Origin of the sequence: Citroniella saccharovorans, assembly GCF_035481615.1 — a bacterium.
Taxonomy (GTDB): domain Bacteria; phylum Bacillota; class Clostridia; order Tissierellales; family Peptoniphilaceae; genus Citroniella; species Citroniella saccharovorans.
Map to the genome: position 1 here is coordinate 57,672 of NZ_JAYKOT010000003.1, position 57,671 is coordinate 115,342.

The 57,671-nt window shown below is 31.2% G+C and carries 59 protein-coding genes, 3 tRNA genes, 1 pseudogene and 1 riboswitch (2 of these 64 cut by a window edge); of the genes and pseudogenes, 55 read left to right on the forward strand and 8 right to left on the reverse strand.

The window, feature by feature from the left end:
• The 5 genes from VLK81_RS02795 to VLK81_RS02815 all read left to right on the forward strand — a co-directional run.
• Window positions 1-528 carry the 3' portion of an NAD(P)-dependent oxidoreductase gene (locus tag VLK81_RS02795; protein WP_324619045.1) on the forward strand. The gene continues 405 nt to the left of window position 1, outside the view, so the window shows 528 of its 933 coding nt (coding positions 406-933); the start codon falls outside the window, past its left edge; the stop codon is at window positions 526-528.
• A 42-nt stretch (window positions 529-570) separates the two neighbouring features.
• Window positions 571-1,239 (forward strand): DUF1847 domain-containing protein, encoded by a 669-nt coding sequence (locus tag VLK81_RS02800; RefSeq protein ID WP_324619046.1) that lies wholly within the window; start codon window positions 571-573, stop codon window positions 1,237-1,239.
• 60 nt (window positions 1,240-1,299) lie between these two features.
• Window positions 1,300-1,752 carry a hypothetical protein gene (locus VLK81_RS02805; RefSeq protein ID WP_324619048.1) on the forward strand — a complete coding sequence of 151 codons (453 nt, stop codon included), beginning with the start codon at window positions 1,300-1,302 and terminating at the stop codon, window positions 1,750-1,752.
• Window positions 1,753-1,865: 113 nt separating this feature from the next.
• Complete coding sequence (locus tag VLK81_RS02810; RefSeq protein WP_324619050.1) at window positions 1,866-3,146, forward strand: DUF1576 domain-containing protein; 1,281 nt, start codon at window positions 1,866-1,868, stop codon at window positions 3,144-3,146.
• Window positions 3,133-3,480, forward strand: a complete 348-nt coding sequence (locus VLK81_RS02815; RefSeq protein WP_324619052.1) for a hypothetical protein — start codon at window positions 3,133-3,135, stop codon at window positions 3,478-3,480. Before VLK81_RS02810 ends, VLK81_RS02815 begins: the two co-directional genes overlap by 14 nt.
• 61 nt (window positions 3,481-3,541) lie before the next feature.
• Here the strand turns inward: VLK81_RS02815 and VLK81_RS02820 are convergent, their stop codons facing one another.
• Window positions 3,542-4,069 (reverse strand): hypothetical protein, encoded by a 528-nt coding sequence (locus tag VLK81_RS02820; RefSeq protein ID WP_324619054.1) that lies wholly within the window; start codon window positions 4,067-4,069, stop codon window positions 3,542-3,544.
• A 221-nt stretch (window positions 4,070-4,290) separates the two neighbouring features.
• On the opposite strand from VLK81_RS02820, the gene VLK81_RS02825 reads away from it, so the two are divergent.
• From VLK81_RS02825 to VLK81_RS02890, 14 genes and pseudogenes are all read left to right on the forward strand, one after another.
• Window positions 4,291-4,716: a DUF1893 domain-containing protein gene (locus VLK81_RS02825; protein ID WP_324619056.1), complete on the forward strand. Its 426-nt coding sequence runs from the start codon at window positions 4,291-4,293 to the stop codon at window positions 4,714-4,716.
• Window positions 4,717-5,226, forward strand: coding sequence for an ECF transporter S component (locus VLK81_RS02830; protein WP_324619058.1), 510 nt, complete (start codon window positions 4,717-4,719; stop codon window positions 5,224-5,226).
• A 357-nt stretch (window positions 5,227-5,583) separates the two neighbouring features.
• A complete protein-coding gene (locus VLK81_RS02835) occupies window positions 5,584-10,281 on the forward strand; it encodes a cell wall-binding repeat-containing protein (RefSeq protein ID WP_324619060.1) in 4,698 nt (1,565 codons plus the stop codon).
• Window positions 10,282-10,454: 173 nt separating this feature from the next.
• Window positions 10,455-10,883, forward strand: coding sequence for a TIGR01440 family protein (locus VLK81_RS02840; RefSeq protein WP_324619062.1), 429 nt, complete (start codon window positions 10,455-10,457; stop codon window positions 10,881-10,883).
• Complete coding sequence (locus VLK81_RS02845; RefSeq protein WP_324619064.1) at window positions 10,873-11,019, forward strand: DUF436 family protein; 147 nt, start codon at window positions 10,873-10,875, stop codon at window positions 11,017-11,019. Before VLK81_RS02840 ends, VLK81_RS02845 begins: the two co-directional genes overlap by 11 nt.
• 422 nt (window positions 11,020-11,441) lie before the next feature.
• Entirely contained in the window at window positions 11,442-12,716 is a 1,275-nt protein-coding gene (locus VLK81_RS02850; RefSeq protein ID WP_324619066.1) for an ATP-dependent helicase, read from the forward strand.
• Window positions 12,667-13,647, forward strand: coding sequence for a 3'-5' exonuclease (locus tag VLK81_RS02855; protein WP_324619068.1), 981 nt, complete (start codon window positions 12,667-12,669; stop codon window positions 13,645-13,647). The genes VLK81_RS02850 and VLK81_RS02855 overlap by 50 nt, the downstream gene beginning before the upstream one ends.
• 1 nt (window position 13,648) lies before the next feature.
• A complete protein-coding gene (gene ligA / locus VLK81_RS02860; RefSeq protein WP_324619070.1) occupies window positions 13,649-15,658 on the forward strand; it encodes an NAD-dependent DNA ligase LigA in 2,010 nt (669 codons plus the stop codon).
• Between the two features lie 6 nt (window positions 15,659-15,664).
• Entirely contained in the window at window positions 15,665-15,940 is a 276-nt protein-coding gene (locus tag VLK81_RS02865) for an Asp-tRNA(Asn)/Glu-tRNA(Gln) amidotransferase subunit GatC (protein WP_324619071.1), read from the forward strand.
• Window positions 15,940-16,737, forward strand: a complete 798-nt coding sequence (locus VLK81_RS02870) for an amidase (protein WP_324619072.1) — start codon at window positions 15,940-15,942, stop codon at window positions 16,735-16,737. Before VLK81_RS02865 ends, VLK81_RS02870 begins: the two co-directional genes overlap by 1 nt.
• Before the next feature lie 37 nt (window positions 16,738-16,774).
• Complete coding sequence (locus tag VLK81_RS02875) at window positions 16,775-17,335, forward strand: amidase family protein (protein ID WP_324619073.1); 561 nt, start codon at window positions 16,775-16,777, stop codon at window positions 17,333-17,335.
• Window positions 17,335-18,753, forward strand: coding sequence for an Asp-tRNA(Asn)/Glu-tRNA(Gln) amidotransferase subunit GatB (gatB, locus tag VLK81_RS02880; RefSeq protein WP_324619074.1), 1,419 nt, complete (start codon window positions 17,335-17,337; stop codon window positions 18,751-18,753). The genes VLK81_RS02875 and gatB overlap by 1 nt, the downstream gene beginning before the upstream one ends.
• Window positions 18,753-19,346 carry an RdgB/HAM1 family non-canonical purine NTP pyrophosphatase gene (gene rdgB, locus VLK81_RS02885; protein WP_324619076.1) on the forward strand — a complete coding sequence of 198 codons (594 nt, stop codon included), beginning with the start codon at window positions 18,753-18,755 and terminating at the stop codon, window positions 19,344-19,346. The genes gatB and rdgB overlap by 1 nt, the downstream gene beginning before the upstream one ends.
• Window positions 19,343-19,729: pseudogene (locus VLK81_RS02890) on the forward strand (YfcE family phosphodiesterase); the annotation flags it as partial. The gene rdgB and the pseudogene VLK81_RS02890, both read left to right, overlap by 4 nt.
• Here VLK81_RS02890 and VLK81_RS09750 read toward each other — a convergent pair.
• A complete protein-coding gene (locus tag VLK81_RS09750; protein ID WP_378142908.1) occupies window positions 19,706-19,843 on the reverse strand; it encodes a DUF3119 family protein in 138 nt (45 codons plus the stop codon). The pseudogene VLK81_RS02890 and the gene VLK81_RS09750 sit on opposite strands and share 24 nt — an antisense overlap.
• Before the next feature lie 273 nt (window positions 19,844-20,116).
• Between VLK81_RS09750 and VLK81_RS02895 the strand changes: the two genes are divergently transcribed.
• The 19 genes from VLK81_RS02895 (at window position 20,117) to cobK (ending at window position 35,681) form a co-directional block, all read left to right on the forward strand.
• Window positions 20,117-20,680 carry a precorrin-2 dehydrogenase/sirohydrochlorin ferrochelatase family protein gene (locus VLK81_RS02895; RefSeq protein ID WP_324619080.1) on the forward strand — a complete coding sequence of 188 codons (564 nt, stop codon included), beginning with the start codon at window positions 20,117-20,119 and terminating at the stop codon, window positions 20,678-20,680.
• On the forward strand, window positions 20,670-21,560 hold the full coding sequence (gene hemC, locus VLK81_RS02900) for a hydroxymethylbilane synthase (RefSeq protein ID WP_324619081.1): 891 nt from the start codon (window positions 20,670-20,672) through the stop codon (window positions 21,558-21,560). The genes VLK81_RS02895 and hemC overlap by 11 nt, the downstream gene beginning before the upstream one ends.
• Window positions 21,553-23,037 carry a uroporphyrinogen-III C-methyltransferase gene (gene cobA / locus VLK81_RS02905; RefSeq protein WP_324619083.1) on the forward strand — a complete coding sequence of 495 codons (1,485 nt, stop codon included), beginning with the start codon at window positions 21,553-21,555 and terminating at the stop codon, window positions 23,035-23,037. The genes hemC and cobA overlap by 8 nt, the downstream gene beginning before the upstream one ends.
• A gap of 6 nt (window positions 23,038-23,043) precedes the next feature.
• The gene (gene hemB / locus VLK81_RS02910; RefSeq protein WP_324619085.1) at window positions 23,044-24,006 is read left to right on the forward strand and encodes a porphobilinogen synthase; all 963 of its coding nucleotides are present in this window, start codon (window positions 23,044-23,046) and stop codon (window positions 24,004-24,006) included.
• 41 nt (window positions 24,007-24,047) lie between these two features.
• Window positions 24,048-24,227, forward strand: a riboswitch (cobalamin riboswitch).
• Between the two features lie 79 nt (window positions 24,228-24,306).
• On the forward strand, window positions 24,307-25,041 hold the full coding sequence (locus tag VLK81_RS02915) for an energy-coupling factor ABC transporter permease (protein WP_324619087.1): 735 nt from the start codon (window positions 24,307-24,309) through the stop codon (window positions 25,039-25,041).
• Entirely contained in the window at window positions 25,042-25,323 is a 282-nt protein-coding gene (locus VLK81_RS02920; RefSeq protein WP_324619089.1) for an energy-coupling factor ABC transporter substrate-binding protein, read from the forward strand.
• The gene (locus tag VLK81_RS02925; protein ID WP_324619091.1) at window positions 25,324-26,199 is read left to right on the forward strand and encodes an energy-coupling factor transporter transmembrane component T; all 876 of its coding nucleotides are present in this window, start codon (window positions 25,324-25,326) and stop codon (window positions 26,197-26,199) included.
• On the forward strand, window positions 26,186-27,001 hold the full coding sequence (locus VLK81_RS02930; RefSeq protein ID WP_324619093.1) for an energy-coupling factor ABC transporter ATP-binding protein: 816 nt from the start codon (window positions 26,186-26,188) through the stop codon (window positions 26,999-27,001). The genes VLK81_RS02925 and VLK81_RS02930 overlap by 14 nt, the downstream gene beginning before the upstream one ends.
• Entirely contained in the window at window positions 27,002-27,646 is a 645-nt protein-coding gene (locus VLK81_RS02935; protein ID WP_324619095.1) for a precorrin-2 C(20)-methyltransferase, read from the forward strand.
• Entirely contained in the window at window positions 27,639-28,391 is a 753-nt protein-coding gene (locus tag VLK81_RS02940; RefSeq protein WP_324619096.1) for a sirohydrochlorin cobaltochelatase, read from the forward strand. The genes VLK81_RS02935 and VLK81_RS02940 overlap by 8 nt, the downstream gene beginning before the upstream one ends.
• Entirely contained in the window at window positions 28,388-29,692 is a 1,305-nt protein-coding gene (locus VLK81_RS02945; RefSeq protein WP_324619098.1) for a nucleotide-binding protein, read from the forward strand. The genes VLK81_RS02940 and VLK81_RS02945 overlap by 4 nt, the downstream gene beginning before the upstream one ends.
• A complete protein-coding gene (locus VLK81_RS02950; protein WP_324619099.1) occupies window positions 29,683-30,306 on the forward strand; it encodes a precorrin-8X methylmutase in 624 nt (207 codons plus the stop codon). The genes VLK81_RS02945 and VLK81_RS02950 overlap by 10 nt, the downstream gene beginning before the upstream one ends.
• Window positions 30,303-31,364, forward strand: a complete 1,062-nt coding sequence (gene cbiD, locus VLK81_RS02955; RefSeq protein WP_324619101.1) for a cobalt-precorrin-5B (C(1))-methyltransferase CbiD — start codon at window positions 30,303-30,305, stop codon at window positions 31,362-31,364. Before VLK81_RS02950 ends, cbiD begins: the two co-directional genes overlap by 4 nt.
• Entirely contained in the window at window positions 31,361-31,963 is a 603-nt protein-coding gene (cbiE, locus tag VLK81_RS02960; protein ID WP_324619103.1) for a precorrin-6y C5,15-methyltransferase (decarboxylating) subunit CbiE, read from the forward strand. The genes cbiD and cbiE overlap by 4 nt, the downstream gene beginning before the upstream one ends.
• A gap of 22 nt (window positions 31,964-31,985) precedes the next feature.
• Window positions 31,986-32,492 (forward strand): precorrin-6Y C5,15-methyltransferase (decarboxylating) subunit CbiT, encoded by a 507-nt coding sequence (gene cbiT, locus VLK81_RS02965; protein WP_324619104.1) that lies wholly within the window; start codon window positions 31,986-31,988, stop codon window positions 32,490-32,492.
• Window positions 32,485-33,240 carry a precorrin-4 C(11)-methyltransferase gene (gene cobM / locus VLK81_RS02970; RefSeq protein ID WP_324619106.1) on the forward strand — a complete coding sequence of 252 codons (756 nt, stop codon included), beginning with the start codon at window positions 32,485-32,487 and terminating at the stop codon, window positions 33,238-33,240. The genes cbiT and cobM overlap by 8 nt, the downstream gene beginning before the upstream one ends.
• A gap of 92 nt (window positions 33,241-33,332) precedes the next feature.
• On the forward strand, window positions 33,333-34,232 hold the full coding sequence (locus VLK81_RS02975; protein WP_324619108.1) for a cobalt-precorrin 5A hydrolase: 900 nt from the start codon (window positions 33,333-33,335) through the stop codon (window positions 34,230-34,232).
• Window positions 34,225-34,950, forward strand: coding sequence for a precorrin-3B C(17)-methyltransferase (cobJ, locus tag VLK81_RS02980; protein WP_324619110.1), 726 nt, complete (start codon window positions 34,225-34,227; stop codon window positions 34,948-34,950). Before VLK81_RS02975 ends, cobJ begins: the two co-directional genes overlap by 8 nt.
• Window positions 34,947-35,681 carry a precorrin-6A reductase gene (gene cobK / locus VLK81_RS02985; protein WP_324619111.1) on the forward strand — a complete coding sequence of 245 codons (735 nt, stop codon included), beginning with the start codon at window positions 34,947-34,949 and terminating at the stop codon, window positions 35,679-35,681. Before cobJ ends, cobK begins: the two co-directional genes overlap by 4 nt.
• A 126-nt stretch (window positions 35,682-35,807) precedes the next feature.
• Here cobK and VLK81_RS02990 read toward each other — a convergent pair whose 3' ends face one another.
• Window positions 35,808-37,229 carry an IS3 family transposase gene (locus VLK81_RS02990; RefSeq protein WP_324619112.1) on the reverse strand — a complete coding sequence of 474 codons (1,422 nt, stop codon included), beginning with the start codon at window positions 37,227-37,229 and terminating at the stop codon, window positions 35,808-35,810.
• Between the two features lie 704 nt (window positions 37,230-37,933).
• On the reverse strand, window positions 37,934-38,698 hold the full coding sequence (locus VLK81_RS02995) for a ZIP family metal transporter (RefSeq protein ID WP_324619114.1): 765 nt from the start codon (window positions 38,696-38,698) through the stop codon (window positions 37,934-37,936).
• A gap of 105 nt (window positions 38,699-38,803) precedes the next feature.
• Here VLK81_RS02995 and VLK81_RS03000 point away from each other — a divergent pair, with 105 nt between their 5' ends.
• From VLK81_RS03000 to VLK81_RS03015, 4 genes are all read left to right on the forward strand, one after another.
• Entirely contained in the window at window positions 38,804-39,688 is an 885-nt protein-coding gene (locus VLK81_RS03000) for a DegV family protein (protein ID WP_324619116.1), read from the forward strand.
• Between the two features lie 74 nt (window positions 39,689-39,762).
• Window positions 39,763-41,154, forward strand: a complete 1,392-nt coding sequence (locus VLK81_RS03005) for a hypothetical protein (protein WP_324619117.1) — start codon at window positions 39,763-39,765, stop codon at window positions 41,152-41,154.
• A gap of 50 nt (window positions 41,155-41,204) precedes the next feature.
• Window positions 41,205-41,960 carry a metallophosphoesterase gene (locus tag VLK81_RS03010; protein ID WP_324619118.1) on the forward strand — a complete coding sequence of 252 codons (756 nt, stop codon included), beginning with the start codon at window positions 41,205-41,207 and terminating at the stop codon, window positions 41,958-41,960.
• 8 nt (window positions 41,961-41,968) lie between these two features.
• Window positions 41,969-42,043, forward strand: a tRNA-Arg gene (locus VLK81_RS03015).
• Between the two features lie 347 nt (window positions 42,044-42,390).
• Here the strand turns inward: VLK81_RS03015 and VLK81_RS03020 are convergent.
• A tRNA-Leu gene (locus VLK81_RS03020) sits at window positions 42,391-42,474 on the reverse strand.
• 13 nt (window positions 42,475-42,487) lie between these two features.
• Window positions 42,488-42,564: transfer RNA gene (locus VLK81_RS03025), tRNA-His, on the reverse strand.
• Between the two features lie 355 nt (window positions 42,565-42,919).
• Between VLK81_RS03025 and VLK81_RS03030 the strand changes: the two genes are divergently transcribed.
• The 6 genes from VLK81_RS03030 to VLK81_RS03055 all read left to right on the forward strand — a co-directional run bounded on the left by VLK81_RS03030 (window position 42,920) and on the right by VLK81_RS03055 (window position 49,075).
• Window positions 42,920-44,047 carry an acyl-CoA dehydrogenase family protein gene (locus tag VLK81_RS03030; protein WP_324619119.1) on the forward strand — a complete coding sequence of 376 codons (1,128 nt, stop codon included), beginning with the start codon at window positions 42,920-42,922 and terminating at the stop codon, window positions 44,045-44,047.
• Window positions 44,048-44,057: 10 nt separating this feature from the next.
• Window positions 44,058-44,891, forward strand: coding sequence for a PhnD/SsuA/transferrin family substrate-binding protein (locus VLK81_RS03035; RefSeq protein ID WP_324619120.1), 834 nt, complete (start codon window positions 44,058-44,060; stop codon window positions 44,889-44,891).
• Window positions 44,875-46,056, forward strand: coding sequence for a cobalamin-independent methionine synthase II family protein (locus VLK81_RS03040; RefSeq protein ID WP_324619122.1), 1,182 nt, complete (start codon window positions 44,875-44,877; stop codon window positions 46,054-46,056). The genes VLK81_RS03035 and VLK81_RS03040 overlap by 17 nt, the downstream gene beginning before the upstream one ends.
• Complete coding sequence (locus VLK81_RS03045; protein WP_324619123.1) at window positions 46,040-46,492, forward strand: OsmC family peroxiredoxin; 453 nt, start codon at window positions 46,040-46,042, stop codon at window positions 46,490-46,492. The genes VLK81_RS03040 and VLK81_RS03045 overlap by 17 nt, the downstream gene beginning before the upstream one ends.
• 177 nt (window positions 46,493-46,669) lie before the next feature.
• Window positions 46,670-47,143 (forward strand): IS200/IS605 family transposase, encoded by a 474-nt coding sequence (tnpA, locus tag VLK81_RS03050; protein WP_324618628.1) that lies wholly within the window; start codon window positions 46,670-46,672, stop codon window positions 47,141-47,143.
• A gap of 321 nt (window positions 47,144-47,464) precedes the next feature.
• Window positions 47,465-49,075 carry a cell wall-binding repeat-containing protein gene (locus tag VLK81_RS03055; protein ID WP_324619125.1) on the forward strand — a complete coding sequence of 537 codons (1,611 nt, stop codon included), beginning with the start codon at window positions 47,465-47,467 and terminating at the stop codon, window positions 49,073-49,075.
• A 34-nt stretch (window positions 49,076-49,109) separates the two neighbouring features.
• On the opposite strand, the gene yaaA is transcribed toward VLK81_RS03055, so the two are convergent.
• The gene (gene yaaA, locus VLK81_RS03060; protein WP_324619126.1) at window positions 49,110-49,859 is read right to left on the reverse strand and encodes a peroxide stress protein YaaA; all 750 of its coding nucleotides are present in this window, start codon (window positions 49,857-49,859) and stop codon (window positions 49,110-49,112) included.
• Complete coding sequence (bcp, locus tag VLK81_RS03065) at window positions 49,859-50,311, reverse strand: thioredoxin-dependent thiol peroxidase (protein WP_324619127.1); 453 nt, start codon at window positions 50,309-50,311, stop codon at window positions 49,859-49,861. Before bcp ends, yaaA begins: the two co-directional genes overlap by 1 nt.
• Window positions 50,312-50,604: 293 nt before the next feature.
• Between bcp and VLK81_RS03070 the strand changes: the two genes are divergently transcribed.
• The 7 genes from VLK81_RS03070 to malQ all read left to right on the forward strand — a co-directional run.
• Complete coding sequence (locus VLK81_RS03070) at window positions 50,605-51,942, forward strand: sugar ABC transporter substrate-binding protein (RefSeq protein WP_324619128.1); 1,338 nt, start codon at window positions 50,605-50,607, stop codon at window positions 51,940-51,942.
• A 55-nt stretch (window positions 51,943-51,997) separates the two neighbouring features.
• Window positions 51,998-52,159, forward strand: a complete 162-nt coding sequence (locus VLK81_RS03075; RefSeq protein WP_324619129.1) for a hypothetical protein — start codon at window positions 51,998-52,000, stop codon at window positions 52,157-52,159.
• Window positions 52,160-52,402: 243 nt separating this feature from the next.
• Entirely contained in the window at window positions 52,403-53,329 is a 927-nt protein-coding gene (locus tag VLK81_RS03080) for a hypothetical protein (protein ID WP_324619131.1), read from the forward strand.
• Window positions 53,232-54,413: a carbohydrate ABC transporter permease gene (locus VLK81_RS03085; protein ID WP_324619133.1), complete on the forward strand. Its 1,182-nt coding sequence runs from the start codon at window positions 53,232-53,234 to the stop codon at window positions 54,411-54,413. The genes VLK81_RS03080 and VLK81_RS03085 overlap by 98 nt, the downstream gene beginning before the upstream one ends.
• 139 nt (window positions 54,414-54,552) lie before the next feature.
• Window positions 54,553-55,308 (forward strand): sugar ABC transporter permease, encoded by a 756-nt coding sequence (locus VLK81_RS03090; protein ID WP_324619135.1) that lies wholly within the window; start codon window positions 54,553-54,555, stop codon window positions 55,306-55,308.
• An 8-nt stretch (window positions 55,309-55,316) separates the two neighbouring features.
• On the forward strand, window positions 55,317-56,402 hold the full coding sequence (locus tag VLK81_RS03095) for an ABC transporter ATP-binding protein (protein ID WP_324619136.1): 1,086 nt from the start codon (window positions 55,317-55,319) through the stop codon (window positions 56,400-56,402).
• An 18-nt stretch (window positions 56,403-56,420) separates the two neighbouring features.
• On the forward strand, window positions 56,421-57,671 hold the 5' portion of the coding sequence (gene malQ, locus VLK81_RS03100; RefSeq protein WP_324619137.1) for a 4-alpha-glucanotransferase. 264 nt of this gene lie beyond the right edge of the window; 1,251 of the gene's 1,515 nt are visible here — the first part of the coding sequence; the start codon lies at window positions 56,421-56,423; its stop codon lies beyond the right edge, outside the window.

Sequence of the window (57,671 nt, forward strand, 5' to 3'; positions counted from 1 at the left end):
AGCATTGGTAGGGAAATTAAAGGTAAAACAGTTGGGATTGTTGGAACTGGAGCTATAGGAACTAGGTGTGCTGAGCTTTACAAGGCTTTTGGAGCAAATGTAATTGGTTATAATAGGAGTGAAAAAGAAGATTTCAAAAAAATTGGAGAGTATAGAAGCTGGGAAGAAGTTTTCAAAAAGTCTGATATTATTTCACTTCACTTGCCACTAACAGAAGAAACCGAAAATATAGTTTCTTCTAAAGAGTTTTCTCTTATGAAGCCATCTAGCATAATTATTAATGTGAGTAGGGGAAAGGTTATAGATACTAATGCCCTTTACAATGCCTTAAAAGAAGGAAGTATTGCAGGCTGTGGACTTGATGTTTTTGAAAAAGAACCACCACTAGATAAAGACTATAAATTATTTGAATTAGAAAATGTAATCCTAAGCCCCCATATTGGTTATTTTACAGAGGAAGCTATGGATAAGAGGGCTGATATAATTTTTAATAAGGTATTAGATTTTATAAAAAGTCACAATAATTAAAAATTTATTTATTAAATATAAAATTTTAAGGAAGTGATATAAGTGCAAGAGAAGATGGACTCTAGATGTGCAGTGTGTGCAAATACTTACTGTAGAAAAAATCAAAAAAATCCCAATAGTCCAATTTGTCCCATGGAGGATGAAGAGCTTTATGAAAAAGCAAAGGAAATAGTTCTTTCAGAGGATTATAATGAGTTTTTCATAAATTCTTCCAAGGTTGAAAAAATAGGCTATAATAGGTTTCCTAGAATAAAGGAAATTATGGTTTTTATAAAAATGATGGGTTATAAAAGAGTTGGCTTAGCTTTTTGTGGCGGACTTATGAATGAAGCAAGGATAGTTGATAGGATATTTAGAGAAAATGGAATTAATTTGATATCTGCTATGTGCAAAACTGGTGGGTGCGATAAATGTCAGGTTGGCTTAAAGGAAGAAGAAAAATTAAGACCAGGAGAATTTGAACCTATGTGTAACCCTGTTGCTCAAGCCCTAATTTTAAATAAAGAAAAGACAGAATTTAATATCGTTATGGGACTTTGTGTTGGTCATGACAGTCTTTTTTATAAATTTTCAGATAGCTTGGTAACAACTCTTATTGTAAAGGATAGAAACACAGGTCACAACCCAGTTGCAGCTATATATGGAGCGGATGGTTACTTCAAAGATAGGATAAAGGTAAGTGAAAGTGACCTTGAAATAAAAAAAGATTAGGAATTTCTGCTTTTAAAAATAATAATATATGTTATAATTATTTTAAGGAGAGTGGAATTTGTGAAGAAGATAATATTTATAGGAGCTTTATCCTTAATTTTACTTACGTCTTGTAAAAAGACAAAAACTATGGATGATCTTTCTGGACTTAGAGATTCCAATAAAACTGTTAATTATATAGTTGTTACAGATGAAGAAAGAGATGACACAATTTTTATACTTACAGGAGAAAAAAGAGAAAGAGAAGAAAAAACTAACTTTGAAATTCCTGCAGATTTGGATGAAGAAAAAAGCGAATTAAATACTGATATTAATAGTCCCAAAAAAAATGAAAGACCTCAAGAAGAAGATAAAACACCAATAGAAACAAATGAAATTACAATAGAACCACCAGAAGATAGAAATCCTATTGAAGAAAATCATCTGGGAAATACTGGCGAAGATAGTCCTAATGAGGATCCTGAAGTAAGTTTACCTGATGGAGAAGATGGAGCTATTAGCTTGCAAGACTAAGATTAAAGCCTTTTTTCAAATTTGAAAAAGGGCTTTTTTTAAAACCAAATTAGAATTTAAATTAACCTATTAACATATAAAATTTAAAAGTTTATTATTTCTAGGAGCTAAATATGAATAAAGCAAAAATAAAAAATAAGGAAAAGATAGAATTTTTACTTTTATACTCTTTTGGGTTTTATTTAATTATCTGTGCATTTTTTTTAAATAGTCCAGGGGAAATTTTTGATGGAATGAAAGTTATTCTTACTTCTTCCGGAAAACTTATTACAGATTATATGGAAATTGCAAATCCTGGTGCAGCACTTTTTAATAGCGGACTTATGACAATTCTTTCAATACTTTTGGCAAGATTTGTTAAATCATCAGTAAGTGGACCATTAATTGCAGCTATCTTTATAGTTTCAGGATTCTCATTTTTTGGAAAAAATATTTTTAACACAATTCCGATAACTATAGGCGTTTTTTTATATGCAAGATTTATAAAAATGCCACTTAAGTCTTTTTTATTAGCATGCCTTTTTGGTTCCTGCCTAGGACCACTTGTTAGCGAAATTGCTTTTAGCTTGGGATTTGGTGGATTTAAAGCAATATTAATAGCATATATAGTGGGAATATTTGTAGGATTTTTAATTCCTCCTCTTTCCCAATCATTTCTAAGATTTCATCAGGGCTTTTGCTTATACAATGTGGGTTTTACAGCTGGAATAATAGGAATGTTCATTGCAGCAACTTTAAAAACTTTTGATATAAATATAGAAACTGTAAATTATATTTACGATGGAAGCGACTTATATTTAAAAATAATTTTATTCATTTCTTTTTTTATAATGGCTGTTGCTGGATTTATTTACACTGAAAATTTAGGCGAGAGTTATAATAATCTAATGAAAAATACTGGCCAATTAGTAGCAGATTTTCTAGAAATATATGGAGGCAGGGTTACTCTTTTTAACATGGGGATTATGGGCATTATATCTCTTTTCTTTATTATAATCTTTGGAGGAAAACTTTCTGGCCCAGTAATTGGAGGCATACTTACAATAGTAGGATTTTCAGCATTTGGAAAGCATCCAAAAAATACAATACCTATACTTTTAGGAGCAAGATTTGCATCAAATGTAAATATTTACGATAAAAATTCAGCTTCTTCAATTATGATTATGCTTTTTGCAACAAACCTTGCACCAATAGCTGGGAAATATGGATTTGTTGCAGGACTAATTGCAGGATTTATTCATGTTGGAGTTGTTTCAAATCTTGCCTTTTTACATGGAGGACTTAATTTATACAATAATGGCTTTGCTGGAGGATTTGTAGCAGGTGCTCTTGTACCAATCTTTGATTCTCTAGTTTTATCATTTAGGAGGTGGAAAAACAATGCTAGATTATGATTCAATTATTTCAATAAAAATTTCAAATTCACTTCTTTCATATATGTTTACTAATGGAGTTAAAGATATAACCGTTAGAATAGTTTCTAAAGAAGACTCCATTCAGGTAATAGCTGAAGGAAAAACAGATAGGGAGCCAAAAGACCTTGATGAGCTAAATAAGCTTATCAAAAAAGAGAGATTGGGATCTGTAGAGGACTTCTATGGGAATATGCTTGGAATAAGTGATAATGTAAATGATATCGGGCTTTTAGGATCTATGGTAGACGATGGGCTTATAGTATATGATAGCGGTCTATTAACATTTTACGCAACAAGATATAAAGATAAATAAAATAAAAAGCAGTTATATCAAAATACAACTGCTTTTTTAATGCAAAATTCTTTCTATCAAACTAAATAAAAAAAGAAAACAAAGGCATTATTCCTCCAAGAGCTGCTGCAATAAGTGCTAGAAGGATTGCAAAAAGAATTACAAATATTATAAAACATCCAAATGCAAAAGAGGAACAGCCAGATTTTTTTTGTGGATAGTTTATCTTATTATTTCTATTTATATTTTCGAGTCTTCTTCTATTATAGTCCTCATTATCATAATATTCATACTCATCTTCATAATAATACACATCATCATCTATATTTCTAGGTCTAGTTATTTTCTTAGTTTCGTACCTATCGAATTTTCCACTATTATATTCTCTAGTTTCATATTCATCATTAGAGCCTACCCTGTCATAATAGTTGTATTCATCATAATCATCATAATCATCATAATCATCATAATAATCATCATCAAAATCCCTATCATCACGATATACTTTTCTTGATCTTCTAGAATTGTCATAGTGGGGCGGATTATTTCTATATAATTTTTTTCTTACATTTCTATCATTTGTAATTTTTTCTTTTTTAAATATTTTCATAAAGCACCTCAATTAAATTATATCATAAATAAAGTAAAATAATATTACAATTTCAATACAATGTCTCTAGGAGCGATTATAGAAAAAATATATATTAATTAAAAGAATTTATATTTTTTCTATTTACTGAAACAACTTTAATAAATTATATTTTTTATACTTATTTTATACAAAGCCTTATATTAGTATGTTATAATAGGTGATGTAAAAAAGGAGGGAATATGGAGGATAAAGATTTATTACTGGCAAAGGAAATATTAGAAAAAGAAAAACTAAGCCTAGTATTTGTAAAAGATGGAAAGATTATTTTTAAATCAGATAAAAAGGGAATTAGACCAATCCTTGAAGCCTACAATGAAAAAAAGGACCTACTAAAAGACTCTTTTTTAGCTGATAAGGTTGTTGGAAGGGCGGCTTTAAGTTTTATAGAAGAACTTGGAGTAAAAAGTTTTTATACAGAAATTATTTCAAGGGAAGTTATAGATTATTTAAAGAATAAGGATATAGCCTATTTTTATGATGAAGTTGTTGATAAGATTTTAAATAGGGATAAAACAGATCTTTGTCCAATGGAAAAAATATCTCAAAGTTCAAGTGATAACAAGGAAATTATATTAAAAATAAAAAAATTTTTAAAGGAGGTTTAAATGAAGACTAAAAATTTAGTTATGTCAGCCCTATTTGTAGCTTTAGGTATTTTAATACCTATGATTTTTCACTCAATGGGTTTAGGTAAGGCTTTTTTACCAATGCATATACCTGTACTTTTAGCAGGATTTATACTTGGTAAAAAGGAAGGCTTTATAGTTGGATTAATTACCCCAATTATTTCTTCCCTTATAACAAGTATGCCACCTATGTTCCCAATGGTGCCAATTATGACAGTTGAACTTGCAATATATGGTTTATTTGCTGGATATTTTTATAAAGATAAAAAGCTTAATATTTTTGTAAGTTTACTATTAACTATGCTAATTGGCAGGGTATTTGCTGGAGCTGTTGTAGCAATTCTATCTACTTTCTTTGGTTTTAAGGGTAAAATGCTTCCTTGGATTATAGCTTCAGTTACTGAATCTGTACCAGGAATTATTTTACAATTAATTCTAATACCTACAATAACATTTGCTTCAGAAAAAGTTTTAAAAGAAAATAAATAAAAACAAGAAAGCCAGTTTTATTATAGCTAAATCTAATAAGACTGGTTTTTTATTGTGTGATTTTAATATTTAAAATGAATAAAAAAATAAAATGAAAAATATTTAAAAGCCTAATTTAACTTATTATAGATTATAAGCTATTAGACCTATTTTTAGCTGTTTTATTTTAAGATATAAAGCATATAAAAAATTAAACATAAAAATAATAGTAAAAGATACATAACTAAGTTTAAATTAGATAAATAATTGTTTTACAGCATTTAAAAACTAAAATCATAATAGAAATTTTATATTGATATAAAAAATAAAGTGCTATAATATATTTGATTTAAAATTTATAAATAAAGGAGAAATGTTATGAAAAGATTTTTAAGTGCATTACTAAGCTTTGTAATGATATTTACATCACTTGTTACAGCGCTTCCAGTTAAAGCGCAAGACATGCCTAGGGTTACACCTACTAAAGATAAGATAATAGAATCTGGAAATCCTTCCAACCCAACTGATCCTACAGATCCAGTAGAACCTGGAGAAGATAAGGACGAAAAGCCACAAATAGGTAATGATGCAAAATATCATGTTATTATGGAAGAACCTGCTGCATCTAATAGAGATGCCTACCTACCAGCAAAGGGCGGATTTGTAAAATTTAGATATGATTCAAAAGATTTAAAAGAAGCTGATATGGAATATTTAGTCTACAAAGATGGAAAGAAGATTGATTTTAAATTTAGTTCAATAATATCTCATGATGGTCAATATATGGATGGAGTTGAATTTTCTGCTAAGCTTGATCCAAATACAATTGGCAAAGAAGAAGTATATGAATTTTATATAAAAGAAAAGAAAGATCTAAGCTATGACGAAAAAAATATTATTAAAATAACAGTAATTCCTGAAGCCAAGGAAGATGGAATATCTGCTTTAGGCTTTTATGAAAAATCTTTTACAAATAAAGATACAAATAGAGAATTTTATCTTAACATATATGGAAAAAATTTAAGTGAGGATAATATTAAATATGAAGTAAAAAAATCTGATCCTAACTCTAAAGATTTAACAGTTGCTATCAAGGGCCCATTTTTTGATGTACTTCCAGCAAATGCAAATATAAGCGTTCCAGAAAACAATCTAGGAAAAGCTTACACTTATACAGTTGATTTCTGGACTAATCAAATGGATAAAAAAAGATTAACAATAAAAGTTGGAAGTGACGGAGAAATTCTTCCAGACCCAGAAGAGCCTTCTGAAGATGAATATGTTTTATCTGTAAGCTCAAAGAAAACTGAGCTAGAATCAGCTGGAGGAACTGTTACTATAAAATTAACTACAAAACCGGACCCAGAAAAAATAATTACAGAGATTCTATTAAATGGAGTAAAAATAGAAGAAAGTGCTGTTTCTGGAAGCTTTGTAATGAAAAATACCTATTTTGCTACACTTCCTGAAAACACAAGTGATAAAGACAATGTATATACTTTTAAATTTAAGGGAGAAAATGATAAGAATTTCAAGCAAGTTTTAGTAACTGTTAAGAAAAACGAATCACCTACTCCTAGCGTTGATTTTAGCATACAGGAAGATCCTAACAGCGAAAAAGATTTTACATTAGAAAATGCTGGCGGAGAAGTAAGCTTTTCTATTTTTGTAATTGGTAACTCTAAAGAAATTACCAATGATATGATAGAAGTGAAGTCATTTGATGGGGATAAAGAAGTAAATTTAAGTCCTTCTATTAGTGGACTTAAAGCTAGAAGAACTATCAAATTAACTCTTCCTAAAAATGAAACAGAAGTAGACAAGGTATATAAAATTTTTGTTTCACCAAAGGGAAAAGAAAATTCAGATAAGATAGAAGTTAGAGTTACTGTAAAGAAATTAGATATTGTTAAGATAGATTTAGATGAGCTAAATGTAAAATATCCTGAACTTAAACTTGAAGGTGGAGAACAAACTATTACTATAAAAGGTAAGAACTTAGATAAGGCTAAATCTAAAAAAATAAGTCTATTTGATATAAGTTCTGGAATGGAAGTAGATGCAAGTAGTAATTTTGAAATAAAAGATGACTTTATTGGAAATGATAAGGTTCAAACAGCCAAAATAAATCTATTTAAAGTTGATAAAGATACAGAATATAAGATTTATGTAGACCTTGATGGAAATAAAATTTCAAATACCTTCTCGCAAACAAAAGATGCTAATACAAACGACCTACAAGTTATTGCACCAAAGAGATCATTTTTAATAGATGACAATACTCTAGCAATTGAATTTTTTGTAAATGTATTAGCCTACAAGGAAGGATCAATTGAAAAAGGCCTATCTATAAATAACGACATAAAGATGGGACCAAATGATAAGGTTGAAATAAATAATGACATTATTAAAATAACATTTGCTGAACCAATTTTTAAGGATAGAACAAAAACTTATAGCCTTCACATGGATGAAAGATCTATTATGGACTATGAAAAAGAACCTAACAGGGCATTTAACTCCACTATTATAAGAAATGAAGCAATTGTCCTTGAAAGTCACTTTGAATCTGGATATCAAAATCCTCCTAAGGACGGAAAAGTTGTCTACAAACTTAGCGGATATAATTTAGGAGATAATTTAAAATTCAAGATTCAAAAAAATACTAAAAATAAAGAACTTTTCTACAGTAGTGACAATGATGAAGCCGATAATATCATAAAAGACTTTAAGGTAGAAGGCGACGATAAAAATAGAACTATTAGCTTTACTGCTCCAGAAAATACTACAGATAAGCTTGAAACTTACACTATTATGGTATCTGTAAATGGAGGAGTGACTTATGAATCTACACTTGGTGCAAGCCTAGAAGAAAGATTTAAAAGAAGTATTATTGCTGTCTTCCCTGAAGGAGCAGACACTAAAAAATCAGTAATAGATTTCATTCAAATCCAATCTTATGGCACACAAGGGGGATCAGAACAGGCTGATATAACTCATACAGACCTTCCAACTAACCAAGGCTCTAAAAAAACTCTACTATGGATAAGTGGAACAAACTTAGATGCACATAAATCAAGAATTAGATTAATTGATGAAAATGGTGTTTACTGGTCTCCAATTTACGATGCAACTCACGATTCTGGAGATAGAGTTATGATGACAATGCTAGATGGAATGAAAGATGGTAAAAGCTTTGGAATGACAGGCAGTGGAAACAATATGCTTATGGAAGTTATCCTACCTAATGGATATAAACCAAAAGAAGGCCATGATGGTAGAGTTTATAGGTATCAAGTAGCTCCTGATGGAGTAAACTTTAATGAAGAAGCAGAAGTTACAGCTAATGTTGTGTTTGATAAGGCTAAGGGCAAGACTGACCCAGATGAAAATCTAATAGATGTTGTAGTAAGACACACTTATGAAAATGGTAAAGATATTGTTGAGCCTAGAACAATAAAGGCTTACAAACATCTTCCTCCAAATGTATTCCACTATATGCTACCTTTCTATACAGAAAATGGAGAATATAAAGAAGGATTTTTAGGTTATAAACTTAAAGATACTGATGAATTAGTTTTTGGAAGAGAAGGATTTGGAACATCTAAGCACTATTACTATGACAAGAATATAACTGAACTTTTAAATTCAAAGGGAGAAATTGTACTTGTTTATGAAAATCCAGTAGAAATTAACAAAACTGAGCTTCAAGGCCTAGTAGATAAAGCAAAGAAAATAGATTTAACAAACAAAACAGAAGACTCTAAAAAAGCATTAGAAGAAGCAATTAAAGAAGCAGAAGAAGTATTAGAAAATGCAACAAGCCAAGAAGAAATAGATAAGGCAAAAGAAGCCCTACAAAAAGCAATAGACGGCTTAGAAGAAAAGCCAGTAGAACTTAATAAAACAGAACTTCAAAAACTAGTAGATAGTGCAAAGAAAATAGATTTAACAAACAAAACAGAAGAATCTAAAAAAGCTTTAGAAGAAGCAATCAAAAAAGCAGAAGAAGCTTTAGAAAATGCAACAAGCCAAGAAGAAATAGATAAGGCAAAAGAAGCCCTAGAAAAAGCAATAGAAGGCTTAAAAGAAAAACCACAAAAGCCTGTAGATCCAACACCAGGCGAAGTACCAGGCACAGATCCAATTCCAGGAGAAAAACCAGGAACAAAACCAGATCCAAAGCCTGAAGTTAAGCCAGAACCAAAGCCAGAAGTAAAACCAGAAAAGAACATCTTTGATGGAATAGAAAAAGAAAGACAAGCTGGAGACAACAGATACAAGACAGCAGTAGAAATCTCAAAGAAAAACTTTGAAAGTGCAGAGACCGTAATCCTAGTAAATGGAGAAAAAGAAGCAGACGCATTAGCAGCAAGCGTACTAGCAAAAGAAAAGAACGCACCAATCCTACTAATAAAGAAAGACATGACTCCAGACGAAGTAGCGAAAGAAATAGAAAGACTAGGAGCCAAAAACATAATCCTAATAGGCGGCTTAAACTCAGTAACACAAAAAGCAGTAGAAAATCTAAAACTAGACCTAAATAGAATAGCAGGAAAAGATAGATTCGAAACAGCAGTAGAAATAGCAAAAGCCGCAGGAAAAACAGAAAAACTAATCCTAGCAAACGGACAAAGCCTAGTAGATGCCCTAACAGCATCAAGCCTAGCACAAGTAGAAAATAGAGGAATAATACTAGTAAACAAAGATAGCATACCAGAATGTGCAAAAGAACTAGTAGAAAAAGCCAAAGACATCCTAATAGTAGGCGGAGAAAACTCAGTAAAACTAGGAGTAAAAGCGGACAGAATCTCAGGAAAAGATAGATTCGAAACAGCAGTAAAAATAGCAGAAAGAGCATTTGTAAATCCAAAACAAATCGCTTTAGCTAATAGCACTGCATACGCAGACGCACTAGTATTTGGAGGGGTAACAGGAAAAGTAGAAGCCCCAATCTTACTAACAAATAAAGATAAATTACCACAAGTAGTAAAAGAATATCTAGAAAGAAACAAAATAGAAAAAATCTTTGTACTTGGAGGAGAAAATAGCGTAAGCGAAAATCTTTTCAAATAGAGATAAACTCAAGAGAGTGGACATAAGTCCACTCTCTTTTTTAAAATAAATAAACTTTTAGATTTATGACTAGACTAATATTTTTTTACTATATTTTTCAGCTTTATTTTTTGCCTTTTTTATTTTTAAATAGGCTTATATATATGATATAATTTACATAAAGGGGTGGTTTTATGTTAGAAAAAATTAGAAATGATGTAAGAGAAGCTCTAGTAGAATTATTGGACATATCAAATTTAAAGAAAAATGATATTTTTGTGCTTGGAGGTTCGACTTCTGAGGTTTTGGGCTTTCATATTGGAAAACACTCTTCTGAAGAAGTGGGAGAAGTTATTATAGATGAGATTTATAATATTTTAAGTAAAAGAGGTATTTTCTTAGCTGTTCAAGGATGTGAACATATAAATAGGGCACTTACTGTTCCTAGGGAGATTTTAAACTTTTATGATCTTGAAGAGGTAAGTGTTGTTCCAAGTTTACACGCCGGCGGTTCTCTTTCTATGAATTATTATAAAATTTTAGAAGATCCTATTCTTGTGGAACATATTGTAGCTAAGGCTGGGATGGATATTGGAGATACTTTCTATCGGTATGCATGTTAAGTTTGTGCAGGTTCCTGTAAGACTAAAGGTTAAGAAAATTAATGAGGCTAATTTAACTGCTCTTAGGTCTAGGCCAAAGTTAATTGGAGGAGTTAGGGCTAAGTATAAGGACAAAGTTGAGGCAAATCGAGATTAGGTTTTTTTATTTTCTTTGCTTTCACTAAATTAAAGCTTGCTTGGAAGATTTTCTTATTTTTTTAAAAATTTTCTAAGGGGGAAAGCAATGTGTAAGAAAAAAAGATTTAATATCAGGCTGTTGACAAAGTAGCAAAATCCAAAAGGTAGCGCTTTATACGAAAGAAATTGTAAGAAATTCAAATTGAAATAATTCGCCCGAAAACCAAACTGTTTGAGCGTTAGCGAGCTATCGATTTACAGGATTATGAGATTTAGATTTTTGGGGTTTCTGCAGTCGGATAAGCGTTTTTGGATTTTGTCTACACTCTGGATTTAATATATTATTTATTTGATTTTAAAAAATTTTGTTTATTATTTTGATTACTTTTAGGGATCTTTTTAGATTCCTATTTATTATGTAGGTGAGGTTGGGAGATAAATTTGTTAGATAATTTGAATGAAATGCAGAAAAAAGCAGTTTTTGAAACAAAAGGGCCCATCTTAGTTTTGGCTGGGGCTGGTAGTGGTAAGACTAGGGTTTTAACCAGTAAGATTTATTATCTTTTGAAGGAAAAAGGTGTTAGAAAATCTGAAATTCTAGCTATTACTTTTACTAACAAGGCTGCAAAGGAGATGAGGGAAAGGGTCGAAAGTCTTTTGGAGGAGGATGTGTCAGGGATGTGGATTGGCACATTTCACTCTATCTGTGTGAGAATTTTAAGACGCTATGCTGATAGGCTTGGATATACTTCTGGATTTTCTATTTACGACAGGACGGACTCTAAGACTCTTTTAAAGGAAGTCTACAAAAGGCTGGACATTTCAGATAAGACTATTGAGTATAATCTTGTTTTAAATAAGATTTCAGATGCAAAAAACAATCTTGTTTTCCCGGAAGATTATACTAAATACTACGGCAATGATTTTGCCTCTATTAAAATTAGTGAAATTTATGGTCTTTATGAGGATTTAAAGAAAGAGTACAATGCCTTTGATTTTGATGATCTTATTATAAAGACTCTTATTCTTCTTGTAAGTTTTGACGATGCTCTGGAATATTATCAAGATAAGTTTAGCTATATTTTTGTAGACGAGTACCAAGATACCAACAAAACTCAGTATGAGCTTGTTAAGCTTCTTTCAAAAAAACACATGAATGTGACTGCTGTTGGGGACAATGACCAGTCTATTTATGGCTGGAGAGGGGCAGATATTTCCAATATTTTAAATTTTGAAAAGGATTTTGAAGCGAGTCAGGTTATTAAGCTGGAGAGGAATTATAGGTCTACGAGCGAGATTTTAAATGCTGCAAATGAGCTTATTAAAAACAATGACCAGAAATATTTGAAAAAGCTTTGGACGGATAAGTCTAGCGGGAAAAAACCCATTTATTTAAATCTTCCTTCTGATATGGATACTGCTTACAAGCTTGTTCAAAAGGTCAATGAGCTTTTATATAAGGGGGAGGCGCTAAGCGAGATGGCAATTCTCTATAGGACCAACGCCGAGTCTAGACAGCTTGAAGAGGCTCTTATTGCTTACGGGATAAATTATGTTGTAGTTGGGGGCCTTAAATTCTACGAAAGAAAAGAGATTAAGGATATTGTTGCCTACTTAACTATTTTTATGAATAAGACGGACGATGTTTCTTTTAGGAGGATTATCAATGTTCCTAGAAGGGGGATTGGCGAAAAAGAGTTTAGAAAAGGTAGATAATTTGGCTAGAAAAAAAGGAATTTCTAGTTTAGAGATGATTTTATGTGATGATTTTGAAAGTGTTTATCCAGGAAAGGTTCCAAATGGCTTTTTGGAGTTTAGAGGAATTTATAAAAAGCTAGCGACTTTACTAAATCAATCTTCTCTTAGTGATTTTGTAAGTGACCTTATAGACATTTCTGGTATGAAGTCGATGTATGAAGATGAAGGTTCTTTAGAGTCTAGAACTAAACTTGAAAATATGGAATCTTTTTTAAATGCTATTATTGAATATGAAAATATAAGCGAAAATCCAAGCCTAGAAGATTATCTTCAAACTGCTAAGCTTATGAGTGAACTTGACAAGACTGAAAGTTCAAGTGGAAGTATTAGTCTTATGACTGTTCACTCAGCCAAGGGTCTGGAGTTCAAAAATGTTTTTGTGGTTGGCCTTGAGGATGACAATTTTCCAAGCAGGATGGCAGTAGAAGAAGGAAATTTAGAGGAAGAGAGAAGACTATTCTACGTTGCTATAACTCGTGCAAAGGAAAATTTATTTCTATTTTCTTCTACTAGAAAGATGTATTTTGGCAAGCTTATTCAGTCGCTTCCTTCCAGATTTATTGATGAGCTAGGTGGTACTATTGAGAGGGAAGAAGGAGAACTTAGAAATAGGATTACTGGAGAGAAGGTAAAAATAGAAAAAGCTAGTGAAAGTGCCTTAGCTGGAAGGGACTATTTGAAGTACGATTTGGAAATGAGAAAGAAAAATTTTGATATGTCCAAAAAGGATAATTTTATGGTTGGAGATAAGGTTAAGCATAGGATTTTTGGGATTGGAACTATTATCAATTTTTCTGGAGAGGGAGAGGATAAAAAGGTTATGATTTCTTTTGAAAATAAGGGTATAAAAAATCTCTCTCTAAGTATTGCTCCTATTGAGAAGGTGTAGTATGGATGATTTAAAGAAAAGAATGGAAGAGCTTGTAAAAAAACTTAATAGATATGCTTATGAATATTATACTTTGGATAAGCCAAGCGTAGATGACAAGGTTTATGATAGGCTTTTCGATGAATTAGTTAGCCTTGAAAAAAAATCTTCTCTTGTCCTAGAGGATTCTCCGACTAGGAGGGTTGGTTACAAGGTTTTAGATGAGTTTCAAAAGCACATTCATCTTCATCCCCTTCTTTCTCTTGACAAGGCAAGAACTAAGGATGAGATTAAGGACTGGATAAGGAGAAATAATAGGCTAGTTGACTCTTATAATAGTGATCATAAGGAAAAATTACCTGAAGCTGAATATATTGTTGAGTATAAGTTTGATGGACTTACTATTAATCTAACTTATGAAAATGGACTTTTAGTTAAGGGAGCTACCAGGGGAGACGGTTATACGGGTGAGGATGTTACTGAGCAGATTAGGACTATAAATTCTATTCCTTTGAGTATTTCTTACAAGGGCAGGATAGAGGTTCAAGGTGAAGGTGTTATGCCTTTATCTAAGCTTACTAAATACAATGAAAAAAATGAGATTAAGCTTAAAAATGCAAGAAATGCTGCTGCTGGAGCTATAAGGAATTTAGATCCTGGAAAGACTAAAGAGAGAAATTTAGATACTTATTTTTACAATGTAGGCTATATTGAGGAGGAGATTTTTCACTCTCAAGAAGAAATGTTAAATTTTTTAAGGGAAAATAAGTTTAAGGTTTTTGAATCTTCTAAGAAGGTTCATAGCGAAGATGAGATTGAAAAATGTCTTAACTATATTGATGAAAATAGGACTAAGATAGATGTACTAACAGACGGGGCTGTAATTAAGATCAATGATTTAAAAACTAGGGAGGTTCTAGGTTTTACTAATAGGTTTCCTAGGTGGGCTATTGCTTATAAGTTTGAAGCGGAGGAGTTTGAAACGACTGTTGAGGACTGCCTTTGGAATGTGGGTAGGACAGGTAAACTTACTCCTATTGCAATTCTTTCCCCGGTTGAGATTGGTGGAGCGACTGTTAGAAGGGCAACTCTAAATAATATAGACGATATTAGAAGAAAGAATGTTATGATAAATTCTACTGTTCTAATCCGTAGGAGCAATGAGGTTATTCCTGAAATTATAAGGGCTATTGACGAAGATGAGGATGGTCTAAGGGAAATAAATTTACCTAAATTTTGTCCTTCTTGCAATTCTGATCTAGTGGAAGATGGAGTAAATACTTACTGCTCTAATCCGCTTGAATGTCCTAGTCAGCTTATTTATTCTCTTAGTCACTTTGCTTCAAGAGAAGGACTAAATATTGAGGGGCTTAGTGAAAAGACGGCAGAAGCCTTGTATAAGTCTTTAGAGATTAAGGATATTTCTGATATTTACAAGCTAAAGATGGAAGATCTTTTAAGACTAGATGGGTTTAAGAAGAAAAAGGCGACTAATCTTTTAAATGCTATTGAAAATTCTAAAAATCCAAGTTTGAAAAATTTTTTATTTGGTCTTGGGATAAGATTTGTTGGTGCAAAGACTTCAAGGGATCTTGAAAATCATTTTAAGAGTCTTAATGCTATAAAAAATGCAAGTCTTGAAGATTTGTTAGCTGTTAGTGATATTGGAGAAGTTACGGCTGAATCTATTTATACTTTTTTTAGGGAAGATAGGATTTTAAAAGTTTTAGAGAAGTTTGAAAATCTTGGTCTAAAGATAAAATCTCTTGATTCTAGTCCTAAAAAAGAAAGTGGAAAATTTTCTGGTAAGTCTTTTGTTATAAGTGGGTCTTTTGAAGGATACACTAGAAAGGAATTAGAGGGAAAGCTTGAGTCTTATGGACTTGTATCTAGATCTTCTGTATCTAAAAATACAGATTATTTGTTAGTTGGAGATTCTCCCGGTTCTAAGCTGGATAAGGCTATTGAGCTTGGGGTTAATATTATAGATAAGGAAATGTTAAATACTTTTTTAGAAGAAGTTAAGGAGTGAGAAATATTGGAAGAAAAAGATCTTATTAGAATATATGAAGATGCGAAGCTTGATTTAAGTGGAAAGGATCTTTCAAAACTTTTGGATAAGTTAAATACGCTTACCCAATATAATAGTGTACTTGATGAGCTTGAAGAGGGAGAAAAGATTTATTCTATTACTGAAAATAAGATTTCATTTAGGGAAGATGAGGCAAAGGAGGGTCTAGACAGGGAAAAAGCTTTAAGTTTTTCAGACTCGACCAAGTATGGATATTTTAAACTTAAAAGGGTTGTGGACTAATGGAAAGAGAAATAATTGATTATAGAAAAAAGATAGAAAATGGCGAAAAAGTCGAAGATGTCGTAAGGGGAGTTTTTGAAAGAATTGGAGATGATCCTTATGGAGTTTTTATCAGCTTAAATAAAGACACTGCTCTAGCTAGGGCAGGTGAGCTAGATAAAAAAGAAAAGGACAAAAGAGGAAGACTTTTTGGTCTGCCAATTCTTGTAAAGGACAATATATTAACTGAAGGACTTAGGACAACCTGCGCTTCAAAGATGCTTGAAGACTATATTCCTTCTTATAGTGCAAGTCTTGTAAAAAGGCTTGAAGAAGAAGATGCTATTATTATTGGAAAGACTAATATGGATGAATTTGCTATGGGATCTAACTCTGAAAGTTCATATTTTCATCCAACTAAAAATCCAATTGATCCAAGTCTTTCTCCTGGAGGCTCTTCTTCCGGCTCAGGTGCAGGACAAAGGCTTGGCTACGCATTTGTTTCTATAGGTACAGATACGGGCGGATCTGTTCGTCAGCCTGCAAGTTTTTCTTCTATTATTGGATATAAGCCTAGCTATGGACTTATTTCAAGATATGGCGTTGTATCTATGGCAAACACTCTTGACCAAGTTGGAATTTTTTCTAATAATGTTATAGATCTTGTAAGTGTTTTAAATGTAGTTGGCGGATATGATGAGCTAGATGATACTTCTATTAGAAGGGGAGTAGATTTTAAGTTAGAAAAATTTGACGATTTAAATGGAATAAGGGTTGGAATTGTAAAAGAGGAAGACTATTGGGACGAAAAAGGTTAAAGAGGATTATAGAAGGGCGATTGAGATTTTTAGAAAATTGGGATGCGAAGTTAGTGAGACTAGTTTTAAAAATAAAAAATATTTTTCTCCAGCTTATTCTGTAATTTCAACTTCTGAAGCTTCTTCAAATCTATCTAGATTTGATGGTATAAGATATGGTTATTTAGCCGAAGATTACGATGACCTAAATGATCTTTACAAAAAAACTAGGTCTATTGGTTTTGGAGAAGAAGTTCAAAGAAGAATTGCTATGGGGATGTATTATTTGGGATCAAGTTTTGATAGAAAGATCTATGAAAAAGCGCTAACTGCTAGAAAGCTTATTGTGGATGAGCTAGAAAAATCTTTTGAATCTTTTGATATTATTCTTTCTCCATCGGCTACATCTCTTCCAGAAAAACAATTCTCTAATACACTAGGTACTGTTGGAAACTTCACTCAAGGTGACTACCATGTTTTAGCAAATCTTATAGGAAGCCCTGCTATTAGTCTACCTATGAATGAAGGAATCGGAGGAAGCGTTCAGCTTATAGCTAAAAAATTTGATGATCAAAAACTTTTAAGTATTGCAAATAGATTTTTTGAGGAGGTGAGATAATGAAAACTTTAATAGGACTTGAAATCCACGTAGAACTTTCAACTAAGACTAAGATGTTTTGTTCATGTAAGAACGAGTTTGGAAAGCCTGCCAATACAAATGTTTGTGAGATTTGCTTGGGCCACCCTGGAACCTTGCCAAAAATAAATAAAAGAGCTGTAGAATATGCTGTAAAGGCTGGACTTGCTCTTTCTACAAGTATAAATAAAAAAAGTAGAATGGATAGGAAAAAATATTTTTATTCGGATCTTGTTAAGGGTTTTCAAATCTCTCAAGATGAAATTCCTCTTTGTAGAGATGGCTATATAGAAATAGGACCTTATGGAAATAAGAAAAAGATTAGGATTCAAAGAATTCATATAGAAGAAGATACGGGAAAATCTCTTCACACTGAAGAGGGAGAAACTCTCATGGACTACAACAGGTCTGGAGTTCCACTTATTGAAATTGTAACTTATCCAGATATTTCTTCTAAAGAAGAAGCAAGGGAGTTTTTAACTATTCTTAAACAGACTTTAAAGTATATTGGCGTATCTGATGTCAAGATGGAAGAAGGATCTTTAAGGTGCGATGTAAATATAAATCTTGTGGACGGGGATAGGAAAACTGGTATTGCCGAGATTAAAAATATCAACTCATTTAAGGCTGTTCAAAAAGCTATTGCCTTTGAAGAAAAAAGACAAAAGGAGTTTTTGGAAAAGGGAATTGTTGAAGTTAAGCAAACTAGAAGATGGGATGATTTGCTTGGAGAAACCAAGCTTATGAGAACCAAGGAAGAAAAAGACGATTATAGATATTCCTATGAGGGAGATTTAGGTGAGCTTGAATTAAGCGATGAATTTATAGAAAATATTAGAAAAAATCTTCCAGAACTTCCTGGCGAAAGGTTAGTTAGATTCATAAAGGATTATGGTTTAAGTGAATATGATGCAGATATTATTTCTAAGGATTTAAATATTTCTAGGTATTTTGAAGAAACTTTGGATCTAACTAAGGACTCAAAGAGAACTGCAAATTGGATTATATCTGATGTTCTAAGAAATTTAAATGAAAATGAAATGGAGTCTGATGAACTTAAATTTACTTCAAAAAATCTTGCGACTCTTATAAATTATGTTAAGGAAGACAAGGTAAATACAAATACTGCCAAGAAACTTTTAAAGGAATTTTTCCTAGAAGATGTGGATATTGAAAAGGTTATTAAAGAAAGAGGACTTATTCAAATTCAAGATGAAGATTTTCTTTTAAAAATTGTGGAAGAAGTTTTAGCTGAAAATGAACAGTCAATTATCGATTATAAAAATGGTAAGGATAGGGCTTTAGGATTTTTGGTTGGAATGTGTATGAAAAAATCCAAGGGCAAGGGAAATCCAGTTAAGTTCAATGAAATTATTTTAAAAAAACTGGAGGAAGCCTAATGGGTAAAAGACTTATAATTGCATCTGGAAATAGGGGCAAGATTAGGGAGATAAAAGATATCTACAAGGATTTGGATCTTGAAATTTTTGGAATGAATGAACTTTTGGAAAAGGAAGTAGATATTGTTGAAGACGGCGAAAGCCTTGAAGATAATGCAAAAATAAAGGCTCTTTTTCTAAAGAATATATTTCCAGAAGATATAATTCTTGCAGATGATACTGGCCTTTTTGTAGATGCACTTCCTCTTGAACTTGGAGTTAGGACTGCTAGATTTGCTGGAGATAATTGCAGCGAGAAGGATAATAGGGACAAACTTTTAAAGGAGCTTTTAGGAAAAGACAATAGGTCTGCGACTTTTAGAACTGTTATTGCTATATATTCAAATGGAGAAATTTATCTTTCTAAGGGAGAAGTTTTAGGAAGGATTGCTGAGGAAGAAATTGGCGAAAATGGTTTCGGCTACGATAAATTATTTATAGCAAATGAAAGCGGAAAAACTTTTGCCAGTATGGATTTAAGTGAAAAAGATCAAATTAGCCACAGAAAAAGAGCTTTAGAAAATGCTAAAAAGATCTTAAAGGAACTTATATGAGAGTAGGTCTTATAGCAGATACACATGGAATTTATGATAAGCTTTCCTTAAAGCTAAAAGATCTTGACTTAGATTTAATTCTCCATGCTGGTGATTATGCAAAAGATGCTGAGGAAATTTCCTTAATAAGTGGAGTTAAAACAGTAGCTGTTAGGGGAAACAATGACCCACTTAACCCTAATTATAATGACGAGGAAATAATTAATCTTAATGGATACGAAACCCTACTAGTCCATGGACATTTAAACAGGGTTCACAGAGGGACAAGTGATTTAAAGGCTAGAGCTATAAAGCTTGGAGCTAAAATTGTTATATTTGGTCACACTCACAAATTTTTGCTGGAGAGGGACGAAAATCTTTTAGTAATAAATCCAGGATCGCCTTCTTTTACTAGGTCTTTTGACAGGATAAATACTTTTGTGGTCCTTGAAATAAAGGACGATGGGGAAATTTTTATAGAAAAGATGGAGATTGATCCATTTTAAATAATATATTATTCAAAATATTAAATTTAAAAAAATAATAGTTAAAAATTACCTTTAGTTTTTTATAAAAGTTTATATGGGAATTTTTAATGCCTATTATTTTACGGAAAAATTATAAAGTTTAAAGGGCATAAGGACTTATAAGGTGACCCCAAAAAGTTGGACCTGAAAAACCAACTTTGAGGAGGTCAGTTCACTTAATCCTTAAGCTCTTTTTATTTTTTTATTTTACTTATTATTCAAAATTTGTATAATAGTATTTGAAAGTAAGATAAAGGAGGTTTTATGTTTCCACTAATTGTTGATCTTAAAGATAAGGATGTTTTAGTTATTGGATTTGGAAGGGTTGGTAAAAGAAAGATTAAAAAACTAAATGAATATGGAATTTGTCCAGATGTTTTTTCTGAAGGTTTTGAAGGTGGAGAGGATCTTTTTTTTAATAGGGTAAATAAGCTTAATTTAAAAAAGTATTTACTTATTATCCAGGCTTCTAATGATTCTAAATTTAATGAAAAGCTAAAAAAATCTTTAGATCCTAAGACTCTATATGTTGACTGTGAAAAAAAGGATAGGTCTAACGCATTTTTTCCTGCTTCTTTTCTTAAAAGCGGAATTTCTGTTTCCTTTTCAAGTTTTGGAAAATTTCCTCTTTTAGCTAAAGAGCTTAAAAATTCTTATGAAAAATCTTTTTCTTTTTCTGAGGAAAAGCTCGAACTTTTAGATATTTTAAGAAAAAGAACTAAAAATAGAGAAGATAGGTATCTTCTTTTAGAAAAGGGGCTTGAAATGGAAAGTATAAGCTCTTTAAGAGAGTTAATTGAAAGTTTAGGTGAAGGCGATGAAGCTTAGGGTTGGAACTAGGGGGTCTGATCTGGCACTTGTTCAAACTAAGGGGATTATTTCTTCTCTAGAAAAGTTTGGCGTTAGCTGCGAGATTAAGATAATAAAAACTACTGGGGATTTAAATAGAAAAGATTCAATTGAAAAGTTGGGTGGCAAGGAAATTTTCACTAGGGAGATTGAAAAGGAGCTTTTATCTGGTGAAATTGATTTTGCTGTCCATAGTTTAAAGGATCTTCCATCTATACTTCCCAAGGGCTTAAAGCTTTCTTATTCTCCGAGAAGAGAATCAGCTTTTGACGCATTTGTTTCAAATGATTCAAGGACAATTGCTGAATTAGCTAATGAAAAAGTGAGAATTGGAACTGGGTCTAAGAGGAGGGCTTTTGAAGTTTTAAAAATTCTTCCCCATGCAGAAATTGTTCCAATAAGGGGAAATGTCGAAACTAGAATTAGAAAGATGAAGGAGGAAAATCTTACAGGTCTTATTTTGGCTGAAGCTGGCTTAAATAGGCTAGGCCTTTCTAACCATTATGAAGTGTTGGGCAAATCTTTTACTCCGCATCCTTGTCAGGGAATTTTAGGCCTTGAGATAAGGGAAGAGAGAAAAGATTTAGACGATCTTTTCTTTAAGTTAAGTGATGAAAAAACAAGAATTCAAAAATTTGTTGAAAGATCTTTTCTTAAGGAATTAAATGGTTCTTGCAAGGATCCTATGGGGGCATTCTTGGATATTGAAGGGGAAGATTTTGTTTTGTATGCTTCTCTTGCAAAAAATAAAGCCTATGTAAAAGGTGTTTATAGATCCAAGAATTTTACTGAACTTGCCAAGATGGCTAGTGAAGATTTAAAGGAAAGACTTAAGGAGTTAGGAGAGATTTATGAGTAAGGGGATTGTTTATTTAACTGGAGCAGGACCTGGATTTGAGGATTTAATTACACTTAGGGGACTAGATAAGTTAAAAATTTCTGATGTTATTGTCTATGATAGGCTGGTTAATAAAAATCTTTTATCCTTTGCAAAGGATGGGGCAAGGCTTATTTATGTTGGCAAGGAAAATAAAAATCATACTATGACCCAAGATGAGATTAATCATCTTTTGGCTCGTGAAGCTCTAGAAGGAAAAGTTGTTACTAGGCTTAAGGGCGGAGATCCCTATGTTTTTGGAAGAGGATCAGAGGAGGCTCTTTATTTAAGGGAAAGGGGAATTGTCTTTGAGGTTATTCCTGGAATTTCTTCTTTTTCGGGTGGACTTACTTTTGCTGGAATCCCTCTAAGCCACAGAAAAGTTTCTAGATCTTTTCATGTTTTTACTGGTCATAAAGCTGATGATTCTGATTTAGACTATAAAAAACTTGCAGGACTTGATGGGACTATTGTTTTTTTGATGGGCTTATCTAGGATAGGAGAGATTACTAAAGGTCTTATGGATGCTGGCATGGATCCAAAGACTCCAGCTGCTGCTGTTGAAAATGCTGCAAATTTTAATACTAGAAAGATTATTAGTAGTTTGGAAAAACTTGAGGGTGAGATACTTAAGAAAAAATTTAAATCGCCATCGCTACTTATAGTTGGAGAAACGGTGAAACTTAGTGATGAGCTTGATTTTTTAATGGCGAAACCTCTTTTTTCAAAAAATGTTGTTTTATTTAGGGATAGGATAAGGGGAGAAAAAACTCTTAAGGCTTTTAATGAGATGGGGGCCAATGCTTTTTTGCTTCCTAGTTTTAAGATAAATTATCTTCCTGATGATTTTATTTTAAGTAAAATTGGTGATTTAAAAAGCTATGACCTTGTTATTTTTTCTTCTCAAAATGCTGTTAATGGTTTTTTCACAGCTTTTTTTAAAAAATTTGATCTGAGAGATTTTTCAAATACAAAATTCTTAGCCATTGGGCCAAAGACCGAAAAAGCACTAAATGAATTTTATGTAAAGGTAGATTATGTATCTCAAAAGGCTGTTGGAGAGTCACTTGTTCAAAAACTAAAGGAAATTTCTGGACCTAGAAAGCTTAAAGTTCTTTATCCAAGATCCAATATTACTAGAGAGGAAATTTTACTTGATCTTGATAAAATTTGCGACTTAAATTCTTTTCCAGTCTATGAGAATGAAAAGGAAGTTAATAGTGAAATTTTTGAAAGTTTATTGAAACTAGAATCTCCTTATCTTGTATTTACCTCTTCTTCATCTTTTAATAATTTTTACGAAAGTTATGAAAGGGCAGAGGATTTACTAAAAAAAGGTAAGATTATTTCCATTGGGGAGATAACTACAAGTGCAATTAAAAAAAGATTTTTTAATCCATATAGGGAGTCAGAAAAATCAACTATTGAAGATATTATAAATATTATTAGAAAGGATTAGTTTTAAATGATTAATAGAACTAGAAGACTTAGAAGAAATAAAATTGTTAGGGATATGGTTTCAGAAACAAGTATTAGTAAAAACGACCTTATCTATCCACTTTTTGTTGTTGAAGGTGAGGGGGTAAAAGATGAAATTCCATCTATGACTGGTCAATTTAGATACTCTATTGATAATCTTTTACTTGAAATAAAAGATCTTTTAGATCTTGGAATAAATTCTATAATTCTTTTTGGAATTCCAAACTCTAAAGATCCTTATGGAAAGTCAAGTTACGATGAAAACGGAATTATTCAAAAGGCGGTAAGGAAGATTAAGGAAAAGCATCCAAAAATGTATGTTATAACTGATCTTTGTATGTGCGAATACACCTCCCATGGTCACTGCGGAATATTAGATGAAGATGGATATGTAAATAATGACAAAACTTTAGATTCTCTTTCTAAAATTGCCCTATCTCATGCAAGAGCTGGTGCAGATATGATTGCACCATCAGATATGATGGATGGAAGGGTTAAGGCTATAAGGGATGCATTGGATGGTGAAGGTTTTGTAAATATTCCTATTATGTCTTATTCTGCAAAATATTCTTCAAGCTTTTATGGACCTTTTAGGGATGCTGCCGATTCAGCTCCATCATTTGGAGATAGAAAGACCTACCAAATGGATTATAGAAATTCTGATGAAGCCCTAAGAGAAACTGAGTTTGATATTTTAGAAGGTTGCGATCTTGTTATTGTAAAGCCGGCTTTAACTTATCTGGATGTTGTAAGAAGGGTTAAAGATAATTTTAATATTCCAATTTGTGCATATTTTGTTTCTGGTGAATATCAAATGCTTAGAGATGCTGTTGATAAAGGACTTTTAAATGAAGATGCAATTCTTGAAGCGCACTACTCTATAAAGAGAGCAGGAGCTAAATTAATCATAACTTATTTTGCAAAGGATATAGCAAAAAAGTTAAAATAATTTAATATAATTCCTTGACAAAAAAATAAGAAGTGTTACACTTAAGTTGTATAACATTATGTGTTTTAGGTTGATCCTAAGGAAGTAGGGTGAAAATCCCTCACAGAGGCCGCTGCTGTAATAGACAAGCTTTTGTTCATTATGCCACTGAGAAATTGGGAAGGCGAACAAGAGTGTTTGAGTCTTAAGTCAGAACACGAAGCATAATGAAATCTCACGCCTTAGAGTTTATATTGAAATACATAATTATACTACTAAGCCGTGCGAGTCATCGTTCGGTATTTTTTATAGGAGGAATATATGAAAAAACTTGTTTCACTCGCAGGTTATGTAGGTCTTTTTCTACTTCTTGCGATAAGTCCTGCATATGCATGCATGCATATTATGGAAGGTTTTTTACCAGTTGGTCATGCAATTTTTTGGGGTGTCGTTTGTCTACCTTTTTTAATTATTGGTATTAAAAAGCTTTCTTCAATAAGATTAAAAGACAAGAGAGTTCTAATCATCTTAGCTATGAGTGGAGCCTTTGCTTTTACTCTTTCAGCTTTAAAAATCCCATCCGTTACAGGATCATCATCTCACCCAACTGGAATGGGCTTAGTTGCAATACTTTTTGGACCTTTTGCAGCTAGTGTTATTGGAGTTATTATTTTATTTTTCCAAGCGGTTTTACTTGCACATGGTGGATTAACTACTCTTGGAGCTAATACTTTTTCTATGGGAATTGTTGGACCATTAGTATCTTATGGTTTATTTAAGGTCCTAAAAGGTAAAGCACCTAAATCTTTTAGAATATTTATTGCTTCAGCACTTGGAGCTCTTTCAACTTATGTAGTAACTGCCGTTCAGCTTGCTTTTGCTCACCCACAAGAAGTTGGTGGTGTTATGGCAAGTTTTACAAAATTCTTTGGAATTTTTGCAGTAACTCAAGTTCCACTTGCAATAATCGAAGGTTTATTAACTATGGTTCTTTTATCAAGTCTAGAAAGTTTAGCTAAAGAAGAACTAAATCTTATTGGATATTTGGAGGCTTAAATGACTAAGAAAAAAATTATACTTCCACTACTTCTTTGCGTATTAATAGCTGTTGTTCCACTTTTAACTATTAAAGATTCTGAGTTTGGTGGAGCAGATGGACAAGCAGAAGAAGCTATTACTGAAATTGATCCAAACTATGAACCTTGGGCTGAAAGTTTACTTGTGCCACCAGGAGGAGAAACCGAATCTTTATTATTTGCTCTTCAAGCTGCACTTGGTGCAGGAGTTGTTGGATATGGACTCGGTTATTTCATAGCAAGAAAGAAGTTTCAAAAGTAAATGATAAAAAACTTTATTAGTAGTTTGACTCTCTTTTTACTATTAAAGAATAAGTTAAATTGGGCTAGTGCTATTTTTATTAGCTTAGCCCTTTTTATTATACTTAATTTAGGAAGAGATAAGCATAGTCATCTTCTATCATTTGAAACAATAAGTAGGAGGTCAAACTTTAAAAGCTATGATGGAGCTTTTAAAATTCTATTTACTTTTTTAAGTGTCATTTTATTGATAATTTCAAAAAACTTACTTTCAGCTATTTTATGCTTTATATTTTTTGTTTATATTTTAATTATTAGGGACAAGATAGGCATAAGATCAATAATTTCTATTATTTCACTGCCTTTATTTTTTATTAGTATTTCAGTTCTTTCCCTAGCTTATGAATTAAATTTAGATAATGGAATAAATTTTTACTCAAGCCAGGCTTCTTTTAGAAATGCTAGAAGTATGTATTTTGTAATTTTGGCTTCTTATTTTCTTTCCCTTTGTCTAAGTTTAACTAGCCCTCTAAATAGTATTATTTATGGACTTAAGAAGTTAAAACTTCCTAGTACGATAATAGAGCTGATGCTAGTTATAAGAACTTATATAACTAAGACCTATAATATATTTATGAAAAAAAGCATATCTGCTTCTTTAAGGGAGGGAGATGGAGGATATAGGGCTAAAAAGAGAAGCTTTTACCTTATAGCAAAGTCCTTACTTAAAGATTCCCTTTATGCATCCAGAAGAAATATGGTTGCCTTAGATGCTAGGGGATTTGATGGAAGTGTTAATTTTATAAGGAATGATAGGGAAATTTTTCCCTACTACTATTTACTTTTAACTATTATTTTAATAATTATTTTAATTGGAGAAAAAATTGGAATTATTTAGGTGTGAGTCGCTTTCTTTTAAATATCCATTTGAGGAAAAAGAAGCTATAAAAGATATAAATCTTACTATAAATAAGGGCGATAAGATTGGACTTATAGGTAGAAATGGAGCGGGTAAGTCTACTCTTTTTCTAAATTTTTTAGGACTTTTGGAAAAATCAAAGGGAAAAATTTTCTTAGACAATGAAGCTATTGAAAAGAAAAAAGACCTAGTTAAATTAAGAAAAAAACTTGGCTTAGTTTTTCAAGACCCAGATGATTTTTTTATTGCATCTACTGTCTATGAGGAACTTTCTTTTGGCCTTATAAATAATGGGATAGAAAAAGATGAAATAGATGAAAAGATTAATAAAAGTTTAGAATTTTTTGGCATAGAAAAACTTAAGGATAAATGTCTAGATGAGCTTTCAGGAGGACAGAAAAAATTAGTAAGTATAGCAGCTCTTTCTATTTTAAAACCAGAGCTTTTAATATTTGACGAACCGACCTCTGGTGTAGATGAAAAAAATATTTTAAGCCTTAAAGATGTTTTAGAAAAATTAGAAAATGATGGAACAACTCTTTTAATTTCATCTCACAATCTTGATTTTATTTGGTCTTGGGCTGATAGAATTTTAGTTTTGGAAAAGGGCAGATTAATATACGATGGAGATAGGACGATACTTACAAAATGGGATTTTCTCAAGGAAAAGAACCTAGGCTATCCCTATATTCCAAAGTTTATGGATATTTTAGGCTATGGAGTAGATCTTAATATTAGAACCACAGAAGACTTTGAAAGTTTTTTTAGAAAGGAAAGATAGATGAATAAATTATATATTATTGGAACTGGGCCGGGAGATAAAAAATATTTAACTCTTGAAGCTATCGATGCCCTTAAAGATTCTGAGGTGGTTGTAGCTATAAACAACAAGGGAAAAACTCAAGCACTAGATACTGTTAGGGACTTTTTAGATGGGAAAAAAGTTGTTGAAGTAAAGTCTGATATGCTAAATGTAGGTGATGATCACTACGAAAAATTAGCTCAGACGATTAAAGAAAATCTTGCAAATTCAAATGTTAGTTTTATTATGATTGGAGATGCTATGATTTATTCTTCTTATTTGAATTTGGAAAAGTATCTTTCTAATATAGATATTAGACTTGTTTCAGGAATTCCATCTTTTGTAGCAGCTGCAGCTAGAATTAATATGCCCTTGGTTTTAAAAGGAGAAAGCTTTACTCTTATTGACAGTTTAGATAGTTTACCAAATCAAGATTCCTTTGCTCTACTTAAAGCAAGGGGACTTGATATAAAGGATCTTGAAAAACTTGAAAGCTCTGGATATGAACTATCTTTAGTTAAAAGACTTTCACTAGATGGAGAAGAAATTTTAAGAGGATCAGAAAATATAATAAAAAATAGGTCCTATATGGCACTTATTTTGGGAAGGAAGAAAAATGGATAAGGCAATAATTGTTCAATCTTTTGGTACTAGCCACGAAGATGCTTATGAAAAATCTTTTAAGAGTCTTGTTTTGGAGTTAAAAAATAGATTTCCAGATTATGAGATAGTTGAGGCTTTTTCATCTGAAATGGTTAGGAAAATTGTAGAAAAAAAAGGAGAATTTTACCCAAATACTAAAATTGCTTTAGAAAATTTATATAAAAAAGGGATTAAGGATATAAGAATTTTTGCCCTATATGTTATTGAGGGATTTGAGTATGAAGGGGTAGAAAGGGTTTCTAAGAGTTTTGACTCTAATATTAAAATTTCTAGAGCTTTAATTCATGGAGATTTAAATATTAACTCTTTTTCTGAGGAAATTATGGAAGCTCTTCACTATGATACAGATGCTCTAGTTCTTATGGGACACGGTTCAAGGCATTCAAGAGATAAGGATTATGAACTTTTAAATGACTCTTTTAGTCATCATGGAGAGTGTGCTTTTTTAGCTAGTTTAGAAGGTGATTATGGTATTTTTGAGCTTATAGATGAGTTAAAAAAGAAAAATATAAAGAAAGTTACCTTGGCACCTTTTCTCTTAGTTGCAGGAGACCATGCTAAAAATGATATGGCTTCAGATGATAAAGATTCCTGGAAGTCTATCTTGGAAGAAAATGGTTTTGATGTAAAGATTGATCTAAAAGGTCTTTTAGAAAGGGAAAAAATAAAGAATATTTTCTTTGAAAGATTAGAGGAAATCCTATGAAATTATTAAATATTTCTGCCCTTTCCTCTAACTCTGGAAAAACTGTAACTACTAGTATTATTCTAAGGCTATTTAGAAAAAGTGGATATGATATAACTGGATTTAAGGGTGGTGGGGATTTTATAGATTCCCAGCTTTTAAGCATAGCTTCTGAAAGCCCAAAAAGGAATATAGATCTTTTTTTGATGGGAGAAAAAGGCGTTAATAGAAGGATTGCTATTTCAAAAGAAGAATATGGAATTGTTGAAGGTATGATGGGATACTTTGATGGAATTGGAATTACAAAAAAGACCTCTACATATGAAATAGCTAAATTTTTAGATATAAATACTATTCTTGTCTATAATCCAAAAGGGGAGATGTATTCTATTATTCCAAAGCTTAGGGGATTTATTGAAGAATCAAAGGGAAGAATAAAGGGAATTATTTTCTCAAAAATTAAGCCTCAAATATATCAAATGCTAAAGACTATGGTCGAAGAAAATTTAAGTATTAAGGTTTTAGGTTTTCTTGAAAATTACGATGATCTTGTACTTCCTAGTGAAAAGCTGGGCCTTTCAATTGATAGTGAAAAATTTACAAGTTCACTAGATAAAATTCTGGATAGGGCTAGGGAAACTTTGGACTTAGATTCAATAGCTAATCTTTTTGTAGAAAGAAATATTATAAACGACCTTAAGGATTTTGACTATAGGGCAAAGATGGGTATAGTTTATGATGAATCTATGAATTTTTTGTATGCTGAAAATAAGTTTCTTTTTGAAAAATATTTTGATGTACATTATATTTCACCTCTTAGAGATAAGTCTATAGGTGATGTGGAGTTTTTATATATAGCAGGTGGTTATCCTGAAAAATATTTAGAACAGTTAAGCTTAAATAAAAGTCTATTGAAAGAAATAAAAGATTTTTCGGAAAGAGGAGGACTAATTTATTCTGAAAATCCGATCTATCTTTCTAAAGCTATGGACTTTTTCCCACTTGTTTCAATATTTGACTTTGAAACTACTATGACTGAAAGGCTTCAAAATTTTGGCCTATATTATCTAAAACCTATTGAGGATGGTGAAATTTTTAAAGAGGGAATGAAAATTCCAGTTCATGAATTTCACTATTCAAAGGAAACCAAAGATATAGAAAAGTATTTTATTTTAGAAAAAGCGTCTAATGGGAAAACTAGGATGGCTTCATATAGGTATAAAAACACTTATTTACTTTATCAGCATATAAATTTCATAGGAAATTTAGAACTTTTAGAAAACATTGTAAACTTTTTAAAGGAGAGAGAAAAGTGTATATAAATAGTCCCAAGGAAATTGAAAGTAAGTCTATGGATATAATTGAAGAAGAAATGGACAAAACTTCTTTTACTGATGAAGAAAAAATTGTTGTTAAGAGAATCATCCACACAACTGGAGATCCTTCTTATAAGGAAATAATAAAATTCAAAGAAGATTTTGTTGGAGAATTTAAGAAGGCTATTTTAAGTGGAGAAAAGATTTATACTGATACAAATATGACCAAGGCAGGAGTTAATAAGAAAGCCCTTAACAAAAATAATATTGAAATAGTTTCCTATGTTTCTGATCCAGATATTTTTGAAAAAGCTAAGAAAAATGGCACTACTAGAAGTTATGCAGCAATAGAAAAAGCGGTAGAAGAAGGAGTTAAGGTTTTTTCAGTAGGAAATGCTCCAACTGCTCTTTTCAAACTTTTAGAAGAAGTAGATAAGGGATTTAAACCGATTTGCATAATTGGAGTTCCAGTAGGATTTGTAGGAGCGAAAGAATCAAAAGAACTTTTATATTCTTATAATAATATTCCACTTATAACTACACTTTCTACAAAGGGCGGATCAAATGTTGCAGCTTCTATAATTAATGCTTGTCTTTATATGGTGACTGAAAGAGATTGAAAAAGTTAGAGCTTTATAAGAATAATCTTAGATGTGGTTATACTACTGGATCAACAGCTGAGGCAGCCGTTGTTGCTGCATGCAATCTATTATTATATGGGGAAAAAATTAAATTTGTAAAGATAAATACTCCAAGTTCTTACTCTTTTGAAATCGAGATAGAGTCTTTTGAAATAAGGGGAAATAAAGCTATAGCTTCCGCCATAAAAGATGGCGGAGATGACAAGGATGCAACTTCTGGACTTGAAATTTTTGCTGAGCTTTCTGAAAATAATCTTGGCGAAAATAGGTTTTTTGGTGGTAAAGGTATTGGAATTATAAAGAAGAAAAATCTTTTTGGGAAAATTGGAGACCCTGCGATAAATCCTATGCCTAGAAAAATGATTGATAAGAGATTAAGAGAAGATTTTCCAGGGCATTTTTTTGATATAACTATATTTGCCCCTAGAGGAGAAGAGGTAGCTAAAAAAACCTATAATAAAAATTTTGGAATCGAGGGAGGAATTTCTATTATAGGAACGAGCGGAATAGTTGAACCCATGAGTTTGGATGCTCTTTTAAAGACAATTTATATAGAGATTGACACCCTAATTTTAAATGGAGAAAAGGATAGAATTGTTTTCGTTCCAGGATCTTATGGGGAAAGATTTGCCAAAGATCTTTTTTTAAACCCTAGTCTAGTTCAAGTTAGCAATTATATGGGGGATGCTTTAACTTATGCTTATGAAAAAAATGTTAGAGATTTTAAGCTTCTTGGACATATTGGAAAATTTTCTAAACTTGCCTTGGGAGCTTTTAACACTCACAACAAGGTTTGTGATTTAAGACTGGAATCTTTTGTCTACTATATGGCAAAGAGAGGAATTTATGATTTTGATACTATAGAATCATTTACTTCTAGCGAAGAGGCGGCAAATTATTTGATTGAAAATTCTATGGGCTTTATCTTAGACGATATGGAAAGAGGAATTGAAAAGAGAATTAAGACCTATCTTAAAGATGATGATATTAAAGTTAGGGCATATATTTATACTATGGAAAAAGGAATAAAAAGATGATTAAATTAATTGGGATAGGACCTGGAGATCCTAGATATTTAACTGAAATTAACAAGAAGGAAATCATAAAAGCAGAAAAAGTTTTTGCTTATAGAAGGGTTAAGGAAACTTTTAAAAATATAAGAGATGATATATATTTAATAGAATCTACAAAAACTCTTATGGAAAAGCTCGAAGATGAAAAAGATGCTGCTATTTTAATATCAGGTGATCCCAGTTTTTATGGTCTTTTGGAATATTTTAAGAGAAATTTTAAGGGAGATTTTGAAGTATTCCCTGGAATTTCAAGTGTTTCTTATTTATTTTCTAAATTAAAATTATCTTTTCAGGATTTTACCTTGCTTTCAGGTCATGGCAGGCAGCTTGATTTTGAAAATCTTGATCCAAAAGCTTCATTCGCTTTTTTAACCGACAAGGAGAATAACGCAAATTCAATTTCTGAGGCTTTAGATGAAAATGGATTTACAGGCACAATCTTTGCCGGCTTTGATCTTTCATATAAAGAAGAAAAAATATTTAAATATAGGACTGGGGAGAAGATTAGTCTTCCCTCATCTTTAAGTGTGGTGGTATTTATAAATGAATTTAAAGGACAGTGATTTTATAAGGGGAGACGTCCCTATGACTAAATTTGCCATAAGAAGTCTTATAATGGCATATATGGATATAAAAGAAAATGATAGATTTTTGGATATTGGAGCGGGAACTGGTTCAGTATCTTTTGAAGCTGCATCAAGAGGGGCCATAGTTGATGCTATTGAAAGCAACAAAGAAGCTGTGGACCTTGTTAGAGAAAATATGAATAATTTAAATTTAAAAATCAATCTAATTGAGGGTTTTGGGCCAGATAATCTTGATGATAAAACTTATGATAAGATTTTTGTAGGTGGATCTAGGGGAAGGATTAAAGAAATCGTAGGCTTTGCCTATAAAAATCTTTCTAAGGGAGGAATAATTTGTGCAAGCTTTGTAACCTTAAAAAATGCTGGAGAATTTTTGGAAGATTTAAAAAAGGAAGGGTTTAGTGAAGTGGAAGTTAGCCTTGCTCAGATTTCAAATATGGATAAGCTTGGACTTTTAAGGGCAGAGAACCCGATTTTTATAATAAGAGGAGAAAAAAATGATTAGTTTTGTTGGAGCCGGACCTGGAGATGAGGATTTAATAACTGTTAAAGGTAGAAGGCTAATAAGTGAAGCGGATATTATTATATTTGCTGGTTCTTTAGTATCTAATGCCCATTTAAAATATAAAAAAGATGGATGTCAGACTTATGATTCAAAGTCTATGACCTTGGAAGATGTTTTAAAAATTATGAAGAAGGCTGAAGATGAAGGGAAAAATACTGTAAGGCTTCACACAGGAGATCCTTCTATATATGGTGCTATAAGAGAGCAGATGGATGAACTTGAAAAAATGGGAATAGATTTTGAGGTAATTCCAGGAGTTTCTTCTTTTCAAGCCGCAGCTGCTGCTGTTAAAAAGGAATTTACTCTTCCTGATGTTTCTCAAACTGTTATTTTGACAAGACTTGAAGGTAGAACGCCAGTGCCTGTATCTGAGTCACTTGAAAAGCTTGCATCTCATAAGGCTTCTATGGCAATTTTCCTTTCAGTTCAGATGATTCATGATGTTGTAGAAAAATTAAAAGAAGGATATGAAGATGAAAATACTCCAGTTGCTGTTGTTTATAAGGCAAGTTGGGATGATGAAAAAGTTATATATGGAAGCTTAAAAGATATTGAACAAAAGGTTAAGTCACAAAAAATAGATAAAATGAGCCAGATTTTAGTTGGAAACTTTTTAGGAGATAGATATGAAAAATCCAAACTATATGACAAAACTTTCAGTCACAAGTTCAGAAAGGCAGAAAAATAATTATATTTTGTATTTTTCACCTGACGGAGAAAAAAATAGCTACTGATTTAGGAAATAAATTTTCTTTTAAGATATTTGATGCTAGGGGAAAGATGGGAGAAGTTAGAGAATTTCTGTCAAGCTTTTGGCAAGATATAAATTCTATTATTTTCATCTCCTCCATAGCTATTTGTGTTAGACTTATTAAGGATTTTATAACTACGAAGGATAAGGATCCAGCTGTAATTGTTATAGATGACAAAAAGATAAATACAATCCCAATCCTTTCAAATCACTTAGGTGGTGCTGGAAACTTAGCTAGGGAAATATCAGAATTCTTAGAAAATTATCTAGTTACAACTACTGCAACTGACAATAGGGGCATCATGGGGATTGATGTTTTTGCTAGAGAAAATTCATATAAAATTGAAAATTTAAAGGGAATAAAAAAAGTCTCTAAAGCTATGATTGAGGGAGAAAAAGTCGGATTTTATTCTATATGTAAAAAAGTATTACCCTACAAAAATCTTGTGGTTTATAGTGATTTAGATGAGGTTAAGAAAAGTAGCTTACAAAATGTTATTGTAATTACGGATAAACTTTTGGATTTTCAAAGTGAAAATATATTTTTGATGAGGTCAAAATCAATTATCCTTGGAGTTGGTTCTAGAAAAGGAACTAAAAGTTTGGATCTTATAAATCTAATAAATGAGGAGCTTTTTGATTTAAATTTATCTAGTGATTCAATAAAGATGATAGTAAGTATAGAACTCAAAAAGGATGAAAAATCAATTATAGAAACTGCTAGGCACTTTAAAGTAGATTTTAGGCTTGAAAAAATAGAAGAGCTAAAGAAATATGAAGATTTATTTTTAGGTTCAAGCCTTGTAAAAAGTGTAACAGGCTTAAGCTCAGTTTCAGAGCCATGCGCCTTTAAATATTCGGAAAAATTATTGAAGCAAAAAATAAAAAAAGATGGGTTTACCCTCACAATAGGAGTTTGTTATGAATAAATTATATGTAATAGGACTAGGACCTGGAGGAAGAGACTATCTAACCCTTAGAGCTATTGAAGCTATAAAGGAGTCTGATTTAATTGTATCTTATACTAAATATTTGAAATACGCCAAAGATTTAGTAGAAGGTAAGGAAGTTTTTACAAGTGGTATGAAAGAAGAAATAAAAAGATGTGAGTACGCTATTGAAGGGGCCTTAAAAGGAAAAACTGTTTCTATACTATCAACTGGAGACTCTGGTCTTTATGGAATGGCAGGACCTATTTTTGAACTTTCTCAAGGAAAAAATATAGATATAGAGGTAATCCCAGGAGTATCTGCCATATTTGCAGCTGCAAGTAGACTTGGTGCACCTCTTATGCATGATGTGGCAATAATTTCCCTTTCAGACCTTTTAACCCCGCTTGATTTAATTATGGAAAGAGTTGATTTAGCTTCTAAGGCTGATTTTGTACTGGGCTTTTATAATCCAAGAAGTAAGACTAGAGAAGATTATTTAGAAAAAGCTTTTGACATAATTAAAAAATATAAGGATCCTAAAACTCCTTGCGCCTATGTTAAAAATGCACTTAGAGAAGGGGAAAAAATAAAAATAGCTAGTCTTGATGATTTTCCATTTGATGAAGTTGATATGAATACAATAGTTATTGTTGGAAATAAGTCCAGCTATACTAATTTAGATAAATTTATTACAAAAAGAGGATATGAGATTTGATTTGGATAATTGGTGGAAATAGCGATGCAAGAATTCTTACCAGCCTAATTAAAGAGCCTTATCTATTAACTACTGCAACTAAAGACGGAGAAAAATTCTATTGGAACCAGGGCGGCTTTGAAAAGAAAATGAACTATATTCAGATGGTGAAATTTATAGAGGATGAGAAGATAAACCTATGTGTAGATGCCTCTCATCCATTTGCTAAAGTTGTTTCTAAACAGGCAGAAAAAGCCTGCCAAAAATGTAGTATTAATTATGTAAGATTTGAAAGAGAAAGAGAGATTATTGAAGGGAAAAATATTATTAATGTTTTCTCCTATGATGAAGCTTCAAATTATCTAAAAACTTTTAAAGGTACAGCATTTTTTACTACGGGTTCAAATAGGGTTTTAGACTTTGAAAAAGTTAGGGGAGAAAATAGATTTATTTATAGAATATTAATTACTTCTACTAGTGTAAAAAAGCTAGAAGAAATTGGAGTTAGTATTAAAGACATGGTTGGAATTTTAGGCCCTGTAAGTAAAGACCTAAATAAAGCTTTTTTGCAAAATTATAAAGCTGATATTTTAGTTACTAAAAACTCTGGTTTATCTGGTGGATTTTATGAAAAAATAGAGGCTTGCAAAGAAATAGGAATTAAAATACTTGTTATAAATGATTTAAATGAAAATGAAAAGTTAAGTATAGAAGATTTTTATAAAGAAAAAATATTGCCACTAATAAAATAATAGATAACTAACTAGTCCTATGGTTTGATAAGGTGACCCCAAAAAGTTGGACTTTATACCAGAGACATTTAGAAATATTTGTCTCTGGTTTTTTTGTCCTCATATTTCCCCTAGGGGAAATCGCAGCTAAGCTGCATTCAATTTCCTATATTCAACTGGACTTAAATATCCAAGTTTTTCTTTTATTCTATCTTCATTGTAATATTTTATATATTCTTCTATTGTCTTTTTTAGTTCGTTAAATGATTTAAACGTTCTACCATAGTAAATTTCTTGTTTTAATATCCCGAAGAAATTCTCCATAGGAGAATTATCTAAGCAATTTCCTTTTCTTGACATACTCTGTAAAATTCCATTAGATTCTAATTTTTCAGTATATTGTTTTAATTGATATGCCCATCCTTGATCTGAATGGAATATTCTTTTAAACTTGCAATCTGAAGTCTTTGAAATTGCTTCTTCAAGTGATGTTATTATTGCATCTAATGTAGGTGAAGTTGTTATTGAATAGCTAATGATTTCTCCATTAAACATATCCAAGAAAGGATTTAAGTAAAGTTTTTTTACTTGCATATTCCCATACTTATCTGTTTCATAGTATTTGAATTCACTTGTATCTGTTGTGATTTTTTGATGTACTACAGATGTTTTAAATCTTCTTTTTATCCTATTTGGTGCTACTTTACCTACTGTTCCCTTGTATGAGTAATATTTTCTTGATTTACGTGCAAAGTTTGTTACCTGAAGTTTCAGCTTCTGTACCAACCTTTGAACTTTTTTCTTGTTTATTAAAATTCCAAGTCTTCTAAGCATCGCATGTATTCTTCTGTATCCATAGTTTGGATTATCTTTTCTCATTTTCTTGATTTGATTCTCAAAGGCTTCATCTTTATTTTTTCTATCAAATCTTTTTTGCCAATACATGTATGTTGATTTTGGAAAATTAAATTGTTTAAGTAAATCTTTTAGTGGATATTTTTCTCTTAATGAGTGAATTATTCTAGCCATTCTCTCATTTTCTGATCTTCCTCGTCCTCTAATTCCATCTTTTTTTTTTAGAAAATCTATTTCCATTTGTGCCCAGTAAAGCTTATCTTTAAGTTCAGCAATTTCGTCTATCTCTTCCTTAGAATATTCTTTCTTTACTTGTTCTTTTTCTTTTTCATTATTTTTATCTTTAGACATACTTGAAGGTCTTCCTCTCTTTTTAGGTCTAAGTCCATCAAGTCCTTGATTTCTAAAATCAATTACCCATCTAGCAATGATCGCTGGATTATTAATCTTAAATTGATTAGAAAGTTCTTGATAGGACATTTCTCCTGTTAAGTACAAGTTTACTATATTCTTCTTAAATTCGAAAGAGTAACTATTATTTTTTCTAGAAATTTTTAAGCCTTCATATCCTTGTGTTTTGTATGAATTTACCCATCTTTCAACTATTGATGCACCATTTATATCATATTTCTTAGCTAAAGTTCCATATCCTCCTTCGTTATTTAGATATGCATTAACTACTTTTATCTTAAATTCTGTACTATATTTTGCCATGAAAAAAATGACCTCCTCAAAGTTGGTTTTTTTAGGTCCAACTTTTTGGGGTCAGTTCATTAATCCATAGGGCTTTTTTATTGAAAAGCAAAGAAACCCGCTTGCGAGGGGGCGGGTTTCTTCATTGAGATTATAAGAAAATGTATATTTAAAAAGGTATACGCTAAATTATCTACTAATAAAAAAATTATAATAGTAGCCGGTGGTAATCTCTAGAATTATTTTTACGATGTAAAAATAAATAATATTTAATAATTCATTTCCACCTACTTATATTATACCCTATATTCATAAAAAGTAAAGGGGAAATGGCTAAAAATACTAATTCTACTAAAACAGTATGAATTAATATCCGCTAAAATACAAGCTTTTAAAGAAAATTTGAATAAAAAAATATTTTTAAAATTTAATTTTATACCTAAAAAAGAATTGTAAAGAGAGTATTTATTGTATATTATTTTAATTATTAATACAAAAGACTTTAAATATAGAAAAAGAAAACGATTTTGATAATTTGAGATCAAAATTAGCTTTTAGATATAATTTGTATTAACTTAAGCTAGATAAAAAATATACAATTGCATATTAATTAATTAAAATAATATTAAATACTTACAAATCATAAAATAATTAAATTTTTAAAAGAATAATAAGATTTTAATAAAAAAAGTTTAAACAAATCATAAGAAATGTTTAAACTTTTTTTATCCTAGAGAAACATCTAGTATAAGCATTATTATAAAACCAATCATTATTCCGTAAGTTGCTTCTCTTTCAAAACCATTTCTATGAGTTTCTGGAATAATTTCATCTGATATAACAAATAGCATGGCTCCACCAGCAAATGCAAGTATAAAACCTAGAAGAGGTTTGAATATTGAAACTAAACCAAGACCTAAAAGCGCAGCAATTGGTTCAACAAATCCAGTTAGGGCTGATATTATTATAGCCTCTTTTTTTGAATATCCAACGCCTCTTAATGAAAGTGCAACTGCAAGACCTTCTGGAAGATTTTGAATTGCTATAGCTGTAGCAATGGTTATACCATCGCTAATATTACCTGATCCAAATCCAACTCCAGTTGCAAGTCCTTCCGGGAAGTTGTGTATTGTAATTGCTATTACAAAAAGCCATATTCTTTTTAAGTTGTTATTGTCAACTCCTTCTTTTCTATGATCTAAAAGATGTTCGTGGGGAGAATATTTATCGACTAAATCTAAAAAAACTCCTCCAATAAATATTCCTAAGGATGTTATAAGCACTCCCTTTATAGTGCCTCCTCCAGCTTCTAAGCTAGGAACTATTAGTGAAAAACAAGTTGCTGCAAGCATAATACCAGCTGCTGCACCAAGTAGAACATCTAGTTTTTTTTGAGAAACATCTTCTGAAAATAAAATCGGAAGACTCCCAATGCCAGTTGATAAACCAGCAAGTCCAATTACAATATAAGGAATCAATTTTTCATCCATTTAATCACCTCATTTAGTATTATATCAAGTCTTAATCTATAATCCAATTATTTTTTTATAGAAAATAGTGTATAATAAGAATGATAGAAAAAACAAGGAGGAAATATGATAAAAATAGTTGTAGATACTGCATCTGATTTACCAAAAGATTTAATTGAAAAATATAATTTAGATTATTTTACAGTATGTGTAATAGATGAAGAAAAATCTGAAATAGTAAGTGATATCGGAATTAAGGAATTTTATGATAATCAAAGGAATAATAAGGTATATAAGACTTCTCAGGTTAGTAGCATAGATTTTAGAAATTATTTTGAAGAAAAGGCAAAAAATGGAGAAAAAGTTTTATACTTAGCTATGTCTGGAGGAATTTCAGGCACATTTAATACTAGCCTTGCTATTTTAAATGAAATAAAAGAAAAATACCCAGACTGTCAGATAGTTACTATAGATTCAAAAGCGTGCACTATGGCTAATGGTCTTATTGCACTTAAGGCTGCAAAACTAGCACAAACAATAGATGATATGGATGAACTTGTTGGACATGTAAACAATATGGTTAAGGCAATTTTTCATATATTTACTGTTGGAGATTTAGAGTATCTCTATAGAGGTGGTAGGGTGTCTAGATCTCAAAAGGCTCTTGGAGGAGTTTTGGGAATAAGACCTATACTTGGTGTTACTAAGGAAAAGGGGGAGCTTTATCCTGTTTCCAAGGTTAGAGGTAAGAAAAAATTTTGTAAGGCCTTTATTGATCAAGCTAAGAGCATGAGTAATTTTATTAAAGATCAACCTTTTATCCTTTGCCATGGGGATTGGGAAGAAGTTGCCAATGAAACTAGGGATTATATGATAGAAAATGAAAACATTGATCCAAAAAATATTCATATATTTAATATTGGTCCTGTAGTAGGTAGCCATACTGGTCCAGAAGTTTTAGCGCTTTTTTATCTTGAGGATGAAAATTATACCTTTGATATTGACTTATAAAAGATTAGAAATGCTGATTTTAGGGTATAATATATTCTAAATAGAAATGTTCAGATGGAGAAAGGAAGGTTTATATGGAAAAAAAATCTAGTGGAATTATTGTAAGGATACTTTTAATTTTGATTGGTGGAATTTTTATTTTTGAAGCCTTATTCACTAATTTAAAAATTATGTTTATTGAAGCTCCTCTAATTGGAAGAGAATCATTTTCCTTGCAAGGTGTTGCATACTTAGCTGAAAATAATCAGTACAAATTAATTTTAATGGGATTTTCAATTCTTATGGGAATTTTTGGAATATTAAGCTTTGTAAATGCATTTACTTTTAAAGTTGAAAAGAGATTTAGAGCAATTTTACAATTTATTGGTACTATTATTGGGGCAATTTGTATTATATTTATTACCTTTAATTTAAAATTTAATCTAAATAAAGAGTTAGAAAATCTTGGAGCTGGACTAGGGGATCTTCAAATTTTAAATGCTGACCTTGAACCTATTGTGTATGTATTTGTAGGCTTAAGTTTACTTGGAATAATTTTTACAATACTAGCTTTTGCTAGTGCAAAGAAAACTTATCATGATAATATACTTGAAAGTCCAAATGAAGCTTTAGACGAAGCTTTTAGCGATGGATATAAAGTAGCGGGTCTAGATGATGACCTAGACTTTTTAGATAATGGTGGAGTTTTTTATTCAGATGAAGATGACTCAATGTCTGAAACTAAGCTTATAACTTATGGAGACGATAATAAATTAAGTGAAGATAAAAGATTAGTAAAAAGTGAAAATTTACCTAAAGAAGAAAAAAATAATTTAGAAGATAATTTGAAAATTGAAGAGGCTACTTTAAAGGAAGAAAACTCTAGCAAAAATGATGCTAAAAAATCAATTAATTATGAGGATTCAATCGCTGAAAAGTATAAAGAAATCGAAAGCATGAGAAAACTTCTAAATGAATATGAAGATGAAAAGAGAAAGAAATATCAAGAACTTAAAGATAAAATTTCTCAATATGAAAAAGAAATTATAGAGGATGAAAAAAACAAGTATAAGATTGATTTAGAAGCTTTAAGAGAAGAAAATAAAAGGCTTTATGATGAAGAGAGAAAAAATATTCTCAAGGAACGTGAGCTTGATATGAAAAAGCTTGAAGAAGAAAAGTCTAACCTTGAAAAAGCTCTAGAAGAAGAAAAGAAGAAGAAAGAACAAGAAAATGAAAGACTTCTAGAACAAAAAAGAATTGAAGAAGAAAGAAGAAGGCTTTTAGAAAAAAGAAAAATAATAGAAAAAGAAATGGAAGAAAAAAGAAAAGAGTTAGAGAAGCTTGATAGAGAATTTATAAAAAAAGAATCTCCTGTTATAGAAAGCAAGGTATCTAATTCTACTAAAGAAAACTTAGAGGAAACTAAAAAAATATCTCCTCAAGATATTCTTAAAAAGACTTTGGAAAGAGACGAAAATAAATAATAAATTTAGCCAGATTTAAAATCTGGCTAAATTTATATTATAGGTGAGATATGTTAAAGAAAATAATATTGGGTCTTCTAATAATAGCTTTACTTATTTTAGTATTTAGCTATAAAAACTTAAGAAATGCTGATATAAATACTCTTAAAATTAAAAGCTTAAAAAAAATAAATAAGACTATTCTTCAAATAAGTGATTTTCATTCATCAAAGTTTATAGACTTAAAGGATTTAGAAAAAAGACTAAAGGACAAGAAAATAGACTTTGCTGTCCTAACTGGAGATATTTATGAAAATGATTTAAAACAGGTCCAGGATCTTTTTAATATGCTAAAAAATCTTGGACTTAAGACATATATAGTTTTAGGAAATCACGAAGAAGCAAAAAGTCTAACAATATTAGAAGATTATTTTAGCTTAATTAAAAGATATGGCTTTAAGCTATTAAGAAATGAAAAAATATCTTTAGATGATATCGACATATATGGGGTGGACTTTTTTTCATTTGAAAATCCTAAAATGGAAAATAGTAATAAGTTTAATCTACTTTTGATGCACGCCCCACATTATGTTAAATATCTTAATGATAAATATGACTTAATTCTATCAGGTCATACTCATGGAGGCCAAGTAAGACTTCCATTTATTGGGGCTTTATTTGTTCCTGGACAAAGTAAAATTATCTACGATAAGGGACTATATGATACTAAATGGGGGAAAATGAATGTTGATTCAGGAGTAGGTTATACAGGTCTTCCCTTAAGGCTATTTAATAAGGCTCAGGTTAGTTTAATAGAAATAAACTAACTTTATTTGCGCCATTAGTTTAAGGGATAAAAGGTCAGTTTCCGGAACTGAAGATGGAGGTTCGAGTCCTCCATGGCGTGCCATTGGTTTTATATCTATTAATTAGAAAATGCTTCTTTTAGAAGCATTTTTTTATTTTTTAAATTAAAACTTACTTATATTTATCTTATTTTCTAAATAAAAATATTTAGAAATTATATAAATTTATATTTAATGAGGCAAGTTTGATATAGAATATAAAAATAAAAAAAGTGAAACTTAGCCCTTTTACCAAGAATCACTTATATAATAGTCTTTAAGCTAAAAAACTATTAGAATTTACAGAAGATACTTAAACTTCTTATGTAAATAATAATATATAGCAAGTATTTTTATATGGGATATTAAAATAAAAATATTTGGCAAATAAAAAAAGCACTTAAAGTGCTTTTGGTGCGGGAAAGAGGACTTGAACCCCCACGTCAATGACACTAGATCCTAAGTCTAGCGCGTCTGCCAATTCCGCCATTCCCGCATGTATTAATAAATGGGGTGGATGGTGAGAGTCGAACTCACGACCTCCAGAGCCACAATCTGGCGCCATAACCAACTAGGCCACACCCACCATAAACTAACGAAATGATTATACCATGCTTTAATTTATTTGTCAACATATTTTTTTATAATCTTAACATTAATTTTACTGGGGCTTTAAGCACCAACAAAAATATTATATATACTTTTTTTTATCCTGTCAATACTTTTTTAAAATTTTTTATTTTAGCTTTATTTAAGAAGATTTTATAAAATCAAGGGCATAATCATAATCATAAATTTTAAATTAATATGTGCTTTACGTTAAATTTAAAAAAATTTTCTTGAATTAGAAATAATTTTGAAAAAAAAGTTGATTTTTTGAAAACTAATCTCTAGCAAAGTGGTATACTTAACATGTAATAAAATTTTAAGGAGGATTTTTTATGAATTATTACAAAGAATCAAAAGAATTTGCAAAAAAATATGTGGCACCATACTCAAAAAGAAGTGATGAAGAAGGAAAGTTTCCTTGCGAGTCATTTGAAGAAATGGGAAAAGCAGGTTACTTTAAGCTTTTAATTCCTGAAGAAATGGGCGGACTAGGCAAGAGTGCTGTTGAGCATCAACAAGCAGTTCTAGCTTTTGCTGAAGAAAATCCTACTGCAGGTCTATGCTATATGATGCATAACGTTGCACTTATGACTGTTTTAAATTATGGAAATGAAGAACTTAAGAAAAAAATCGTTAGCGATATAGTTAATGACAATAAATTTTTAGCACTTGCTTACTCTGAATTTGGAACTGGTACTCACTTTTATATTCCAGAAGTTAAGGTAAGTAAAGAAGACGGAAAATTTGTATTTAATGGAACTAAATCAATGGTAACTTCTGCAACTCACGCAAGCTACTATTTAATTTTAACTCCTTCAACTGAAACTGAAGATGGTATTAATAACTGGATCGTTCCTCTTGAAAGCGAAGGATTAGAATTTATTATGGAACATTGGAAGGGAATCGGAATGAAGGGTAATGTTTCTTGCCCTATGAAGATGACTAATGTTAAACTTGATGAAGTAAATAGAATTGGAGAAGATAGCTCTGGAGTTAATCAAGTTTTCGAAACTGTTGCACCTTATTTTATTTTAGGTCTAGCTGCTGTTTATACTGGATTAAACTTAAAATTATCTAGAGTAACTAATGAATATGCTGAAAAGAGAGTTTACCCTTCAGGACAAAACTTAACTAATATCGAAACTGTTCAAATTCATTTATCAAAAATATATAGAAATGCCCTAGCTTCTAAAGCTCTTACTGAACTAGCTGCAAGATCTTTTGTAGATGGAGAAGCTGATGCTGTTGCTAAGATTATAGCTGCAAGAATTGAAGCTATTGAAAACTCAGTTGAATCTTCTACACTAGCTATGAGAGTTGGAGGCGGAAAGACTTACAACCAACAATCTGAAATCCAAAGATTGATGAGAGATGCTTATGCTGGACAAATTATGGCTCCATCGGTAGATGTTTTAACTGTATGGCTAGGCAAGGCTATTACTGGTCAACCTCTTCTTTAGGATAAAATTTATGAAAAAGATTAAAGTTGGCGCTGTTATATATGCTCCTAGAGTAACTGTTATTTGGGAAATGATTGAAAAGTACTATAAAGATAATGGGCTTGAAATTGAACCTGTTTTCTTTAAGGACTATAAACTACAAGTTGATGCGCTAGAAAAGGGAGAAATTGATACTGCTTGGAATTCTCCTCTTGCTCAACTTGATGCTAGACTTAGATTTGGCGGAAAAGAAAAAATTTCCTGCATGAGAGATACTGATAGAGATAGAAAAACATATTTAGTTGTAAAAAAAGATAGATTTAAAGAAATTTCAGATTTAAAAGGAAAAACTATAGGATTTGGTGCAACTGACTCTCCTCAAGCAAGACTTATTCCTATCTACAATCTACACAAAAATGGCTTAGAATTTGGTAAGGACTATGAAGAAAAAAGATTTGAAGTAGGAGTTGGTCTACATGGTGATCATGTTGGTGGAGAAAAAGATGCTATGGAAGCTCTACTTAGAGGAGATGTTGATGCAAGTTTTTGCTTAGACCTAAACTATGATGCGTGGATTAAAGATGGAACTATAGATGAAAATGCTACTGAAGTTTTAGACAAAACCGATTATTTTGATCACTGTATTTTTACTTTCAATCCTAATGTTAAGGACGAAGATATTAAGGAATTTACTGACCTAATGCTAAAGATGGATTATAATAATCCTGAGCAAAAAGAAATCATGGATCTTGAAGGACTTAAGCTTTGGAAAGAAGGCAGAATGGAAGGTTTTGAGCAAATTACAAAAGCTAATGAATATTTAGATAATTTTATAGGAAGTTTCAATAGTGGAAAAACTGTTTAATACTTCTCTTATTGGATCTCTTCCAAGGGGAAATCAAATACTAAATTCAGTAAGAAAACTAAAGGCTGGCTTAATTTCTAAAGAAGAATATGATGATTTAATAGCAAAGAAAACAGAAGAAGTTGTTAAAATACAGGAAGATTTGGATTTAGACATTATAACTAGCGGAGAAATTGGAAGAGACAATTATGTCTCTTTCATCTCTGAAAAAATTGGCGGAGTTTCACAGATGAGCATGGCTGAAATGCTAGATTATATTGATGATAAGAGAGAGTTTGAAAATATTTTAAAGACTCTTGATGTTCCAGCTACATCTATAAAAAATGCTATCTGTACGGGAAAACTTGAATATAAGGGAGAAATTGTAGCAAATGAACTAAAGCTATTAAAATCTTTTACTAAAAAGCCTGTTAAAATAACTATGCCAGGACCCTATCTTGTAACAAGGTCAATGTGGCTTTATAATTTAAGTTCAAAATTTTATTCTAGCAAGGAAGAGCTAGGCGAAGATGTTATTAGGATTTATCAAAAGGAAATTGAAAACATCCAAAATATTGGAGTAGATATTATTCAATTTGATGAGCCAGTCTTAACTGAAGTTGTTTTTACAGAAGGAAGGCCAAGGACTTTTATGTGCGCAGCACTTTCCACAAGGAAAGATCCTACTGAGGAGTTAAATTTTGCTAGCCATCTTATAAAGTCTGTAATGAGTAAAGTTGATAGGTCTAAATCTATAGCGTCTCTTCACGTTTGTAGGGGAAATTGGAGTAAGGACGAGAGTATTCTTTTAACTGGACCATACACCCCACTACTTGATCTTTTTTCTGAAATTGGAGCAGATCTTTTGGCTTTAGAGTTTTCTACTCCTAGGGCTGGTGAACTTAAGGCTCTTTTAAGCGATGAAAGAATTAGAAACAAAGTAAGTCTTGGGCTTGGAGTTATTAATCCAAGATTTGATGAAGCGGAGTCTATTGATTCAATTTATAATAGGGCAAAAGAAGCTCTCACTTTTATAGATAAGGATAAGCTTTGGCTAAATCCTGATTGCGGATTTGCAACATTTTCCAATAGGCCGGTAAATGAATATGAAAATATTAAAGGAAAGATAAAGTCTATGATAGCTGCAAGAGATAGGCTTAGGATAGAATATGACAACAGAGTTTGATTTTTTTGATAAAACTTTTAGAGCAATAGTAAAAAATAGTGACGTTAAAGTTTATAATGAGGCTTCTGGGGTAAGTTTAGATTCATCCATTTCCTTTGACTCATTAAAAAAAGAATTTACATCTATTGATTATTTTGTAGTTTCTGTTGTATCAGAACTTATTTTAACTATGCTTAAGCTAGCTAAGAAAAAAGGACAAATTTTACAGGACCTAGAAGCGAAGGTAAATCTAAAGATTAAAAATCCAATGTATCTTCTAAATGTTGTAGGCTACGAGGAAAAATCTTCTATAGAAGAAGTTCAAATTGATCTATATTATTTTTCTTTTTTAGAGGGCAACGAACTTGAAAAATTTTTACAGGAAGTATTAGATAGGACCTTAATATATAATACTTTCAAAGATAAAATAAATATTAATTTTAAAAAAGTTTTATAGACATAAAAAGTCTTAGCTCTAGCTAAGGCTTTTTATTTTATTGTGCGCTTTAGCATGAATAAACCACCAGCTATGCTGGTGGTAGAAAAATAAGCTTTAGCTTCAAGCAAAAAACCTCCCATGATAAACTATTTATGTTACTGGCAGTAGCATAGACAGAAAAGGGAGGTATCCTAAATGGATAATAATAGTTTATCACATACATCATGGAATTGTAAGTATCATATAGTATTTGCTCCAAAATATAGAAGACAAGTAATATATGGAAGGTTAAAACAAGATATAGGAAAAATATTAAGGGACTTATGTGATAGAAAAGGAATAAGCATAATAGAAGCAGAATGTTGTCCAGACCATATTCATATGTTGTTAGAAATTCCACCGAAATACAGCATATCTCAAACAATGGGCTATTTAAAAGGAAAAAGTAGTTTGATAATATTTGATAGACATGCAAACTTAAAATACAAATACGGAAATAGACATTTTTGGTGCAGAGGATATTATGTAGATACAGCAGGAAAAAATGCGAAAAAAATACAAGAATATATAAAAAATCAATTAAAAGAAGATTACATGGCAGACCAAATAAGCATTAAAGAATTTGTAGACCCGTTTACGGGAGAGCAAGTAAACAAAAGCAAAAAGTAAGGTGCTTTAGCACCAGCTGTGAAAATTGGTGCACGAGAAAGAAAGTTCGAAGCATGAAATGCTGCCGGTAACAGCCCCTTATAGGGGCAAAACAAACCACCGGCTTAGCCGGTGGTTATGATTTGTAGACTTTATTTTTCCTAATTTTTATTATTTATTCTTATATTCATTTTTATTTTTATTGATTAAAGAGAAAATCTTAATAAATCTTGTTTAGTTTTCTGAGAGAAAAATCACATACTTATAATTTTAAAAATACTTGTAAAATAATTCATTTATGGATATAATATAAGTGATTATATTTATCTGGGAGGATGAATTATGAAAAAAAAGTTTTTAATTGGAGCTTTAACTCTTTCAATTTTTAGCTTTATTTTTACTGAGGCGAAGGCTGATTATGAACAGTGGAGATATAAAATTTTAAACGAACCTACAACTACTGTTGATCAGATGAAAGAGTGGGCTAAAAGTAAAGATGCTGATGAAGAATTTATTGAACAAGCAGAAAATTTCTATAATATTTCTATTGAGTACGGCGTTGATCCCGCTGTAACCTACGCTCAAAGCGCTAAAGAAACGAACTTTTTTAGATTTACTGGTGTAGTTACTAAAAAGCACCACAATACATGCGGTCTAAAAATTGATGTTGGAGGATCTGATACAGATAAAAAAGCGCATAAAAAATTTGAGGATTGGGAAGAAGGAATAACAGCACAGGTTCACCACTTAGCATTATATGCTGGGCAGGAAGGATTTCCTTTAGATGAAGAAGATACTCCAGATCCAAGACACTTTGCATCTATTTTTGGAAAAGCACCTGATGTAATTTCTCTATCATCAAGGTGGGCACCTTCGAAGATATATGGCTGGTCACTTGCTCAAATGGTTTTTGACCTTGATACTTTTCTAGTTGATGGCAAGGATCCTATTCCAGGACCTGACTGTATGCCTATTATTCCAGAAGAACTACTAGTAAAGCCACCTTCAGAAATAAAAGATAAAAGTGAAGAAATTCCATTTAAGGATTTAAAAGAGAAACTTTCTAGAGTCTACAGAGATAATAGATATTCAACTGCTGTAGAAATAGCAAAAATGTCTGAGGATAAGGGCGGAAAAGTTATAATAGCTTCTGGTAATACTTATGCAGATGCTCTTGTTGCTGCAGGACTATCACTAGATAAGGATAAAAATACCTACGCACCTATTTTACTTGCTTCTAGAACTGGACTTGATAAGGAAGCTTACAATGAACTTATTAAACTAAGTCCTAGTGAAGTTTATATAATAGGAGGAGAAGAGTCAATTTCTAAAAGTCTTGATAGGAGTCTTGAAGAACTTGGCGTTAAGGTTAAAAGAATTTCTGGAAAATCTCGCTATGAAACAAGTCAAAAAGTTTATGATGAAATTGGATCTCAAAAGCTTGCTATTTTGGTTAATGCAAATAGTTTTGCCGATGCTACAGCAATAAGCCCATTTTCAGCTTATAGAAAATTTCCTATTCTATTAACTGATGGTGAAATGCTTGATAGTGACACTGAAAGTAGAGCTGTAAAGGCAAGTGAGATTATTATAGTTGGTGGAGAAAAAACTGTAAGTAAGGTTATAGAAAATTCTTTAATTCAAAGGGGAATTAGAGTAACTCGTATAGCCGGAGAAGATAGATATGAAACATCTTGCAAGATAGCTAAAAAATTATTTCCAAATAGAACAAGCTTTTTTATAGCTGATGGCGGGGCATTTCCTGATTCCTTAGTTGGTGGGCCAATGGCTGCTAAATATGGTTCTCCAATACTACTTTCAAATTCTAGTTATTTGCCAGAGAGCATAAAGGATCATTTAAATGAACAAAAGGCAGAAAAAGCTTTAATCCTAGGAGGAGATAAATCTGTTTCTTCTAGAGTTTATTTACAAGTAAAGGAAAATTTAAGATAAAATGATTAAAGAAAGAGTGAGTTAGAAGTAAATTCTACTCACTTTTTTTTATAAATACTAATTTGTTTTTTTTAGACTCGGACTTTGAGTAGCAGTAGGAAAGATCGGTAAAACTTTTTAATTCTTCAATATTTTGAATTTTATTTTCAGCGATAAATCTCACCATACTTCCTCTAGCCATTTTTGAATAAGAAGCTTTCTGAAGAAGTTTATTATCCTTATATTCTAAAAAATAAACGTCTATTAATTTATCATCCTTTTTAAGATATTTACTTAAGCACTTAGAATATTCTACGGATGCTAAATTTAAGACTATATCATTTGATTTAAATATTTCTCTATATATTAAATCGCCCCAAAATTCATATAGATTTTTGCTTTTCTCAGCCGAAAGATTTGCCATCATTTCAAGTCTATAAGGACTTATAGCATCAAATGGCCTAATTAGTCCAAATAGACCGGACAAAATAAATAGCCTATTTTCTAAAAAGTCAAGTTCATCTTTTGAAAAAACCTGTGGGGCCATATAAGTGAAAGCTAGACCTTTAAAGGAAAATAGGGCGGGACTTAAAAGCTTATCGAGAGAAAAGCTTTTATATATTTCATAGTTTAAACTAGTTAAATTCTCGCTAGTATTTAAAAGTTTTTTCATCTCTTCATAGGTCAGCTTTTTTAGGTGATCTAATAGAATTTTTGTTTTTTCTAAAAAAATTGGCCTAGTTAAAACTCCAGTGTAGTCCTCACATACTTCCATCTTTTTAGCTGGAGAAATAATTATTTTCATTAGATTATCTCAAGCATCTTACCTGGATTATCCTTAGCTTTTACATTTTCTAAAGCTTCTTTTATAAGTCCATTTTCATCTATAAGATAAGTCGACCTAACAATTCCCATATAAGTTTTTCCATAATTTTTCTTTTCTTTCCAAACCTCATATTTTTTTATAACATCAAGACTTTCATCTGAAAGAATTGTTATTCCAAGATTATGCTTTTCTTCAAATTTTTTATGAGATTTAACAGAATCCTTACTAATTCCTAAAATTACAGTATTTTTCTTATCAAATTCAGCTTTTAATTCCGTAAAAAGAAGAGCTTGATTGGTGCAGCCAGGCGTATTATCTTTTGGATAAAAGTATAGTACAACTTTTTTTCCCTCATAATCACTTAGACTATGTTTTTCTCCATTTTGGTCCTCTAAAGTAAAATCAGGAGCCTTAGTACCTATTTCTAACATAAAAAACCTCCATAAATAATATTCTTTACTTATATACCCAAATATTTTTATTTAATGGTTAGCAAACTTGACTTAATTTAAAAAAATAATAAAATTTTTAAAACTACTAATTTAAAAATAAAATATTATGAAATCATTTCTATAATATTAGATATTATTAAAAAAACACTAGATATTATTTATACTAATTCCGTTAAAAAAATGGTTTTTTTAGGGTATAATATTAGTACAAAGTATAAGTGTATACTTTTGTAAAATCGTTTTCAAAATATTAATATTAAGGAGGAATATATATGAAAACAAAATTTAAAAAATTTATAGCCTTGGGGCTATGTGCTTTGATGATATTTTCATCTTGCGCTAAAAAAACTGGAAGCGGAGGCGATGATAACTCAGGTAAGGAAGTTACATCTGAGGGCTTAAAAGCCGAAATTGTTGTACAGGTAGAAAAAGATTGGATGGATTATTACAAGAAAGCTGTTGATAAGGTTCTTGAAAAAAATCCTGATTCTAAGATTGAACTTAAAGAAATAGGATCTTTTGACCATCTTGATATTTTAAAAAGTACCGATGCAACTAACCCTGACTTTGCGGACGTGTTTGCACTTCCTCTTGACAGATTTACTGACCTTGTAAGTCAAGATGTTTTAGGAGCCATGGATGCTCCAAGTATGGCAAAACAAATCGGCGGATATGATGACTTTGATAAAAGTTTAGGCGGATTTTTCAAAGTAGATAATGATTATCTAGGATTCCCATACAATATTGAAACTCTTATAACTTATGTAAATAAGGCAAATGCTGAAAAAGCAGGAATTGACATTGAAAAACCAATTGAAATAAATGATATTAAAGACCCTGCTAATGTTTTATTACCATTCTTTGATGCATGGTTTGGAGTTGCAGCTACAAACTCAGCAAACTTAAGTTTACTAAAAGAAGATAATGGTAAATTTATCTCTGACTTAACTAAAGATTTTAAAGATTTAGATAAAGATCAACAAAAACTTTTTGAATCTCTATTTGAATATTGGAAGAAACACAATGAAGCAAATTCACCAATATTCTCTGGAGAGGATGAAGGTTGGGCTTATATAGGAGATGAATTTAAAACTGGTGGAAATGGAGTAATTAGACTTGGCGGTCCATGGGAAATTAATGACAATATTGAAAAAGCTGGGGATGATCTTATGATTTATCCAATCAACCACTTAACTATTAACTCCAAGCCACTTAGCCACTGGCAAGGTGGATGGGCTATGGCTATAAATGCTAGAATTGAAGCAGATAAAGACAAAAAAGCCCTAGCTGAAAACTTTATAATTGAACTATTAAGACCTGAAAATGCAGAAGAATTATTTAAGGCTACTGGAAAGATTCTTCCAAATGTAAGTGCTGAAGAATATGACAAAACTAATCTTTCAGATACAGATAAAACTGTTATAAAGAATGTTATTGAATCTTACAATATTTCTGAACCTAGACCAATATTCAAGGAATATGGAAAAGTTTGGGATACTTGGAAGAATGCAATCCTTTCTTGGAACAATGTTAAGCCTACAAGTGCTGAAGATGCATACAAGGAACTTCAAGCATCATTTAATTCAATGATGGAAAATATAGGAAATTAATTTAATAAAAAATAGTTAGCCGGGGACTTCCCCGGTTAACATTTAGGAGTATAAGTTGAGAAAAGAAAAATATATAACAAAAATACTAATTGTAACGATTTTAATTATAAGTCTTGCAACTTTTGAAAGTCTTATTAAAGCCAAGTCAATAGAACTTTTTGAGATTTTTTTCAAAAAAAAACTGGGAAGGGCATGGGAGAATATATTAATTTTTTAATGTTTAATTATATCATAGATATTCTTGAGCCTTTAATAATAAGTCTTTTCTTGGTTTTTACTAGGAAAAAACTAAGAATGAATGGCCTTATTAAGTTTGTTCTTTCGGCTATGGTTTTGTCTAAATTAGTATTTAAAATTAGTAAATTTGAAATTTATTCTTTATTTTTTTACTTTGGAATTTTGCTATATATATTACTTTTCTACTTCATACTGAAAATACCGAACTTTAGTGAGGGTGAAAATGAATTATAATTTAGAGATAAGGGATAGCTTTGGCGGTATCCATAAAAGAAAGAATCAGTATATTGTGGATGTGCTTGAAGGTAGAACTGTAGATAAAAACACTCATCCCTACAATATAAATATAAGAAAATTTAAAAATGAAGAAAAAAATTTTTTAAATTCATTAAAAAATATTGATGCGAATATAAAAAATGAAGATAGTAGGCAAATAAAAAACCTTAAAATTAGGTTTAGCAAAGCTAATAAAAAAATTGAATTTTATAAAGACTATCTTGACTTAACCTATGATGCAGTTCTTGAGCATGATATTTCAAAGATAGAAGAAAAACATATACCAAATATTCTGTCCTACTATGAGAGTTTAAATAAAAAACTTAAAGAGAGTGAAAAAAAGCTTTCTAGTCTTAGTGACTCTATTATTAAAGAGGAAGAAAAAGAAATTGCATTAAAAAAGCAAGAAGAAGATAAGATTTATAGGGAAAAACTAAATGAAATAAATAAAAAGTTTTCTGATGGACTTATTTCCAAGAAGGCTAAAAAGGCTGAGAGTCACGCTTTAAAAAAGGAACATCAGGAAAATATAAGTCAAATTGAATTATTAAACGAGTCTACTGCTCTAAAAGACAAAATAGCTAATATCAAACATAGGAGAAAGATAGATATAAAATCTATGACAAATGTTATGGAGTCTGATATTTCTAACATTAGAAGGACAACTCCTATCGAGGCTATTCAAAAAAAGCCAATTATTTCCTACCTAACTTTTTTAATTCCAGGATTAGGACAATTTTTAAATGGTCAATTTGTGAAGGGAATTTTATTTTTCCTTGGAAGTCTTTTTTTCCTATTTAATAGCTATTCCATACGCTCTAGGATATGGAAATTATCAAGGCGAAGGAGTTTATGGACTAATAAGTCTAGCTGAAGGTGGAGGAAGACTTGATAGGTCAATTATGTTTATGATTGAAGGAATAATAGCCATTATCCTTTTAATATTTGCTATATTTATATTTATTTCTTCCTTTAAAGATGTTAATAAGGTTGAAAAGGAAAAAATAAAAGGAATTAGGCCAAGAAATTGGTTTGAAAGCAAAGAGGTTTTAACTAGCGATGGTTTTCCATACTTAGTTTCATCTCCTGGATATCTTCTTACAATTTTTATTGTACTCATTCCAATTATTACAGCAATCTTAATATCATTTACAAATCTTGATCCAAATCATCAATCTAAATTCAACTGGATTGGTATAGAAAATTATAAGGTTCTATTTTTAGGAAGAGGAGTTGCAGGTCAGGCTTTCTGGCATATTTTACTTTGGACAATAATTTGGACTCTTGGGGCAACTACACTTGCTATTTTAATTGGTTTTATTCTAGCACTTCTTGCTAACCAAGAACGAATCAAAGCTAAGCCAATTTTTAGGACTATTTACCTACTACCTTGGGCTGTGCCTGCATTTATAACAATAATGTTTTTTAGTTTAATGGTAGGTAGGCAGGGACCAATCACAGAGCTTTTTAAAAATCTATTCAATGTAACATTGGATGTAAAATCAAACCCAACATTGACAAGAATATCTCTAATTTTACTACAAGGATGGCTTGGATCTTCATATATTTTCTTATTATCTACAGGAGTACTTCAAGGTATTCCTAAAGACTTATATGAAAGTGCTGATATAGATGGAGCAACTGGATTTCAAAAGACATGGAGGATTACCGTTCCTCTTGTACTTTTCCAAACGGCACCTCTACTCATAAGCCAGTACACATTCAATTTTAATAACTTCTCTATTATTTACCTATTTAATGGAGGAGGACCTTTTAATCCAAGTAAGTATGGTAACTTAGCCGGCTCATCAGATATTTTGATTTCCTACATCTATAAACTAACAATGGAATCTAATTATCAGGCTCTAGGAGCAGCTATAAGTATATTGATTTCTTTAGTCTTAATGTTCTTTGCTTATATAGGATTTAAGAATACCAAGGCATTTAAGGAGAGTTAACTTATTATGAAAAATAAAGAAAAAAAAATTATATTTATCTGACAGTCAGCCTTTAGATACAGTAGGCGTAATTTCACTTATACTTTCATATATTATTCTGATTGCTTGGGCTATTCTTATAATTTGGCCACTAGCTATCATGATAATTTCAAGTTTCAATGGAGAGCAGGGAAGGTATATTTCACTAGCTGGTGATTTTAAATTTTCCTTTAAGCATTTTAATTACCTATTTAATAAAACGTATTTTTTAAAATGGGTTAAAAATACTATTTTAATTGCACTTTCAACTGCCCTATTAACTTTAGTAATCGTATCTTTTACTGGCTATGCATATTCTAGATACAGATTTAAAGGTAAAAAGGCGAGTCTTATGGCAATTATGTTAATACAAACAATTCCGGCATTTGCAGGGATTACGGCTTATTATGCTATTCACTCAATAGTAAGTGGTATAATTCCTGTATTTTCTAGAACTGTAATGCTAATCTTAATATATTCTGGTGGAGGAATTGCTTCTAATACTTTTATTTTAAAGGGGTATATTGATTCAATTTCAAAGGAACTTGACGAAGCTGCAAGAATTGATGGCTGTTCTAACTTTGAAGTCTACAGGCTAATTATAATGCCAATTGTAAGACCTATGCTTGCTATAATTGCTCTTTGGTCCTTCATTGGTCCTTTTATGGATTATATGCTTCCAAAGATTCTTTTAACAAATCCATCTGAGTACACTTTAGCAACAGGACTTTACACTCTAATAAGTGATGTTAGAACAATGAATGCGCCTGCTTTTGCAGCGGGAGGACTTCTTACTGCTATACCAATTATTATTCTATTTATTAGCCTACAAAATCAACTTGTTTCTGGTTTAAGTAGTGGGTCAGTAAAGGGCTAGGAGGAAATATGAAAGTAATATTAAAAAATATTGGAAAAAAATACGAAGGTAGAGATAAATTTACCATTAGAAATATAGATATTGAAATTGAGGATAGAGAGTTTTGCGCTATTTTAGGCCCATCTGGCTGCGGCAAATCAACTCTACTCAGAATGATTGCAGGTCTTACATCTATAACTGAAGGTCAGCTTTACTTTGGAGATAAACTTATGAATAGGGTACTTCCTAAAGATAGGGACATTGCTATGGTTTTCCAATCATATGCCCTATATCCTCATCTTACAGTCTATGATAATATGGCATTTTCACTTAAGATGAAAAAAGAAAGCAAGGAAGTAATCCATAAGAGAGTTACCGAGGCTGCAAAAATTTTACAAATTGAAGATTATCTTTATTCAAGACCATCTGATATATCTGGTGGACAAAGACAAAGGGTTGCACTGGGAAGAGCAATGGTTAGAAAGCCAAGTGTTTTCTTAATGGATGAACCTCTTTCAAACTTGGATGCTAAACTAAGAGAGCATATGAGAGTAGAACTTGTAAGACTTCACAAAAATCTTGAAACAACCTCAATCTATGTAACTCACGATCAAACTGAAGCTATGACAATGGCAGATAAGATAATCCTTTTAGATAAGGGTAAAATTCAGCAATTTGGAAAGCCAAAAGAATTTTATGATAAGCCAGAAAATTTATTTGTAGCAGAGTTTATTGGCTCACCTACTATGAATATTATAAAGGGTAAGATGGAAAGTGGAAGATTTGTTTCAGATTTAAAAGATATAATTGTCACTCCAAAAGATGAAGACCAAAAAGCTTTAAAAGATTATGATGGTAAAAATGTTTATTTGGGAATAAGATCTGAAAGATTTCTTGCAAAAAAATCTGAGGAAAATTCATTTGAAGCTAGGGTTGAAGTTATAGAAATGCTTGGAAAGGAAAAATTACTTCATATTAGAAGCAAAAATGGCGAAGAGCTAGTAGTTTCACAACCAGGACACTTTTTATATGAAATAGATGAGAACCATAATTTTACTTTTGATTTAGATGCACTTCACTTCTTCGATGAAAAAACAACTGCAAGAATTAATTAAAAAAGTTGAGGTTTTAGATTGGACGAAAAATATAACTTTAAAAAAATTAGTGAAAATAGAACAGCTGGAGTCTTACTCCATATAAGTTCACTTAGTAATGAATATGGGATTGGAAGCATGGGGGATGAAGCAAAGGAATTTATTGATAAATTAGCCAGTTCTCAGCAAACTTGGTGGCAGGTTTTGCCAATTGGCCCTACGGGATTTGGAGATTCTCCTTACCAATCATTTTCAAGCTTTGCTGGCAATCCTTACTTTATCAGCCTTGAATATTTAAGAGATCTTGACCTACTAACTAATGATGATCTTAGTTATGTAAAAAACGAGTATTCAGACGGGGACGTCAATTTCGGCAAACTATATAATGAAAGATTTGATACATTAAAAAAAGCCTATATGAAATTTGACAAGTCTTCACTTGAATTTGCATCATTTTGTAGAGAAAATAGCTTTTGGTTAAATGACTATGCTCAGTTTATGGCCTTAAAAGAAGAAAATTATGGAAAAAGCTGGCAAGAGTGGCAAGACAAGTACAAATTTAGAGATGAAAAAGCCCTAGAAGAATTTGAAAATAATAACTATAGCAAGGTTAACTTCTATAGATTTATTCAATATCATTTTTTTAAACAATGGGAGGACTTGAAAAAATATGCCCACCAAAATGGCATAAAAATAATTGGTGACCTACCAATATATGTCGCTGAAGACAGCTCAGATTGCTGGGCAAATCCAGAACTTTTTTGCCTAGATGAAAATTTAAAACCAATTTGGGTTGGGGGCTGCCCGCCTGATGGTTTTTCAGATGACGGTCAGCTTTGGGGTAACCCTTGCTACGACTGGCCGGTTCACGAAAAAACTGAATATAAGTGGTGGGTAGATAGATTTAAATGGCTATTTTCAATTTTTGATTGTATTAGAATTGATCACTTTAGAGGATTTGAATCATATTGGAGAGTTCCTTTTGGAGATGATACTGCTAGAGGTGGATCCTGGGTAGATGGACCTAAGATGAAGCTTTTCTCTAAGTTAAAAGAAGAGTTGGGAGAGCTTCCAATAATAGCGGAAGATCTTGGCTATATGACAAGGGAAGTTTATGAATTTAGGAAAGAAACTGGATTTCCTGGAATGAAAATACTTATATTTGCCTTTAGTCCAGATGCATCTTCAGACTATCTTCCGCACAATATTGAAAGAGATTATGTTGTATATGGGGCAACTCATGATTCAGATACAATTATGGGATGGATTAATGATCATGACCAAAAAGAA

Excerpts from the sequence above, each read along its gene's own strand:
- VLK81_RS03045 (WP_324619123.1), top strand. The coding sequence starts at position 46,040 with ATGACAACAGAGTTTGATTTTTTTGATAAAACTTTTAGAGCAATAGTA.
- VLK81_RS02995 (WP_324619114.1), bottom strand. The coding sequence starts at position 38,698 with ATGGATGAAAAATTGATTCCTTATATTGTAATTGGACTTGCTGGTTTA.
- VLK81_RS02830 (WP_324619058.1), top strand. The coding sequence starts at position 4,717 with ATGAAGACTAAAAATTTAGTTATGTCAGCCCTATTTGTAGCTTTAGGT.
- cobJ (WP_324619110.1), top strand. The coding sequence starts at position 34,225 with ATGAATAAATTATATGTAATAGGACTAGGACCTGGAGGAAGAGACTAT.
- VLK81_RS02870 (WP_324619072.1), top strand. The coding sequence starts at position 15,940 with ATGGAAAGAGAAATAATTGATTATAGAAAAAAGATAGAAAATGGCGAA.
- VLK81_RS02825 (WP_324619056.1), top strand. The coding sequence starts at position 4,291 with ATGGAGGATAAAGATTTATTACTGGCAAAGGAAATATTAGAAAAAGAA.
- cbiT (WP_324619104.1), top strand. The coding sequence starts at position 31,986 with ATGACTAAATTTGCCATAAGAAGTCTTATAATGGCATATATGGATATA.
- ligA (WP_324619070.1), top strand. The coding sequence starts at position 13,649 with ATGGATGATTTAAAGAAAAGAATGGAAGAGCTTGTAAAAAAACTTAAT.
- VLK81_RS02915 (WP_324619087.1), top strand. The coding sequence starts at position 24,307 with ATGAAAAAACTTGTTTCACTCGCAGGTTATGTAGGTCTTTTTCTACTT.
- VLK81_RS03030 (WP_324619119.1), top strand. The coding sequence starts at position 42,920 with ATGAATTATTACAAAGAATCAAAAGAATTTGCAAAAAAATATGTGGCA.
- VLK81_RS02820 (WP_324619054.1), bottom strand. The coding sequence starts at position 4,069 with ATGAAAATATTTAAAAAAGAAAAAATTACAAATGATAGAAATGTAAGA.
- rdgB (WP_324619076.1), top strand. The coding sequence starts at position 18,753 with ATGGGTAAAAGACTTATAATTGCATCTGGAAATAGGGGCAAGATTAGG.
- VLK81_RS02895 (WP_324619080.1), top strand. The coding sequence starts at position 20,117 with ATGTTTCCACTAATTGTTGATCTTAAAGATAAGGATGTTTTAGTTATT.
- yaaA (WP_324619126.1), bottom strand. The coding sequence starts at position 49,859 with ATGAAAATAATTATTTCTCCAGCTAAAAAGATGGAAGTATGTGAGGAC.
- VLK81_RS03010 (WP_324619118.1), top strand. The coding sequence starts at position 41,205 with ATGTTAAAGAAAATAATATTGGGTCTTCTAATAATAGCTTTACTTATT.
- hemB (WP_324619085.1), top strand. The coding sequence starts at position 23,044 with ATGATTAATAGAACTAGAAGACTTAGAAGAAATAAAATTGTTAGGGAT.
- VLK81_RS03095 (WP_324619136.1), top strand. The coding sequence starts at position 55,317 with ATGAAAGTAATATTAAAAAATATTGGAAAAAAATACGAAGGTAGAGAT.
- VLK81_RS02925 (WP_324619091.1), top strand. The coding sequence starts at position 25,324 with ATGATAAAAAACTTTATTAGTAGTTTGACTCTCTTTTTACTATTAAAG.
- VLK81_RS03070 (WP_324619128.1), top strand. The coding sequence starts at position 50,605 with ATGAAAACAAAATTTAAAAAATTTATAGCCTTGGGGCTATGTGCTTTG.
- VLK81_RS02855 (WP_324619068.1), top strand. The coding sequence starts at position 12,667 with ATGTTCCTAGAAGGGGGATTGGCGAAAAAGAGTTTAGAAAAGGTAGAT.
- cobM (WP_324619106.1), top strand. The coding sequence starts at position 32,485 with ATGATTAGTTTTGTTGGAGCCGGACCTGGAGATGAGGATTTAATAACT.
- VLK81_RS02845 (WP_324619064.1), top strand. The coding sequence starts at position 10,873 with ATGCATGTTAAGTTTGTGCAGGTTCCTGTAAGACTAAAGGTTAAGAAA.
- cobA (WP_324619083.1), top strand. The coding sequence starts at position 21,553 with ATGAGTAAGGGGATTGTTTATTTAACTGGAGCAGGACCTGGATTTGAG.
- VLK81_RS02810 (WP_324619050.1), top strand. The coding sequence starts at position 1,866 with ATGAATAAAGCAAAAATAAAAAATAAGGAAAAGATAGAATTTTTACTT.
- VLK81_RS03005 (WP_324619117.1), top strand. The coding sequence starts at position 39,763 with ATGGAAAAAAAATCTAGTGGAATTATTGTAAGGATACTTTTAATTTTG.
- VLK81_RS02940 (WP_324619096.1), top strand. The coding sequence starts at position 27,639 with ATGGATAAGGCAATAATTGTTCAATCTTTTGGTACTAGCCACGAAGAT.
- VLK81_RS03090 (WP_324619135.1), top strand. The coding sequence starts at position 54,553 with ATGATAATTTCAAGTTTCAATGGAGAGCAGGGAAGGTATATTTCACTA.
- bcp (WP_324619127.1), bottom strand. The coding sequence starts at position 50,311 with ATGTTAGAAATAGGTACTAAGGCTCCTGATTTTACTTTAGAGGACCAA.
- VLK81_RS02975 (WP_324619108.1), top strand. The coding sequence starts at position 33,333 with ATGGGAGAAGTTAGAGAATTTCTGTCAAGCTTTTGGCAAGATATAAAT.
- VLK81_RS02840 (WP_324619062.1), top strand. The coding sequence starts at position 10,455 with ATGTTAGAAAAAATTAGAAATGATGTAAGAGAAGCTCTAGTAGAATTA.
- gatB (WP_324619074.1), top strand. The coding sequence starts at position 17,335 with ATGAAAACTTTAATAGGACTTGAAATCCACGTAGAACTTTCAACTAAG.
- VLK81_RS03080 (WP_324619131.1), top strand. The coding sequence starts at position 52,403 with ATGAATTATAATTTAGAGATAAGGGATAGCTTTGGCGGTATCCATAAA.
- tnpA (WP_324618628.1), top strand. The coding sequence starts at position 46,670 with ATGGATAATAATAGTTTATCACATACATCATGGAATTGTAAGTATCAT.
- cbiE (WP_324619103.1), top strand. The coding sequence starts at position 31,361 with ATGATTAAATTAATTGGGATAGGACCTGGAGATCCTAGATATTTAACT.
- VLK81_RS02835 (WP_324619060.1), top strand. The coding sequence starts at position 5,584 with ATGAAAAGATTTTTAAGTGCATTACTAAGCTTTGTAATGATATTTACA.
- VLK81_RS02815 (WP_324619052.1), top strand. The coding sequence starts at position 3,133 with ATGCTAGATTATGATTCAATTATTTCAATAAAAATTTCAAATTCACTT.
- VLK81_RS03055 (WP_324619125.1), top strand. The coding sequence starts at position 47,465 with ATGAAAAAAAAGTTTTTAATTGGAGCTTTAACTCTTTCAATTTTTAGC.
- VLK81_RS02920 (WP_324619089.1), top strand. The coding sequence starts at position 25,042 with ATGACTAAGAAAAAAATTATACTTCCACTACTTCTTTGCGTATTAATA.
- VLK81_RS03000 (WP_324619116.1), top strand. The coding sequence starts at position 38,804 with ATGATAAAAATAGTTGTAGATACTGCATCTGATTTACCAAAAGATTTA.
- VLK81_RS02935 (WP_324619095.1), top strand. The coding sequence starts at position 27,002 with ATGAATAAATTATATATTATTGGAACTGGGCCGGGAGATAAAAAATAT.
- hemC (WP_324619081.1), top strand. The coding sequence starts at position 20,670 with ATGAAGCTTAGGGTTGGAACTAGGGGGTCTGATCTGGCACTTGTTCAA.
- VLK81_RS02945 (WP_324619098.1), top strand. The coding sequence starts at position 28,388 with ATGAAATTATTAAATATTTCTGCCCTTTCCTCTAACTCTGGAAAAACT.
- VLK81_RS02990 (WP_324619112.1), bottom strand. The coding sequence starts at position 37,229 with ATGGCAAAATATAGTACAGAATTTAAGATAAAAGTAGTTAATGCATAT.
- VLK81_RS03035 (WP_324619120.1), top strand. The coding sequence starts at position 44,058 with ATGAAAAAGATTAAAGTTGGCGCTGTTATATATGCTCCTAGAGTAACT.